This window comes from Paenibacillus sp. O199 (assembly GCF_001636635.1).
In the GTDB taxonomy this organism is placed as follows: Bacteria; Bacillota; Bacilli; order Paenibacillales; family Paenibacillaceae; genus Paenibacillus; species Paenibacillus marchantiae.
Genome location: NZ_LGRP01000004.1, coordinates 197195 through 254865, shown reverse-complemented (window position 1 = coordinate 254865; position 57671 = coordinate 197195). Strand labels below are relative to the sequence as shown.

Below are 57671 nucleotides of genomic sequence, written 5' to 3'. Positions count from 1 at the left end.
GTCCAGCAACAGCTGTGTCTCTGAACGCTGCTGATCCAGATCATCACTTGCCCTGAACCCGGCTGCCATCCATGCGGTCAGACTATCCACAATGACAATCCGCTGATCTGCCAGGAAGAGATTGGATTCTCGATTAATCTGGTGAAGCACCTCCGTCAGGTGCTGGCCGTTCCCAGCCTGGATGGCACGATAATGAGCGGATGGCAATTCGGGAATCACGGGATCATGATCACCAGTGGATAAATAGATGCCCTCCCGGCTAATCCGGGCTGCGAATCCAAGCGCAAATCGGGTTTTACCACTGCCTATGCCGCCTGTGACCGTAATTAACAATCCGCTCCCCTCCTTCAGTAGCCATACTAGATTGCATTTACTCTGTCAGCGCCTTCAGCACTTTCTTGGACTCTTCGACATTAGACGCCGACACCGGAATGGTAGCAAACAGATTTTGCGCAGCATAATCTACATCTTTGAACATTTGCATATCTTCCAGCGGAATGCCATAGAGATGTGATTCTGTCTTGATATCTGAACCGTCATCTCCTTCACCCTTTTCAACCAGGACCCCGCCTTCAAATACACCGCGCTTATACTTCTCCGCATCAAATGTATCATCCAGCGGAATATTGGAGCCGTTACTTCCGTACTGCTTCATATCAGCCTCAGGCAAAATGAAAATATCATGACCGCCAGCCGCATATTCTACCATAATTTTCTGAACATCATACATCGCACTGGTGATAACCTCCACCTTGGGCTCCTCGCCCAGCTTCTGCTGCAAATTAGCTTGCAACTGCTCCGAGATCACGGATGGATTTCCTTGGTTGTCAATGATAAAAATTGTAAAACCGTCCTTACCGCCACAGCCAGCAAGCAGAAAAATCATAGAAATGATTGCGGTAAGCCCCCAAAATCTCTTCATTCCAGTTCCCCCTTTAGTCTCCTATGTACAATATATCACAATTGTTCCACGCAAAAAAATAACCCTCCCTATCCAAAGCAATCTGTTCATAGATCAAAAAAAAAGACCCTTTCCGGGTCTTCTTCGAATCGAATATGCGTAACGTTTCGATACAACGATAAATTACTTTCCTTTAATCGGATTAGCCTTCATGTATTCATTAATCTTCAAATCTAGCAAACTGCTAATTTCAATTACAATATCGGATGTGAATGATTTCTCTTCAAGGAATATCTGTTCCATCTTGCGGCGTAGCATATGGATCTCATCTTCCAAGGAAACGTTATGCAAAGATGCGTGATCCGGTTTCACCGACCATCGGTCGCCATGATCGCCTTCTGCCAAATAATGCCCACGATTAGTCGGTAAATCATATTCAACACAAAACAAAGCCAACCCCTCCTTGGAAAAATTAGTTTCCAAATACAAGAAAAACTTATTTCAAATTGAAATTATATCACAATATTTTGTAAAAGAAAGTTATTTTTTTCTAGTTTGAAGAAAGTTTATGTCGATCAGAAGCTTCTAATCCCTATTAACCCTCTTTTTGCAGTTTGTAAACAAAGTTTCCGATTCGTTCCAAGGCTTCATTCAATTGGGTCACAGATGTTGCATAGGAACAACGAAGAAATCCTTCACCTTGTGGACCAAATACATTCCCCGGTACAGCCGCCACTTTATTTTCCGTTAGCAAACGCTCAGCAAAAAGATCCGAACTCAGCCCCGTCTTCTGGATACTAGGAAATGCATAAAATGCTCCCTGGGGTTCATGGCAGTCCAGTCCAATATCTCTAAAACCCTGCACGATAAGGCGTCTGCGCTGATTATAGGATTCAACCATTCTATCCTTCTCACCCAAACCGTTCGTCAATGCCTCAAGCGCGGCCACCTGTCCCATAGCAGGTGCACACATCACCGTGTACTGATGAATTTTGAGCATGGCTGCAATCAGTTCGGGATGTCCGCACATATACCCAATTCGCCAGCCGGTCATCGCAAAAGCCTTGGAAAACCCACTAACCAAAATGGTACGTTCCTTCATATCCGGAATCGTAGCGAAACTAACATGTTTTTGCGTATACGTCAGCTCAGCATAAATCTCATCCGCAATGACGATCAGATCATGCTTTTTGATCACTTCAGCAATAGGCAGCCATTCTTCATAGGTCATGATGGCACCTGTCGGATTGCTCGGATAACAGAGGATAAGAACCTTCGACTTCGGCGTAATTCCCGCTTCCAGCGCCTCGGCAGTCAGTTTAAACTGATCCTTCGCATACGTTTCTACACCAACCGGTATACCTCCACCAATCGAAGCGATTGGAGAATATGCCACATACGAAGGTTCTGGAATCAGAATTTCGTCTCCGGGTACAATCAATGCACGCAATGCCAGATCAATGGCTTCACTGCCACCAACGGTAACGATAATTTCGTCCTTTGGATCATACTTGGTATCAAATTGAGTATCCAGATACTCGCTGATGGCTTCCCTCAGTTTCGGCATACCCGCATTGGAAGTGTAACTGGTCATGCCTCTTTCGAGTGAATATACACAAGCTTCACGCATATGCCACGGTGTTACAAAGTCCGGTTCACCTACACCCAGTGTGATGATATCCTTGTTATCGCCAACCAGATCAAAAAATTTGCGTATGCCGGATGGCGGTATCTGTTGAACCAAAGGTGCCAAATACGAAGTCATTTTCTTGTTGTTTCCTGTTGTCTGTTCATTCACTATCATGACGCATCTTCCTTTACGGCGAGATCATGAGACGGTTGTCTTCCTGATGGTCTTCAAAAATAATCCCGTCCTGCTTATATTTTTTAAGAATAAAATTCGTTTTGGTTGAAAGTACAGAGTCAATCGGAGACAATTTCTCCGATACAAAATTAGCGACTTCACGCAGGTTACCACCTTCTACTTCTACGAGCAGATCATATGCACCTGACATGAGATATACCGATTTCACTTGCGGATACAGATAAATGCGTTCAGCGATCCCTTCGAAGCCACGACCACGCTCAGGCGTAATCTGTACTTCAATCAAGGCAGTTACTTTCTCATCATCAATCTTGCTCCAATTCACAACGGTTGCGTATTTCACAATCACGTGGTCCTGTTCAAGCTGGGCCACGGCGTTCTTGATCTTATCTTCCGACTCCCCCAGCAGCGTCGACAGCAGTGCGGGAGTCCTTCTCGCGTCTTCCTTCAACAAATCCAGAACTTTTAATTGCAGATCGTTCAGATCCTTCATGTCTTTCCCTCCAGCGTCATCCAGCTTCCTGAAAATGAATTAATACTTATATTACATGAATTCAACGATCATGCAAAGACAAAAACCGCCCGCCCTGAATTCGGGCAAGCGGTGGTATGGTCTGTAACAGTACCTGCTTCAAACCATAATTACAAAGGTTACATGTAATAAGGGTTACCGTAATTCGGTTGATGCTGGGGTACATTAGGCGCCTGGTTGTAAGCACTGGCCTGCGTATTCTTTTCCTGAATGAACTGCTGGCATTTCTGTTGGGTCTGGTGGGCCGATTGAATCTGCTTGTCCACATCCTGGCGCAATGCCTTCGAGCCTACCGAATACATGTTGTTCTGCTGCATCACATTAAACAGCTCACCTTGCAAACGGAGTGTATCATTGGTCAAATCTGTGAACATCCGACGTGTAATGGGACAGGAAGCTTCGGTTGTTGCTGTCGTATATTCGCGCGCGGTTCGTCTTAAATCCGCAAGAATCGACTTCAACAAATCCTGTTCCTGCATAAAAGATCCACTAGATGATAAAGATTGAGAATACACACGATTTCCTCCTATACGGTTAGATTCGGCTTCTATTACTGTGCTTGTGTTGGAGCAATAGATTGATGTTGTTGCAAAGCATTAACGAGTGTGTTCAGATGCTGTTCATGGGAACGAACATAGTGATTCAGTGCCTGCTGAATTTGCGGATTATGTGAGATAGAAGCTGTAGCCGCGCACTGCTTGATCAGCAGTTCTTCATTGGTTATTGAATCCGCAATATAATTCAATTCTTTCGGACTCAGCGCTTGCATGGATTGATTCTGCATGTTTCGTTGACCTCCTCGGCATAAAGTTTATGCGCAATTATTGTTAACCCGGTCACTCAAAAGTATACAAACGTAATCATGAAGGAGATGTTTCTAATGGATCTGGTCTATGGTACACCGTTCTGGCCTTCCACTTTCAACCCAAATTCTAACTATCCCTCGCTACAAACCGACATCTCCTGTGACTGCTTGATCATAGGTGGTGGTATGGGGGGGGCACTGACTTCCGAATTGCTTACGGAGCGTGGAGTTAATACGGTTGTTATTGATAAGAGAAAGATTGCGCATGGCAGTAGTTCAGCCAATACAGGACTTTTGCAGTACACAAACGACAAAACACTGACCTCCTGTATCAATACCTTTGGTGAAAAGACAGGCGTGCGCTTCTATGAACTATGTCGTGAAGCCATGCAGAAACTCACACAAATTGCGGACAGGCTGGATACCGATCCCTGGTTTATTCCACGGACCAGTCTCTGTTTTGCCAGCAGCATTGATGATGTAGCCATGCTGGAGGAAGAATATCAAACGTTGAAGCATTATGGCTTTGAAGCTGAACTGTGGAATTCCGACAAAATCAGCACCCATTTCCCCTTCAGCAAACCTGCCGCATTATATACGTTGGGGGATGCTGAAGTGAACCCGTATCGTTTTGTTCATGCCTTGTTTGAATCGGCAAGCAAACGAGGAGCACAAATCTATGGACAGACTGAGATGATTCATTGTGAATTCGATGATGATGGTGTGCTGTGTCATACTTCAGGTGGGAAAATCCGCGCCAGCAAGGTTATTTTTGCTGCCGGTTATGAGACGCAGGCCATCAAAAAGGATCAAGGAGCCTACCTACAAACCACCTATGCTATCGCTACTAAACCGTTGCCTGACCTTAAGGAATGGTATGAGCACAGTCTGATCTGGGAGACGGCACGCCCTTACCTGTATATGAGAACCACACCAGACGGACGGATCATTGCTGGCGGTCTGGATGAAGAGACACCGAGGGAAGATCAGCGTGAGATTCGGGCAAGACACCGGGGAGATACACTCCTGGAAGAAGTTCGCTCTTATTTCCCACTGGAGGGTCTTGAAGTTGATTATGCCTGGGGTGCCGTATTTGGCAATACGAATGACGGACTTCCGTTTATCGGCCCACATCCTGAATACCCGCATTCTTATTTTCTTGAGGGTTATGGCGGTAACGGTACAGTGTACAGCATGTTCGCTGCTTCTATTTTGGCCGATGCTGTTACAGGAGTTGAGAATGGCGATATGGAACTTTTCTCATTAACGAGAACGAGTAAACCTTCTCCTGTGTAAGCAACGCCTCAAATAAATAAGGGTACAGCTCAGGATTATTCCCTGGACTGTACCCTTTTCCCTATGCTGAGGGTTCTTGCTGATCCGGATGTACTAACAAGTTGCGCATGAATATCCAGCCAATAAGCGGGAAAGCCCCAAGCGCCACAATAAGCCAGGTTAATGTTTGTAAAGAAGGGCCATTCATGACCGTCAGAATAAATACAGCAAGGCCAAATAAACGACCGACCATCAAACAAAGCTCCCTTAATACGACAAGTTCAACCCTTTTCTCTACATTTTCGCCGCTCGCTCCCATCAGGTCGAATCCTGCCGAAATCATTGGCAAAATATACAACGGCATCGACAAGGCAGATCCAATTCCCATAATTAAAAGCGTACCATAGCTGACCTTCCATAATAGCGGAATTAACACGATGAATAACAATATCGCACCGGCTAACATCCCTCTGGACCTGTATTGCGGCTTAAACCATTTTCCTGCGGCCCAGTAACTCACCAGTGCTACGGCTGAAGTAATTAGCGAGAACTGCCCTAGTTTATATTCCTGCTTAGTTGCCACATAGACAAGCAATGCAATCAGAAAGGCAAATACGCCTTCCCGCACGCCTTGTGCAAACAGTCCCATGCCAAGCGGTCTCCATGCGCTATCTTTGACAGACAACTGTCGCCACGGTTCAGACCAGCGGTATGTGCCGCTGACCTCCCTTTTTTTCAGAAAAAAACTGAACACAACGGCAATCACATATATGACCAATGACACCGTAAAAATAAGGCGATAACCCGAATTATCAACCATTCGTGAAATAATAAGACCTGAGAACCACGGGCCGATGATGCCTGTCATGGAACCCAGCAGACCCACCCAGCCATTGAACAGGTCCCTATTCTCCCGGTCAGTCACCTCAAAATAAACCACATTGAACGCAATCCAGAACAATCCAAGTGCACATCCAAACAAAATCCCCAGAGGCCATATCCAGTCAACCGCTTTTGGTCCCGCCCATAACACAAGCATGTAAAAAATACCTGACAAGGCTGTTCCCAATCGTAACGCACTCATTTTGTTATGTTCCTTGACCCACTTTCCCGCAAGCCAAAACGTGAGTCCAAGTGCAATTTGCTGGCTGATCGTAAACCATCCCAGCATGGCGTAGTCGGGACGACTTTTCCACAGATACACATTCAGAAACGTTCCCGACAAAGCTCCGGCTAACACAAACAATCCATTCACGCCTAGTAGCAGAATGGATTGTCGGCCCAGAGAAATCTTCATCTACTCCCTCCTTATTCCACCTGAAGTCAGCACTTCACAGGCAAGGTCTAAGGGTTAACGTACCCCAAGCAGAAGGAAAACATGATGAACTTCTCCGATTATTATATTTTCAGAAACGTCTTACTCTCTTATTTCCGTGCACTCAAATTCTGGATCAGACGCAGACGGTCATCTTCGGACAGGTTATATTGAACCTGGAAGCAACCTGAGCATACATACATTTGTACAGAGAACGGCGCATCCAGCAACGAATCCGTACCAGAGACAGCATTGGCAACAGGATTGAACGTATCCTTGGTTGCCTTCTGTGTACCCGTGAGGATCATGAATTCACGGCAGTGTGGGCATTCCGGAACCTCTTCTTGCAAATCAAGCTGCTTCTCCACGCCTTCTTCGTATTGAATCAGATCATTGCCCTCATCCGCATATTTCGTCAATGTACGAAGCTCCGGCAATTTCAGCTCTACTTCATCTCCCCACAAATTGGCGAGATCCGTAGTTTGTTCATCGTCCTCAACATCATCCATATCATAGATGTCTTCCTCGGCTTCATTGTTCTCTTCATCACCGATATTGATGTTTAGAGTACGATATCCCTTTAATTCATTATGACAGTAAGGGCATTCTTCTTCTGGACCTAGCTCCTCATCCCATACAATTTCGGTGTGGCACCATGGACATACTGTTGGTTCCATATTAAATCAACCTTTCTCTTTCAGATAATCATGTGTTTAACACATATATGATGCCTATGGCAAAAAATACAATCGATGCAGCAAACAGAATCCGTATCAATATCTTCATGAACGGTCCCCCTACATGATGCTCGCGCCAATAACAAATGACAACGAGACGGAAATAATCATGGATATCAATCCAACGGCCCGGTTATCCGCTTCAATCTCCTTGTCAATGGAGAACACCGGTGTCAGAAACTCGAATAGAAAATAGGCAATGAGCAGAAGGACAAATCCTACAAATGACCACGTCATAGCTTCATACACCGATGATTTGGCCTGAATGCAGAAATGAAGCACGTTGCAGATTCCAAAGATCTTGCCTCCTGTAGCCATCGCAACCGCCACATTGCCCTTCTTGATTTCATGCCAGCATTTGTACTTGGTCACCAGTTCAAAGCAAGCAAGAAATACAAGCAGCTCCATAATCGCTACGGAGAAAAATCCGAGCACCATCCCCAAGGGATGAGACAGCAATTCGTCAATCGTCCCTTTCACTCATCGTTCCCCTTCCCCATTCTGCCGCCTGAACTCACTCAGGCGGCAGAACTTCTTTGATTCCTGGTCGGGCTATTCCAATTCTGCGACGGTCACACCGTTTCCGCCTTCTCCGTAATTGCCCAGCCGGTAACTTTTTATATGTCTATGCTTACGCAGGTAATCCTGAATACCGGAACGCAAAATTCCTGTTCCTTTACCGTGAATAATATACACCTGACCCAGATTAGCAAGGAAAGCTTCATCGATAAAACGATCTGTCTCCATCAAGGCTTCTTCCAGATTCGTCCCCCGCAAATCCAGTTCACTTTTCACATTGTCATCGCGAGTTCGTTTCACGCCGGTTACCGGTTTCTGCTTCGGTTTGGCTTCTGCTGGTGCAGACTGCTGTAATTCCAGGTCATTCAGGGATACTTTCATTTTCATGATCCCCAATTGAACCATGGCATCCTTGGTGCCTGACATCTCCACCACATGACCTTTTTGATTCAAACTGTAGACAAGAACTTCATCGCCCGGTCCGATGGCCCGAGACTTCGTTGCCGTTGAAGTGCGCTTAGCCGTCTTCTTGCGTTTCTCAGGTTCAGCTTCATCCAGTTGTTTGCGAGCAGCAATAAGTTTGTGCTCCTTCACGGATGCGCCTTCTTCCATAGCGAGCTGACGAAGATCAGTTATAATCTTCTCAGCTTCCGCTCTGGCCTTGTCCACAATGTTGCGGGCATCTTCTTCCGCTTTTTCAATGCGTCGGTCACGCTGCTGTTCCAGCTTCTCCAGTTCGGCTTGATGACGGCTGCGCAATTTCTCCATGTCCTGGCGCAGACGTTCCGCACTCTCACGTTCTTGCTCCGCAGTAAGCCGATTCTCTTCCAGGGAAGCGATCATATGCTCTACACGCTGGTCTTCTTCTTTCACTTCGCCACGCGCGTAATCCAGAATGTATCCTGGCAGACCTAGCCGCTCCGCAATTGCAAACGCGTTACTCCGTCCCGGCACACCGACGAGTAGTCGGTAGGTAGGGCTCAGTGTATTAACGTCGAATTCCATGCTGGCATTAATAACACCTTTTCGCTCATAAGCGTAAGCTTTCAGCTCACTGTAATGCGTTGTTGCTACCATGCGGCATCCGGTCTGATGCATATGCTCCAGAATGGAGATCGCCAGTGCAGAACCTTCTGCCGGGTCGGTACCTGCCCCAAGTTCGTCAAGCAACACCAGACTTTTGGTTGTCATGTTCTTCAGTATCCGAATGATGTTCGTCATATGACTGGAGAATGTACTCAGGTTCTGTTCAATGCTCTGTTCGTCACCAATGTCGGCGTAAATCGCATCAAAAACACATAACTGGCTGCCATCTTCCGCTGGAACGAACAAACCTGACATTGCCATGAGGCTCAGTAAACCAATCGTTTTGAGTGTTACTGTCTTACCACCCGTATTTGGACCCGTTACGATAATGGATGTATAATCGTTGCCGAGTTCAATGTCGGTTGGCACTACATTTTCAATCGAGATCAGCGGATGGCGTCCCTTTTTGAGCTTGATGAATCCGCGATCGTTCATGCGTGGCAATGTGGCTTTCAATTCTCGGGCAAGACGTGCTTTGGCAAATATGAAATCCAGCGATCCCAGCAGGTCAACATCAACCAATAACCACTCTGCCTGTTCACTGACAAGTGCCGTTAATTTCTGCAAAATCACTTCAATTTCGCGTTCTTCCCGGATTCGGGTCTCGCGCAATTTGTTATTCATCGCAACGATGGATTCTGGCTCAATAAACAGCGTTGCTCCTGAACCGGATTGATCATGGACAATCCCGCCAAAGTAAGAGCGATATTCCGATTTCACGGGAATCACGAAACGGTCTCCCCGAATGGTTATCAGCTGGTCCTGCAGCATTTTGGATACTGTAGAAGAACGGATCATCGAATCCAGTTTCTCACGGATGCGAGCTTCACCGCCGCGCAGCTCACGACGAATCTGCGCCAGTGTTACACTCGCGCTATCTGAGACTTCGGCATTGTCGTCAATACAGATACGAATTGCATCTTCAAGCGTTTTTTGCTCAGATAACTGATCACTGATGTAGAAGATCGATTCCACCTTTTCATCATCGTGGAGTGCAGCGATCTGACGTTTCAATCGACGTGCTGCAAAAGTGGTGTTGGAAATTCCCAGTAACTCATGCGGGTTCAACGTGCCCCCTATTTCGGCGCGTTTAATCGAAGCGGTAATATCCACAATTCCCCCAAAAGATGGAGAGCCTTTCAGACGATCAAACATAAAAGCTTCATCGGTTTGCTGGAGCAGTCTCTTCACTTCTTCCAGTTCACTGATCGGCTCCAATTGTTCCGCTTTCTTTTTTCCCATCGTAGTCTGGGCAAAGCTTTGCAATGTATTTAAAATTTTGCGATATTCCAATGTTTTTAAAATTTTCGTGTCCAAGTGTACAACTCCTTCCAAACTATAACTGTATTATAACGAAAGAAACTTTCTAGCGCTATTTAACGAATCCTTCCACACATAACTTACGACATAGCGCCGCAAACTACAGGTGTCAGGATTGTGCAACCTCACCAGTGAACAGGATGTACAATGCTCAATCCGATTTGAATAAAGGAGGTATAACACCATGAATTTTCTGGGACATGTCGTGCGATTTATCATCGCCGCAATTGTATTGATGGTCGTCAGCTGGATCGTACCCGGATTCGCCGTCGGTGGTTTCTGGAGCGCACTGATGCTTGCTCTGGTTATCGCTCTGCTTGGCTGGGTTGTTGAAGGCATCTTCGGGAAAAGGGTTAATCCTTTTGGCCGTGGTATTGTCGGATTCATCGTCAGCGCACTGGTGATCTGGATTGGTCAATATGTCGTAGATCATGTACATGTCAGTCTGCTTGGTGCCGTTCTGGCTGCATTGGTCATTGGGATCATTGATCTGTTCATCCCGGTTTCCACCCCTTTTGATGCCGGAAGAAGATCCAAAGATCACGCATAGGCTCCAACGGTACCCACTCCTCATAGACTGTTGCTCACTTCCTCTAAACCTCTGATGGCTTATATGCCTGATGAGGTTTATTTTTTTAGGTTGTGCGCATGCTGATGTTCAAAAAAACGACATAGGCAGCATGTACAGGCATCGTCAATTTGCGGTATGATGACTGGAGAAATCATTCAAATTTTATCCATATCACGCTTTTTGAGGAGGCATATGATGAAGAAAGGCATGGCATGGCTTGCGGCCTGTATGTTGATTCTGGTCCTTGCTGCATGTGGTGGAACTGGACAATCCGCAGAATCAAACGGCGAGTCCGACTCGGGTGCAACTGCAAGCGAAGAACTGGTAATCAAAGCAAGCAACTATGAATTTGACCAACCTGAATACCATTTAAAAAAAGGTGTCCCGGTTAAGATTGTTTATGAAAATACAAACGGAAACCATGGTGTTCTCGTGCCTGAGCTGAACCTTCGGCTGGATACCAGGAACAATTCCAAAGTGATTACTCCCGACAAAGCAGGGGAATTTGAAATGTCCTGTTCCGTCTATTGCGGAAGCGGTCACGGCAGTATGATCTCCAAAATTATTGTTGAAGAATAGTGTTCAAGACAAGGAGCCCCCGTAGCGACGGGAGCTCTTTCTTCATTATAACAAATTGTACAAGAGTGCGCTGTCCAGGATTCCAGTTATGACATAATCATCAGCTAGGTCTGATCCTGCTCAATCAATTCAATCCATTCGTTATATTCCGTCTGCAATTTCGTATATTCATCCCGCAATTGGCGGTAATCTGTATTCAGTTGCTCCGCCTTCTCCTGCTCCATCTCACGTTCAACCTGCAGCAAACGTAACTGATTGGCCGCAAGTTCATACCGCTCACCGATATCCAGCAGTTCATTTTCCATCGTCTGCTTTTCTTCGATTGCTTCCGCACGCTGCTGGGCAAGCTGCTGCCGCTCGTGTTCCAGCTCTTCTACCTTCTCCACACTGGCAGCACTTTCTTTCTGCCAGAGATTCAATTCATTCTCCAGTGTAGTCCATCGATCTTGCCAGGACTGTTCCTGAGCCGCCCATTCATCTGCACGACGTTGCCAAACCTGATCTTGTTGTTCCGCTTGTTGTTCTGCTTGTGCTACTCTTGAGCTTAGCTCAACTTCCCGATCAGTCAGCTCTTTCAGGCGAGAGGAGAGCTCTGCCTGTTTGGCAGACAATTCTTCATGCTTAATCTGCCACTCAAGTGCTTCTTCTTCTGTCTGAGTCAGTATGCTACCTTGTTCATCGATACGCCCAGATAGCTGATTAGCATTCTGTCTTGATTCTTCAAGCGCACGCACGATTTCTTTCTTTTCTTCGCTCATCTCATTCAGCTTGCGAGTATAGTCTTCTTCACGCTGCAGTGCATCACCATAATCCTTACGGATTTGTTTATAATTTTCCTGCAGCTTGTTCAGTTCTTCACGAGCTTCATTCAATTCACCATCAAGCTCTTTATGTTGTAGCTCCAGACGACCAGCTTGCGCAAGATAACGTTCTGCTTCTTCGCTGGCGTGACGAGCTTCTTCTTTAACAACGGATAATTCATCATGAAGGGACTGTACACCAGACTCTAACGTTTCATTCTGTTCTGCAGCTTCAAGTACCTGTGTCTCCAATTCGCCGATCTCGATCAGACGTTGTTCAGCCTGCTCTTTCCAAGACTGCTCGCTCTGCGTCAGTGCACCAAGTTCATGTTGCAATGTGCGTACTGCCGCATGGGCCTGCTCAAGCACTTTTTGCAGCCTGCGCTGCTCATCCTCGGACTTCACTTCGGCTTCACGGAGTTTTTTGATTTCCTGTTCAAGCTGACCGTGCTGATCCTGTACTTTTCGCAGTTGTGCTGTCAGAGAAGATTCACGTTCAACGGTCTCGTTATACTGCTGTTTCCATTGCTGTTCCGCTTCCCGGAAATGTTCGGCCTCAGCTTCTGTGTTGCGGAGTTGTTCAGTCAGCAGAGCACTATCCGCTTTTAGTTGTTCCAGCTGCTGCTCCAATTCCGTAATTCGACGAAGCTGAACATCTTGCTCCTGTTTGTATACGGCTTGTTCACTACGCAACATTTCAGTTTGATTACGCTCTTGTTGGAGCTGTTGCTCCTGATCCACAACAACCTCTTGAGCATTCTTGAGCTGCTTGCGTACCTCGGCTAATTGGCCTTCAACATCGATTAAGCGCGATTTGGCCTGTTTACGTTCTTCTTCCAACTGCTGCTTCAGCTTGCCTTGCTCTTCTTGCAGCAAAGCTTCAGCAGTTGCCGCAGCTTCGTTCGCCTGAGTCTGGGCTGCTTCATGGATTTGCTGAAGCTGTTCTTCATAAGCAGCTTCTTTTTCCATCCATTCCAATTCTGCCAGTTCGGATGACTCCTTGAACGTTGCATTCAGCTGTTCAATCTCAGCCAGTCGCTTCTGCTCTGCTTGTTGCTGCAGTGCGGTTTGTTCTTCTTTTGCCTTCTCAGTCAGTTCTCGGGCTTGATTGACGGCAGCTTGCTCTGCCTGCTGTATACGCCGCTCCATCTCGGACTGAAGTTCACGGTATTGGAGCTGGGCTTCTTCCTGAACCTTTTGCAATTGAGACTCGGCTTGTTCCAATTCAGACAAAATTGCCGCTTCTGCTTGCTCCTTCGCCGTTTGTACTTGCTGTGCAGCCTGCACCTCAATTTTTTGACGTTCTGCCACGGCCCGAGCTTCGGCTTCTTTCAGTTGAGCTGCCGTCTTATCCTGCAGCTCCTTGTATTGTGCAGCCGCTTTGGCTTGGGCTTGCTGCAACTCATTTACTGAACGTGTCTGTGCTTCTTTCAGCTGAGCTGCCGCCTGAGTCTGTGCATTCTTGAGTTGATTCGCTGCTTTTTCTTCTGCTTCTTTAAGACGCGCCTGTGCCTTCTCCTCAGCCGCTTTCAGTTGCGACGCCGTTTGAGCCTGAAGCTTTTGCTCGCGACCTGCTGCCTGAGCGCGTTCCTGCTCCAGTAATGTATTCAGCTTGGCTACTTCTGCCTGCTGATCCTTCTGGAGCTTGGAGATGGCCTGTTCCGCCTCAGATTTAAGCTTCATTGCTTCAGCGAGTTCTTGGTCCCTGCGTTCCAGTTCCTGCTGATGTTCATTTTGTATGGCATTCAGCCGATTGAGTTCATTTCTCATTTCAGTACGTTCACCGGTCAGCATTTTCAGCTCATTCCGAATTTCCTGAGTCTGAAGAGACTGCTCAGCCATATGTACAGCTGCCAGAACTGCAATACGCGGGGTATCCAGTCGGGAATTATGTTTGGAGATGGCGCTCATTCGCTCATCCACCAGGTTAGCTACTTGTTTCATATAGTCGGCACTGCTGCCAACCAGTTTATAGGAAGTCCCGTAGATCTCTACGGTGACGCGTGTACGATCAGGTATAGTCACAGTTGTGCCCTCCTTAAAGTCTGTATGTTGATTCTAAGCTGTAAAACAAAAAAAGTCACATCGATCCTCTAATGCTAAGGATTCGATGTGACTTCAAGCAATTCCTGCTAATCTTTGTTCAAAAAATTGACTTATGTTCTATTTACGCAATTCGGCTCCAAATTGCTCCTCCAGACGAGCAACAACACGAGCATGAACCTCGGTAATTTCCTCATCTGTCAATGTGCGTTCACGGTTGCGATAAACGAGAGCCATCGCTACGCTCTTCTTGTCTTCACCCAACTTGCTGCCTGTGAACACGTCGAATACCTGTACGGTTTGCAACAGTTCGCCAGCAGATTCACGAATTGAGCGCAGCATATCCCCAGCTTCGATATCTTTACTCACAACAACTGCGATATCCCGCTCAACTGCCGGGAATCGTGGAAGCTCACGATAACGGATATCCGCATCCGCTTCACTATAGATCGCTTCAAGCCCGATCTCTGCGAGATATACATCGTTCAAATCATATTGCTGTTGCAGTTCAGGATGCAATTGACCCATCGTACCAATCAGTTTGCCCTCTCCGCCATCTTTTGCTTCAAGGTATACCGATGCGGAACGACCAGGGTGGAAGCCTTCTGGACTGTTTGCTACCAGGCGAATGCGCTGCTCCAGGCCCACATAGGCGAACAGGTTCTCAAGTGCACCTTTCAGATCGAAGAAGTCCACTTTCTCTACTCCCACATTCCACTGCTGGGATGCACGATTTCCAGTGAGCAACAAGCTCAGGACCGGAATTTCATGCGGTTGCTTCGTCAGCTTTTCTTCTTCAGTGAAGAACACACTACCTACTTCGAATACAGCCAGTGAATCATGCTTGCGGTTCATGTTATACACCGTGGCATCCAGCATTTGCGGCAAGATGCTCTTACGAAGCACGCTGCGGTCCTCACTCATTGGCATAGCCAGCTTCACGGCTTTACTGCCTTCTGTTAGAGAAGGGAACAAGGATACTTTATCCGGGTGTACGAATGAATAGCTGATCATTTCCTGCCAGCCACTACCTGCAAACAAACCACGAATGGTACGGCGCATTGCTTGTGAACGCGTGTAAGCACCCGGTGTTGTTGGTCCTTCGATCAACGTGGTTGGAATATTGTCGTATCCGTACAGACGGGCAATCTCTTCAAACAGATCCACATCAAGTGTAATATCCCCTCTGCGGCTAGGCACTTCAATATCAAGCAGACCCTGCTGCGCATCACCACACGCAAAGTGTAAACGAGCGAAGATGGTTTTCACTTCAAGCAGGGACAACTCGGTTCCCAGATAGCGATTCAGTTTATCCAGCGACAGCTGCACAATATGTTTATCCGCTGCGGCTGTTCCAGCTTCCACGATCCCCTGATGAACTTCGCCTTCCGCATAACGCTGAATCAATTCAGCCGCACGGTTCAATGCCGTAATGACAGCAGCCGGATCGACTTCTTTCTCAAAACGCATGCTTGCTTCGGAACGCAGCCCCAGTTGGCGCGACGTTTTCCGAACGGTTCCGCCGTCGAACTTGGCGGATTCCAGCAACAGATTCACTGTGGTTTCCGTTACCTCGGAATTCTCGCCACCCATAACACCCGCGATGGCTACCGGTTTCACGCCATCGGTAATGAGCAGCATATGCGGCTCCAGCTTGCGCTCCTGGCTATCCAACGTCACGATCGTTTCGCCTTCTTTGGCCATCCGTACTTCAATATGGCCCTTCTCCAGCTTATCTGCATCAAAAGCATGCAGCGGCTGTCCGTATTCCAGCATGACATAGTTCGTGATGTCAACGATATTATTGATCGGACGGATGCCAGCGGCCATCAAACGGTTTTGCATCCACTGCGGGGAAGCTCCCAGCTTGATCCCAGTTACATAACGGGCTGCATAATGACTGCATTGTTCGCCAGCCGTAATCTCAACCGAGATATGATTCGCAGCCGCATCACCGATCTCCACCAACTTTTGAGTTGGATCAGGCAGTTTCACTTCACGACCGAGAATTGCACCTACTTCATAAGCTGCACCCAGCATGCTCAAACAGTCGGAGCGATTCGGTGTCAGGTCCAGTTCAAGAACATGATCGTCAAGACCAAGCACTTGGCTGATTGGTGTGCCAATTTCCGTTTGTGCCGGCAATACGAGAATGCCTTCTTGTTGGTCCTTCGGCAGCAACTTGTCGTTCATGCCCAGTTCTTTCGCAGAGCAGATCATGCCAAGGGAAACAACGCCGCGCAGCTTGGCTTTTTTGATATCGAGTCCACCAGGGAGCTTCGCTCCTACCAGGGCAACGACTACCTTTTGACCGGCATCCACATTTTTCGCACCACACACGATCTGCAGATCTTCTTCCTGTCCGGCATCAATCACACATACATTCAACTTATCAGCGTCAGGGTGTTTCTCCTTACTCTTCACGTAACCAACAACCACTTTGTTTACGCCCTGGTTCCGGTTCTCCACTACATCAATCTCAATCCCCGCACGGGTGAATTTCTCTGCCAACTCCTGCGGTTCCACGCCTTCCAGCGCGATATAATCAGACAGCCAATCTGTCGATACTCTCATGGACGTTCACTTCCTAATCTATGAATTGGTGTTGCAAATGAAGGGCGTTCGCCCTGTATGCTACTTCGGTAATTACAGTCGTCCGAATTGTTTCAGGAACGCCATATCACTGTTGTAGAAATGACGAATATCATCAATGCCATATTTCAGCATGGCGATACGCTCTACGCCCATTCCGAATGCAAACCCACTGTATTTCTCCGGATCATAACCGCCCATCTCGAGCACTTTCGGGTGAACCATACCGCCGCCCAAAATCTCAAGCCAACCGGTCTGTTTACATACCCTGCAGCCACTGCCACCACATTGCACACAAGTCACATCCACTTCAGCACTTGGCTCTGTGAACGGGAAGAAGCTTGGACGGAGACGAATTTCGGTATGTGAACCGAACATTTCGCGTACGAATTGCAGCAAGGTACCTTTCAGGTCACTCATGCGAATGTTCTCGCTAATAACCAAACCTTCAACCTGATTGAACTGGAACGAATGCGTCGCATCGTCATCGTCACGACGGTATACTTTACCCGGACAGATGACTTTAACAGGCACTTCACCTTTCATGCTTTGCATCGTGCGAACTTGAACCGGTGACGTATGCGTACGCATCAGCAGATCTTCTGTTACATAGAAAGAATCCTGCATATCACGCGCCGGGTGGTTCTTCGGCAGGTTCAGTGCTTCGAAGTTGTAATAATCCATTTCAACCTCAGGACCTTCCGCTACGCGGTATCCCATACCGATGAAAATATCTTCGATTTCCTGTACCACTTTGGTCAGTGGATGCAGTCCGCCTTGACGTCCGCGACGTCCTGGCAGGGTCACATCAATTTTTTCGGATTGCAGACGTTTCGCCGTCTCTTCCTTCTGGAACTGCTCCTGCTTGCTGTCAATGACTTCTTCAATCGCCCCGCGAACATCATTGGCAACCTGACCAATCACCGGACGTTCCTCTGCACTAAGCGCACCCATACCGCGCAAAATCTCGGTCAATGCACCCTTTTTCCCCAAATACTTTACACGCAGATCACTCAGCGTCTGTGGATCGTTCACGCTAGACAGTTGCTCCAACGCTTCGATCTTTAATGCCTCCAAACGTTCTTTCATGTGTAAATGCCCCCTTTATGTGGTTTAATGCAACAAAAAAAGGCCTTCTCTCCCCTGAAGGGACGAAAAGACCGTGGTACCACCCTTGTTAGACATTCATTGCTGCCCGGCCCTTCCGGCCTGCAACATGTTTGCCTCACTCTATACGGAATAACGACCGTTAACCGTTACCCCCTACTGACTCCTGCGATGAATCGCAAGATATGGTTCAGGGAACCGCTCCGGAGTGAATTTCAGCAGCCTTGTTCTACAGAAACGCTCTCAATCTACGGCGCTTCCTCCCTGTACAGAGGCACTGCTTACTTGTCTCCATCATCACGTTTGCATGTCAGATAAACCTTCAAATTTACTGATGATCGTCCATTATTATATGCAAAATCGCCCGAAATAGCAAGCTGTAAAGCCGCATGATCAAACGTTAAGCCAAAAAGTAAAACGGCATAAGCTTCGTCAATCGATTACTTCTGTTTTCGCAGCTCGTGCAACTGTTTCAAACGACGCTGAATTTCGCGAACCTCGGCAACTTCAGCCGCCCGTTCAATTACATCATCAGGCTTAGTCAACACATCATTGCCCCCACTGTTCATGGGAGATAACAATTCGGATAAACGCATTTCAAGCCGCAGCCGTTCATCATCTGACTCCCGAACCTCAAGGGCAGACTCTCGCAGATTGATGGATTGCTCCCAGTCCTCCACTCCGCCTTCATACAGTGTAGCCTTCCCACCGGGTTCTAAATCAAGCAAGCGGCTGGCGAGTACTTTGGTCAACATACGGTCATGGGATACGAGTACCAGTGCTCCGGATGCCTGCTTCAATATATTCTCCATCACTTCCTGTGTGTCAATATCCAGATAATTGGTCGGTTCATCTAACACCAGTACATTAGATCCCCCGAAGTACAACCGCAGGAATGCAACTCTGCACTTCTCTCCCATACTCAAATCCCCAATACGCTTGAACACATCATCTCTTGAGAATAAAAAGCATCCGAGAATGGTACGTGCAGCACTTTGTGTCATGGATGGAAGACTGAGCAAACTGTCCAGAAGTGTCTCTCTTTCCGGTAACCCCTCAAGCTCTTGCGAAAAATATCCGATCTTCAGTTGTGGATGACGTGTCACTTTGCCCTGGGATGGTTCCAGATCTCCAATCATCAGTTTGAGCAGTGTCGTCTTGCCTGTGCCATTCGGACCACGTACGGCAAGACGATCTCCACGTTCGACTGCAATCCGGATATGGTGAAGCAATGTCGGGCTCCCCGGATAAGCAAAGCTAACGTCTTCCAGTGCAAGGAGTTGGCGGGCAGCCAGCGTGTTCACCTGCAGCTCCATGTTCAATTTTGCAGCTTCGCGGGGTTTATCCACGCGTTCCTTCTCCAGGCGCTCCAGTTGCTTTTGCTTGGCATGGTAGCGGGAAATGTTCTTGTTGGCTTTCGCTTTGTAAAAGCTCTGAGTTATTTTCACTTCCACATCGCTTGCTGAATTATGAGCCTGATGAAACCACTGCTGATAATTGCGGATCGTCTCTTCTAGCGCTTTCCGTTCCAGCTCCTGCTTGCGATAGGTTGCTTCCTGCTCACGTAATTCGCGTTTCTTATGGCCTTTGTAATCAGTGTAACCACCTTTATATTTGGTCAGTGCATCCGGACTAAACTCAATGACACCCGTTGCGACCTGATCAATAAAGGTCCGGTCATGAGAAACAAACAACAATGTTCCAGCATAGGCCGAAAGCCATTCTTCAAGCCAGCGCATGCTCTCTTCATCCAGATGATTCGTCGGTTCATCCAAAATCAGAAATTTGGGTTTACTGACCAGCAATCCTGCGAGACGGGCCTTCGTTTTTTGCCCACCACTCAAAGAATGATACGGCCGATTCCAATGTTCCGACGATAACCCCAGACGAGTCAGTACCTTCTCTACCTCAGTCTCCCACATATACCCGTTCAATTGCTCATATTGCTCCATCGCTATCGTATAAGCTTCGAGCAGCCGCTGCTCATCTGCCGCTCCACTGTTGCTCATCCGTTGTTCCAGTAATTCCAGGTCCCGCTTTACTTCGTAAATCCGTCCACTTTCCTGCCGGACAGCATCAAGCACATTCATCTCAGGCTTGATCAATGAGCGCTGGCGCATGAAACCCCACTCCTGCTGCGGAATGTGACGTTCGATGCGTCCACCACCCTCTTCTTCTCCAAGTATGATGCTTAATAAGGTGGTCTTGCCACAGCCGTTGCGACCTAGAATGGCGAGCCGCTCACCTTCATTTATTTCGAGATTCAATCCTGCAAACAACTCATTCCCGTTCCACTCTTTCGATACTTCATGTAGGCGTACCAATGTCATCATGAGGCCTCATCCTTCCTGCAATTCAAAATAAAAAAACCGCTGGCATCAGCCGGCGGTAGGCAATTCAGGATTGGATAAAGCGTCAAAAAACAAGCATAAGATACTCCACGGTATGAACAAAGAACCCTTAAAAGGGTACACACAAGCAAAGCCAGAACAGCCTGCCTGTTTCCATACCTGATCCCATAGCTGAATTTGGACACACGAATCCCCTCATTGCTCAGCCGCTTTTTGGCTGACTGCGTCGTAAACTCTCTGCAGTTACTGGGGTTCAATTCATGTGTTTTACTTCATGGGACGTATGGTTACCTCTCATTCATGTGTAGTATCGATTTCTCCGTTATTGTACCAGATGATGGGGAAAAAGCAAAGGTTTTGAATTTGGAGTCAGTGATATTCTCCATTCAAACATGACTTAAAATACGCTAACTAACTTCTAGAAAAAGAAAAAACCCTTGTTTTCACAAGGATTTCAGGTGTTGCATTAGTTAAGCGGGTGATGGGAATCGAACCCACGCTATTAGCTTGGAAGGCTAAAGTTCTACCATTGAACTACACCCGCGCGAATGACGATCGGGACGACACGATTTGAACATGCGACCCCCTGGTCCCAAACCAGGTGCTCTACCAAGCTGAGCTACGTCCCGTCAAGTTCCGAGGAACATTAACATGAATTTTACAAAATTAATATACCATGATCATCCAATGCTTGCAACTTCTTTTTACCATTTTCCCTCTAACCTTTCGAAACAAAACAAGACAGAAGCGTGTCCACGCCCCTGTCTATCCTTACCCCGTGGGTTTATCCACATCTCTCAAAAACTTTTTTTCAAAATCGGCTGCCACAATGGGTTTGCTGAAAAAGTACCCTTGAGCCTCATGACAATGCTGATCACGAAGAAATGAAAGCTGGTCCTCATTTTCAACGCCCTCAGCCGTCACTTTCAACTGCAGGTGATGAGCCATCGACGTAATGGTCGACACAATTGCCGCGTTATTGCTGTCCTCCATCACTTCATTGACAAAGGAACGGTCAATCTTGAGGCGGTCAATCGGCAAATCTTTCAAATAGTGCAGTGAACTGTACCCTGTACCAAAATCATCAATACTGATGTGCACACCAATTTCCTTGATTTTGCGCAACTGCTCAAACGCACGATCCTTGTCAAACGTCATGCTCTCCGTAATCTCGAGCTCAAGCCACACAGGTTCCAAGCCTGTTTCCTTGAGAATGCCGCTGATGTTGTCCAGCAGATGGGAATGTCTGAATTGTCTCATGGACAGGTTAACCGATACACACAGCTTGCGGTAACCTGCTTCTTGCCAGCGCTTGTTCTGTGCACAGGCCTCACGCAATACCCATTCTCCAAGTGGCACGATCAGCCCACTCTCCTCCGCAAGAGGAATAAATTCCCCAGGGGATACTGACCCTCTCAGCGGATGCTGCCAACGTACCAAAGCCTCCATACCCACAATCAAACCACTAGCTAGATTAACCTGCGGCTGATACACAAGATAGAACTGCCCTCGATCCAACGCTTTGCGCAAATCATTCTCAAGCTGCAAACGTTCTTGGGCTTTCATCTGCATCGCATGAGCATATCGGTTTAGCTCTATTCCCTGCTCTTTGGCATTATGCAGCGCCGTATCCGCATTTTGGATGATCTCTTCCGGTGAGTCTCCGTCATGCGGAAATATCGCCATACCAATACCCAACGTGAGATGGTACTCGTTCCCATCCACCGTTACAGGTTTTTCGAACAGTTGCAAGATCGATCTTGTCCGTCGCAACGCCGTATCTGTTGTGCAGAAGTCTGTCATTGTCAGTACGAATTCATCTCTTCCCAGTCCGAACACTTCCTCTCCCGGGAGCGAAGAATGATTCAAACGCTGTCCAACCTGACGAAGTACACGGTTTGCCGCTTGTTGGCCCAACGAATCATTAATCGTTTTGAACCGATTAATATTCAATACCAAGACTCCAACAAGCTGCTCCTCTACCATAGCTGCATTCATCATCACTTTCAGTCGCTGAGAAAGACGACGGCGATTCGGCAGCCCTGTCACATCATCATGGTGAGCAATAAAGTTCATTTTAGCTTCAGCCACCTGTTGTTTGAGGAAAGGCGTATCCACCACAGACGAATACAGTCCCTTCTGGATGAAGAAATAACCCAAACAATCGCTTAACAGACCTAGCAACAGATTGAGATCATTAATCTTCGTAGCAGAGACAAAGTAACATTCTCCAAAGATGAAACAGAGAATTGCACAAAGGATGGTAGGCAGATCACCATCTTTGCCTTTTTTCCATTGAACGAATAACACAACAGCAGTCACGCCATACAGGATTCCGATCAGAAAATGAATTCGGGTAAACATGCCTCCAAGTACATTGCCCACCAGCAAGTTCGGCAGTACAGCCCATTCCTGAATAGCCACTGTATACAAAACAACAAAAATGCCGAGTGTTCCGCTGAAGAGTAAAAATTTGCGTGGTAACGCAATTTCCCTCTCGCTAACTGCATATATGAACAGCAAACCTGCCGCACAAACAAGAGATCCCAGCGACATCATCTTCAGCGAGAATTCTGATTCCACCATTGCGCCATTCGGCATTTCTTCGGCAAAAGAAACGATGTGAACCAGTTCAAATAAACCAATTAATAAAAACAGTGTAGTCATAAGGACCCTTCGGAGGGTCAGTCTTTGAGTCTGAAATAACCAGCTTTGATTATAAATGCCGATACAGGCCGCTGCTGCAGCGAAGCCACCCAAGAGTGTCAAAACCGGGTAACCCGATATGATCAGATCAGAGCTTGCAGAGGAACGAAACCATTGACTTGCGAGGAAACACAATAAGCCGCCTATCGCGACCCAACCTATTTTTCTCTGATCTTGCTGATTAGCCTTCATGCCGTGTTTTCCTTCCCGGGATCACCTATCCTGAAATAACTTTAACGATATAAATTTACATTGTTACAATATTCGACATTTTTACATCTACCAACGTTCAATTCACATGCGAATACATGCTATCTGGTACATAATAACATTTATTTCCGCAGACGTGAACAAAAAAATAAGCACTCCTAGGAATATTTATTCATAGATATGTAGAAAAACAAGGCAATAAGAACTAAAAAAACATGAACTCCTCATTGGAGTCCATGTTTTTTTGATTTGCAACTGTATTTTAGACTAATTTTCGCCACATGTGCATCATTCGACTTAAAACGCTAATGCGCTAAAGTTATAGTCGTATTAGATCCATCTCTTGTTGACTTGAAGTCAATCTCAAGAATTATGCAACAAGCTTATTTGTCAAAATTCACTTCTGGTGTTGTCAATTTATCATAGAAATCAACAACCTTGTCTTTGTCTTCCGACGAACGCAGTGCCATCGCCGAGCGAGGATGCTCGTCCAATGTACCTGTAATCATATAAGGCAAAATGTAACCCCACTCTTCTTTTTCACGGAGAGGGACCATCAATTGCTCCAATACACCCAGTACTGGACGCAGGTTGTATTTTGTGCCTTTCAAATGAGCAACGAGCAGTTCAGTAGGACAGTTTCCTGCAGCACGTCCCATACCGTATACGGAAGCATCCAGCAGTTCAACGCCAAGCTCAGCTGCTACCAACGAGTTTGAGAACGCCAGTTGCATGTTATTGTGTGTGTGAACGCCAAGACGTTTGTTCGGCAGATGAGTTTTGAACTTCTCCACCAGATATTTCACATCGTTATGATCCAGGCTTCCATAGGAGTCTACTATGTATACAACATCCACAGAACTTTCCTTGATCAGTTCAAAAGCTTCCAACAGTTCATTTTCCATAACATTAGACAATGCCATAATGTTCAGCGTTGTTTCATATCCACGATCGTGGAATGTTTGAACCAGAGCAAGTGCCTTGTCTACATCTTTGCTGTAACAAGCTACACGGATCAGATCCAGCATGCTTTCGCTGCGCGGCAGAATGTCATTCTCGTCCACACGTCCAACGTCAACGAGTGCAGACAGTTTGGTATTTCCTTTTTGCGGAATTACTTTGCGCAGGAAATCATCATTCAGAAAACGCCATGGACCTGCTTCTTCTGCACCTTTCAAGAGCTTAGGTGAGTTTTTGTATCCAATTTCCATATAATCAACGCCAGCTTCATTCAATCCAGCATAGAGCTGTTGAACAAAGTCCACGCTAAAGTCCCAGTTATTTACTAATCCACCATCACGGATTGTACAATCTACTATTTTGCAATGATTTGTCTTCATTAATGTCTGCTCCTTTTCTGACCAACTTGTGTATTCCTCTCATGATACTTGAACGTAACAAGAAAAGTAAAGGGATTCCCGACTTATTTACTTCGATAAGATTTCCATATCCGATCAATCTCACTCATCTCGGAATCATCTGGAGATTTCTTCCCATAGCGTACAGCGTTATAGGTATCTGGTAGCATTACAGAGAGCTTTTGATCATCTTCTCTGACCCCATGCTGAACAATCGTCTCCGCAGCCTCCAGTGGCGTATGTGCACCCTGTATATCCACGCCCCGGTGTGCAGCTCTGTCAATCCACTTTCGATAATAATATCGAACACGTTCAGCTTCCTGTGAGGGCAGCGACTCCTTCTTGCGGAACCAGGATTTTCGCGTTTTTGCAGGCGCCTCTAACGTTTCGCTAATGTCCACATACTCCGTCCGGGGTTCTACCTTCTTCTGACCGGGCTGCAGTAGCCCTTTGAAACGCTCCATAAGTTTGTTTATCGCCTTCTGACCCAAACGCAGGATAAGCCACAAGATCACAACTGCGACAGCCCCCATGACGACCCACCCCAGGATATCCCAGAAAATAGAGGGCTCCCCTGCCGGTTCCATTCCTTCAGGTATCATTGGCGGTTCATTTGGAGCTGTAGGCGTATTCGGCGGCTCCTGATTGGAACTCGAGCCTATTAAACCTCTGATCCAAGCAAGCAGACGGTCACGCAGTGGTCCTAGCCAAGCAACAAGACTGGGAAAAGCACCAATTCCTGCGATCACAATCAGCATCCATAACAGACGCTGATGATTCGCCCGGGCAAACTCACGTAACACGATCCTTTTTGAGCCATCATTTAATATCGCCCGATCCAGCTGCACACTGTATTGGCCTACCAACCAGCCAACAAAACTGATTACTCCCGCTGCATATATGGTTCCGGTGTAAGCCCGAAGAGGTTGCATGAATTCAATTCCATTGGCCGCCCCACTAAGCACAATTGCACTGACTACACCCCAAATCTGCAAGCGCCAAATCAAAATCGAACGGAAAACAGGTTGAAAATTCAACCCAATATAGGCTGAAATTACACCCCATATCACTGCAGTCAGCAAATCAGGTAAAGGAAACGCCCACACTAGTGCGATAACCAACGAGACCAACAGCCCCATAAGCAACGCTGCACCCCATCGAATAAACGTGTTTTTTTCACTGATGGTTGGTAACCTGTGTTGTACCCACTGACCTAACCAGCCAGCAATAACAAAGATAGCCATTAATGTGTATGGAAAATGTCCCGTTGCATAGAGAGAAGTAAGCGTTAATAGCGGATAGAAATATACCCCAATCAACAGAACGGCCGACAAGGATAAAAGTACTTTTTCCTTGGTATTGTTGCTGTTGGACTCATTCATGCACTCACCGCCTTGGAATCGCTTTTCCCGCCCTCTACGGGGAGTATGGTCACACGGTGGCCTTGCTCATGCAAACGCGCAATTTCATGTTCCATAGCTGGAGATACATAGGACGTAATTAAGAGATAACTGCGAACCTGCTGAGCCTCTTCATTCCGTTCGACCTCATCACTCAGGAACTGCTCCATGGGAACCATGCATTTCAGCTCCGTCTCTGCCATAGCTTCCAGTAACATTTCCAGATGAGGACTGCCGTAATCTGGCTCAATCCGTAATGGATTACGCCCTCCACTTACACGGTAGCCATTATGAGCAAATCCTGCGGGTAACCCTCTTCCAATTGCATCTACCGCGGCTGTTGCCGCATAACGGAGTGCCCGTTCGATCATCTCGGGGCGGGTAACGACACTCCACATGTCTGCTGACTCCTGAATGTTAACCACAATCCAGGATTGAGGGTCCGCAGTCCATCCCTGCTTATAAACCTGCAATTCTCCCGTGCGTGCACTTGCTTTCCAATGAATACGGTTCATCGGATCACCCGCACCATACGGTCGTACCCCGAGAATCAGAAAGGGATCTTCAACAATCCAACGGGATACCTCAACCTCACCTTGCCATACCTGATAGATCGCAGGCAGATCCTCCGCATGAACAAGTGAAGGATATACGACCATCGACAGATGCACGGGAATTGGCTTCGAGGTACGCCAAAGGCCGAACAAGTCCCCTCCGGTCATGGTTACGGTGTTTAACATGTATATCCCACGTCTACTGCATACAAAAGGATGCTTGCGCGTAATACGGGTAAACGGTTTCAAAGTAAAGATACTTTTATGATTCTGATAAATATCTCCCTGGCTGATATCCATGCCTGAGCCGGAACGGAATACAAATGAAACTGGCATCATAGCTTCAAGTCTGAGCCATGGAACCGATATTCGTTTTTCATTCGCAATCGTCTCAACCATCTCCAGCTCATCCCCGGCGTAACAACGCATTTTGCTGAACTGTCTGGTATACTTTAGCTTGCGTAAAGCCGGACGGCCGAACCATATGCCGTGTACTCCAATAACAATGCCTCCAACAACGACAAGCCATAGTAATGCCATATGTTATCGCCCGCTGCCTGTAGCAAGATTCTCCGTCGGCACTTCAATCTGGCTCAGAAGTTCCTGAATAATACGCTCCGCCAAGCCCTCTTGTTGTCTCACCCGGTTACGGAATACAAGCCGATGGGCTAACACGGGCTCCGCCAATAATTTAATATCATCAGGGAGAACGAAGTCTCTGCCATGTAAAGCAGCCCAGGCCTGACTTGCCTTGAGCAACGCCTGAGCTCCTCGTGGGCTTACGCCCAGTGAAAGCTCGGGATGCTGCCTAGTCGCTTCTGTCAGACGGATAATATATCGTAATAGATCTTCGTCGATTTGGACCGATGTATAAGTGCTCTGTGCCTCAAGCAGCTGCTCGCGACTAATGATAGCGGACAGATCGGCAACAGAAAGGCTCGCTACCGTACGTCTCAGAATTTCTACACTTTCTTCACTGCTTGGATAGCCCATTCGGATCTTCATCATGAAACGATCCATCTGTGCCTCGGGTAATGGAAAAGTTCCCTGGTTATCTACCGGGTTTTGTGTGGCAATGACGATAAATGGTCGTTCCAGCTGTCTGGTTGAACCATCAATACTGATCTGCCGTTCCTCCATACACTCCAGCAAACTGGATTGGGTACGCGGTGTAGCCCGGTTAATCTCATCTGCCAGCACCAAGTTGGCAAACAGGGGGCCAGGTCTGAATTCAAAGTCACCTTCTTTTTGGTTGAAAAAATGAATACCTGTCAAATCGGATGGCAACAGATCCGGTGTGAACTGAATACGCTGGAAGGTACAGTCCAGTGAAGAGGCTACTGATTTGGCCAACATGGTTTTTCCCGTACCGGGTACGTCCTCCAGCAGGACATGCCCTGAGGCAATGATTGCTGTCATCACAAGCTCAATCGTATGGTCTTTGCCCACAATGATCTTCCCTACATGGTCCATTAGCTGTTTGTTCATTTGTTCCATTCCCTGGATATTCATAATTGGTTCTTCCTCCCGTAAATTGAGCTATGTATTCGCATTCATTCTAACTATAACCCTAATCGCCCCAACAAAAAACAACAGGAATCGGCGGGTTAGCCAATTCCTGTTCGCATTACTCTTGTGTTTACACCAAGGGAAGCATAATGATGAACCGGGTGCCTTCCCCTTTTTTGCTATCCACAGAAATATTGCCTCCGTGATTTTTGATAATGCGGTAACTCACGGAAAGTCCCAGCCCTGTTCCGCTCTCCTTGGTGGTGAAAAACGGGTCAAACAGGCGCACAAGGGTGTTGTGGTCCATTCCCTGTCCATTATCAGCAATGGATATCTGCACATACTTGTTCTCGGTTCCCGTAGAGATCTGAATCAAGCCAGTATGCTCTTCGCCCACATCCTCGATGGCATCCATTGCGTTTTTAACCATATTCAAAATTACCTGCTTAATCTGTTTGACATCAATGGACACATTTAACGGGACTTCTGCTTCATCCAGGGTGATCTCGCACCCCTTCATCAATCCTTCGCTTTCTGTCAGCAAGACCACCTCTTTGAGCAAAGAGTTAACAGAAATAATGGTCTTCTGAGGAGCTGACGGTTTCGAGGAATTCAGAAATTCGTAGATAATGTCGTTCGCCCTGTCAATCTCCGTTAGAATGATTCGAGCGTACTCGTCTTTCCCCAATTGCAACAAATGAGGACGAAGCAACTGGATAAATCCGCGGATAGCCGTCAAAGGATTGCGAATCTCATGGGCAATCGATGCCGAAATCCGCCCCAACATTGCAAGTTTGTCATTCTGATAAGCGGTCTGCTCAATCTGTTTATAATCGGAAACATCCTTCACACTGAAGAGGAAGTCCCCATCCATCTGATCCCCGTACGTTACTGTAACCAGCCAATGCCTGCCATACTCGTCAATCAATTCATGATAGCGCTTACGATGAAAGATAGTTTCTCGATAGATGCGTAAAATTTTCTTTTTCTTGAATCGGCTCATCTGTGGATGATGCAGCATTTGCATCAGGGTGCAGCCGCTCAATAGACTCCTAGGAAGCTCCAACAATTTTGCCATTTGAACGTTAATAAACGTCAATACACCGTTACTGTCAAACAACATTATACCGCTATCCAGATGTTCCAGGACATTCTCATACTTGTTGTTATCCAGATGTACAGGCGGGAATCCATTCGTTGGTCGAGGCACTGTATCCTGAAATTCACTAATCATGTCAGGTTCCTCCTTTTCACGTAAATGATAAACTTGCCATTCGGACATCATATCATCACAGAAACAGGAAGGGCCGATTTTATTTTTCATTACCGGTGCCCTTTCATTAGGGGGCTGAGCCGAAAATATGGATGGCATGTCCGGAACCCAAGCTGGTCTATTCCGGGTAACCAAGAGTCGATCCGGAAAACATTATACGTCTGTTCCATTCTAACCTTCTCCTATTCCCAAACACGAACATTTTTTGCTCCGCCTCTTTTGCAAGTCTGTTTTTATCATAGACAAGTTTATAGAAGGGAGTCAATCGGAGAAAGTGTCGAATGGAAATTATTTTAAGAAAAACCGTGAATTAGTTTCTATATACAACAAAAACGAAGCTTATTCGCTCGATTAGCGAATAAGCTCCGTTTGTATAGTTTAAATTTTAAATAATTAAATTCAATCTATAGTCCACTCTTGTTATGCTGAATTTTGAGTCTGCGCTGACTCATGACGGCTAAGCGACGCTTAAGTTCACTTTCCCACTTCTCATCCTTCATTTCCTTGGCAAGACGAAGTAGATCCAGAGACATGTCGATCTGACGCTGCACAATGACCATAGCATCCTCGCTTTCACGATTCACGCAATTTTCAAAAATCGCATCTTCGTCTTCCGTCACGTAATCTTGAAAATCAATCTCCGACGCACCATCTCCATGCGCATATTCAGCCAAAATTTCATATTCATTTTCCACTTTATAATGCACTTCTACCCGGTGACACACCGGACAAAACAGCAGGGGAACATTATGAACCTGGGTGCGGTAATGCTTCAGCGTGCCCTTTGTTCCCACCATACTTGCCCCACAACAGTAACTCATTTTTGTTCACCCTCCTTATAACGTGCCGAGACTTTTTAATGGATAGCAGTCCCGTACACTTCAAGCACTTCCGAAAAAGGAATAGTTCCATCAGTGTATCACATTCATGTACAAATTATAAATGCAGAGCACCGGAATATTTACCGGGTTTCCATACCCTATTCGCCTTAAGGCCCTTCGATTCCTCTTTCCAGAGATAAAATGAAGGCTTTCTTCTATTACATCATTACCACGTTTACGTCCCTGTTTAAACACTTTTCTTCCTTTAGGCTTTATATTCTCGCAAAAGGGTGCAAAAAGCCCTCAATCCCATGAGGGATGAGGGCTTGAACAATAAACGTTCAAGTTCAATCAGGCTTACAGGTTGTTGTCGCCTGGTTTCCAGTTCATTGCACACAATCCACCGGATTGCAGAGCTTGCAGTACACGAAGTGTTTCTTCAACACTACGGCCTACATCATTGTGGTTAACGACTTGGTATTTCAATTCGCCTTCTGGATCGATGATGAACAAGCCGCGCAGTGCAACGCCTTCTTCTTCGATCAAAATGCCATAATCTTTAGCAACTTGTTTCGTGATGTCGGAAGCAAGTGGGAAGTTCAATTGACCAAGACCATTGCTGTCTTTAGGTGTATTGATCCAAGCTTTGTGGCTGTGTACGGAGTCAACGCTCACGCCAAGAACTTCAGTATCCAAAGCTTTGAATTGCTCAGCAGCATCACTCAAAGCTGTAATTTCAGTTGGGCACACAAAAGTGAAATCCAAAGGATAAAAGAAAAATACGAGCCATTTGCCACGATAATCGGACAGTTTTACGGAACCAAAGTCTTGTCCATCTCCCGATACTGTTTCCATTGCAAAATCCGGTGCGGGTCTACCAACCAAACGTTCTGCCATAACTAACAATTCCTCCTTTGGGATTATGTAAGCACTCACATTGAATGCTCATCATCAAGAAAAACGAGAACGCTTTTCCTGTAATTAAAATGGGTTTGTTACTTGATAACAAGTACAAGTAAAATGTTATCATCCGGACTTCTCAAAGTCAAGATTATAATCGTTGTTTTATTATAATAATTATAAATAAGGATTTTTCGTGGCAAAAATCATAAAGATACAGCCCTCTGCAATTCCGGATCGGAGCAAAGGGCTGTACTGTTCTTACTATTATTAAGCCTGTTTCTGAATTGCCGCGACAATCAGATCGCCCATTTCCGTCGTGCTGATCGCTTTGCTCTTGTCTACAGCGATATCGCTTGTACGATGTCCCGCATTTAGTACATCAGACACAGCTGCTTCAATTGCATCAGCACCTTCTGCATAACCAAAGGTTGTACGGAACATCAATGCCAGCGAAAGGATCGTTGCGATCGGGTTCGCCAGTCCTTGACCTGCGATATCTGGTGCTGAACCGTGTACTGGCTCATACAGACCAAAGCTGCCTTCACCCAGCGATGCAGATGCCAGCATGCCGATCGAACCTGTCAGCATCGCTGCTTCATCACTAAGGATATCTCCGAACATATTTTCAGTCACAATAACGTCAAAGCTGGATGGACGACGCAGCAACTGCATTGCACAGTTGTCTACAAGCACATGTTCCACTTCAACATCCGGATATTCCGGTGCTACACGGTTAACGACTTCTCTCCAAAGACGGGAAGTTTCCAGCACGTTAGCTTTATCTACCGAAGCCAATCTTTTGCTACGTCCTTGGGCAATTACAAAAGCCTGACGAACGATGCGCTCCACTTCAGTTACATTATATACGCATGTATCCACTGCTTCTTCGCCTTGTGCACCTTCACGTCTGAACTTTTCACCAAAGTAGATTCCCCCGGTCAACTCACGCACGACCATCAGATCCGTACCTTCCAGCACTTCCGGTTTCAAGGTGGAAGCATCCTTCAAGCAATCAAATACCACTGCCGGACGCAGATTTGAGAACAATCCGAGCGCTTTGCGAATGCCGAGCAAGCCTGTTTCCGGACGCAATTCCTTGCTGTTGTTGTCCCATTTTGGGCCACCAACGGCTCCGAGCAGCACAGCATCTGCACTCTTACATACTGTCAGTGTTTCTTCAGGAAGCGGCGTACCTTTCTCATCAATAGCGATTCCACCAAACAGCGCATGCTCTGTCTCAAAACGGTATCCGAACACTTCCTCCGTACGTTTGAGAACTTTCTCTGCCTCTGCTACAACTTCAGGACCAATTCCGTCACCTGCGATAACTGCAATTTTTTTCACGTCTGCCATGGGTTGTCCACTCCTTATATCCATTCATTCGGTTATTCACTTCAATAATTAACGTGTCATTTTTAACTCTCTCCTTTGTATCATATTCAGAGGTCATTTGACCAAGATATACAATCTATGACTTTAATAGTTTTTACCTATAAGTGGTTTAAGATTGGTTGTTCTGTACCTCTGACTGAGTTAAAATAAAGCCTGAAGACAAATTCAGGTAACTCAGGAGGGATTGCAATCATGCAATACACGTACTTGGGAAAATCAGGTCTTAAAGTCAGCCGGATCTGTCTCGGCACGATGAACTTTGGTCCTGCTACAGACGAAAAAGAGGCATTCCGTATCATGGATGCGGCACTCGATGCTGGTGTGAACTTTTTTGATACCGCTAACATTTACGGCTGGGGCGAAAATTCGGGTCTCACCGAAGAAATCATTGGGCGCTGGTTTAAACAGGGCGGCGGCAGACGTGAAAAAGTTGTTCTTGCGACCAAAGTCTATGGCTCTATGCACGACGATACAGACGGTCCAAACAATGATGCAGGTCTCTCCGCTTACAAAATCAGACGGCATCTGGAAGGTTCCCTCCGCCGCCTGCAAACCGATCATGTTGAATTGTACCAGATGCACCATGTTGATCCTGCCATCTCGTGGGACGAGCTTTGGGGCGCATTTGAGAACGCTGTTCATCAAGGCAAAATTGGTTATGTAGGTTCAAGTAACTTTGCTGGTTGGCAGATTGCCGTTGCCCAAAGCGAGGCCAAAAATCGCCATTTCCTCGGTCTTGTATCCGAGCAGCATAAATACAGTCTTAACTGCCGTTTGCCTGAGCTCGAAGTGCTGCCCGCAGCGAAAGAACTGGGCCTTGGCGTTATTCCATGGAGTCCGCTTGATGGTGGTTTACTTGGACGCAATGCCCTCCAGAAGCTGGAAGGTACACGCAGTGGAGGCATTGCTGAACGGATTGAATCCCATCAAACTCAGTTGGAACAATTCGCAGCACTTTGCCGCGAACTCGGCGAACCACAGGATACCATAGCTTTGGCTTGGGTTGCCGCCAATCCAGCAGTTACCGCACCCATTATTGGGCCTCGTACGCTGGAGCAGTTTGAAACTGCGCTTAAATGTTTGGATGTACCTTTGGAAGAAGCGGTCCTCAAACGTTTGGATGAAATCTTCCCAGGTCCGGGAGGACAAGCTCCAAACGCTTATGCTTGGTAAAAGCTTATCAGCTTAACTGAGTGCGTCTTTTCAATAAAAATGCTCTAAATAATAATGCAATTATCCTATACGTAACAACAAAAAAGTCTGACCTTCAAATGTTGAGGGTCAGACTTTTTATGTACCTCACTGAACTACAATACTTAGGGCTGGGGACTCCATCTCAGCTTCTCCAGCCAGACGAATTCCAGTCCAATGAAGAGCTTTGCTTGCTGCAAATGATGTGTTAAAGGTTCACATTAACGCGATTCGTGTAAGTCTTGCGTTTTTCGATCAACTTGTTCAATCCATCGACATAAGCACGTGCACTGGCACCCAGAATATCGGTGCTTACGCCACGTCCTTGTACAGATATTTGGTTTTGAGTAAGTACGACGTGTACCTCACCCAATGCGTCCTTACCATGTGTAACCGATTTTATCGAGTAGTCGGATAGCGTGACCTCTTCCCCGCTCACTTGGTCAATTGCATTATAGATGGCATCTACCGAACCATTTCCTTCTGCTTGTTGTTCCACCGTATCACCATCAAGTGTAGCAATACGAACTTTAGCCGTTGGAGTAGATTCATCACCATACGTCACAAAGATGGATTCCAGTTTAAACACCTCAGGTGCATCCTGCAATTTCTCTTCGATGACCGCCAGCAAATCCTCATCTGTCACTTCTTTTTTCTTATCAGCCAGATCTTTGAATTGGGCAAAAGCACGGTTCAATGCTTCATCTTCCAGTTCATAACCCAACTCAATCAAGCGCTCACGGAAGGCATGACGTCCCGAGTGTTTACCCAGTACGAGCTTACTTTCCTTCAGACCGATGGTCTCTGGCGTCATAATTTCGTATGTTGTTTTCTCTTTCAGCATGCCATCTTGGTGAATTCCGGATTCGTGTGCAAACGCATTCGCACCAACAATCGCTTTATTTCCAGGCACAACCATACCCGTCAAACGACTCACGAGGCGGCTGGTCCGAGCAATTTCAGAAAGTTGCAGCGAAGTTCTCGCCTGGAAAAATTCCTGACGTGTCTCCAGTGCCATGGCAATCTCTTCAATCGCGGTATTACCTGCACGTTCACCAATGCCGTTAATGGTGCCCTCAATTTGATCGGCTCCATTCAGGATGGCTGCAAGCGTGTTGGCAGTTGCCATCCCCAGATCATTATGACAGTGTGCACTCAGCTGCACTTTATCAATGTTGTGTACGTTTTCCTTAAGATGTTTGAAAATATTACCGTACTCATATGGGCTCAGATAGCCCACCGTATCCGGGATATTTACAACAGCTGCCCCTTCTTCCACTGCCATATTTACCATCTCAACGAGGAAATCATACTCGGTACGACCTGCGTCCTCCAACGAGAATTCAAGCTTCGAAAAAGTTTTCTTCGCATAACGAATTGCGGAACGAGCTGTATCGAGAACCTGAGCTCTGTCCATCCGCAATTTATGCTGACGGTGAATAGGTGAAGTTGCCAAAAAGATATGGATACACGGGTCTTGAGCGCCTTTCAATGCCTCTTTCACCGCATCGATATCCTGCTCTCTGGAGCGGGACAAGCCAATGACGGTAACGTTTTTGACCGCTTTGGCTACTGCATTAACTGCCGCCAAATCGCCTGGAGAGGCCGCGGGGAAACCGGCTTCCATCCGGTCAATACCAAGCCGCTCGAGCTGGTGCGCAATTTCCACCTTTTCACGAGTATTCAGATTGACCCCCGGGGATTGTTCTCCATCACGCAGCGTTGTGTCAAATACATAGATTTTACGCACGCCTCGCACCTCCTAGACTTGTATTTTATGTTCCTCTAAACCAGTAATAGCGGCACACGCATATGCACGGCCGCTATTCCCGGTTAAAGCTGTAAGTTTACTAGATTACCTTAAAACGAATGCTTACTTCTTGATCCAGTGCATCATCTCACGCAATTGTCCGCCAACCACTTCGATTGGGTGTTCAGCTTCATTGCGACGAGTTGCTGTCAGGAATGCACGACCGGATTGGTTTTCCAGGATGAAGTCACGTGCAAATTTACCTTGTTGGATATCTGTCAGAACTTCTTTCATTGCTTTCTTCGTATCTTCAGTTACTACGCGAGGTCCAGTTACATAGTCACCGTACTCAGCTGTGTTACTGATGGAATCACGCATGCTTGCAAGTCCACCTTCATACATCAGGTCAACGATCAATTTCAATTCGTGCAGACACTCGAAGTATGCCATTTCAGGAGCGTAACCCGCTTCTGTCAATGTTTCAAATCCAGCTTTTACCAGGGCGCTTACACCACCACACAGAACAGCTTGCTCACCGAACAGGTCTGTTTCTGTTTCTTCACGGAAGGAAGTTTCGATAACCCCTGCACGCGTGCAACCGATACCTTTAGCATAAGCCAAACCGATATCTTTTGCTTTACCTGTTGCATCTTGCTCAATTGCGATTAGGCCCGGTACACCGAATCCTTCCACGTAGGTACGACGTACCATGTGACCAGGGGACTTAGGAGCTACCAGCAATACATCGCTGTCTTTTGGAGCAACGATTTGACCGAAATGAACATTGAAACCGTGGGAGAAGAGCAATGCAGCGCCTTTTTTCAGGTTTGGTTCGATTTCGTTTTTGTATACAGAAGCTTGTGTTTCGTCAGGCAGCAAAATTTGAACTACGTCTGCACGGCTAGTAGCTTCAGCCGGGGACAGAACTTCAAATCCGTCATTTTTTGCAGTGTCAAAAGATTTACCTTCACGAAGTCCGATGACTACGTTCAATCCACTGTCACGCAGGTTTTGAGCTTGGGCATGGCCCTGGCTACCGTAACCGATGACCGCAATCGTTTTTCCTTTCAATACGCTAAGCTCTGCATCCTGTTCATAATAAGTAGTTACTGGCATGTTTATAAGTCCTCCTTTGTATTGTAAAGAACCCTTCATTAATGAGCGGGTGTCTCAAGGGACCGGCACGCTTTGTCTGCTTTAGCGTCTCTGGTCTGATCCGATCCGTTCAGACACCCGCCCATTAATGCGGGTGTGTGGCTATATAGTCAAGCGTTACATCACTAAAATGTTAAATTGCAACTTGTACGGGACTGGCACCTCATCTAAGATGAACGGTATTTCTCAGCTTAATGCTGCTAACACACTATTGTCGTTCCGTTGATAAGCATCAGACCATGCTTTTTTTCTCAATATAATTGCTTAAACGTTGCCTCGTACCAATGCAGTTATGCCTGTACGTGACAGTTCACGAATGCCGTATGGCTTAAGCAATTCAATCATCGCATCAATTTTATCTGTATCCCCGACCACCTGTACAATCAGGCTGCCTGGACCAACATCTACAACAGATGCACGGAATGTCTCCACCACACCCAGAATTTCTGGACGTTCAGATGGCTCTGCCTTTACCTTGATCAATGCAAGTTCACGGGCAACCATCGGTTTCAGACTGAAATCAACCACTTTGATGACATCGATGATTTTGTAGAGTTGCTTTTCAATCTGTTCCAACGTTTTGTCATCACCGATCGTCACAATGACCATCCGGGACAAACCCGGTTCCTCGGATTGACCTACTGTGATGCTCTCAATGTTGAATCCCCGTCGACCGAACAACCCTGATACCCGCTGCAGGACGCCAGGCTGATCGTTGACCAATATCGAAATCGTATGTCTTATCATTCCTCAGCATCCCCCATCAGCATTTGATCGATTGTCGCTCCTTGCGGAACCATTGGATATACGTTTTCTTCCTTGCGTACTACGAATTCAACAACGACCGGTCCTGGTGTATCCAGGGCTTCTTGCCAAGCACGCTCGGCTTCTTCCTTGTTGGTTGCACGCAATCCTTTTACGCCATAAGCTTCAGCAAGTTTTACAAAATCAGGGCTGCCTGCCAGATCGATATGACTGTAACGGTTCTCATAGATGATCTCTTGCCACTGACGTACCATTCCAAGGACCTGATTGTTGATAATAACAATTTTCACCGGGATGTTGTTAATGGCACAAATTGCGAGTTCTTGAGAACACATCTGCATGCCGCCGTCACCATTGATGGAAATCACGAGCCTGTCTGGATTGGCCATTTGAGCGCCAATTGCAGAAGGGAATCCAAAACCCATCGTTCCTAGTCCACCAGAGGTTACCCATGAACGCGGTTGGTTGAATTTGTAATATTGGGCTGCCCACATTTGATGCTGTCCAACGTCCGTAGTCACGATTGCTTCGCCTTTGGTTGTATCATTGAGCATTTCCACAACCCATTGCGGTTTTAATACTTCATCTGAATCTGTGTAGCTATAAGGTTTCTCTTGTTTCCATTGTTTGATCTGATCTCTCCAAGCATCCGCACGTTCAGCACGTTGAACCTCTTTGTTCGCTATTTCGAGAACCGTTTTCACATCACCAACGATTGGAATGTCGGTTGCGATGTTTTTGCCGATTTCAGCCGGATCAATATCAATGTGCACAATTTTGGCATGTGGAGCGAATCCATCCAGCTTGCCTGTTACCCTGTCATCGAAGCGTGCGCCGATGTTGATGAGCAAATCCGATTTTTGAATCGCCTGATTGGAAGTGTATGTTCCGTGCATACCCGGCATCCCGGTCCACAATTCGTGACCACTCGGGAATGCTCCAAGTCCGAGAAGTGTTGTCGTGATTGGAATGCCTGTCTTCTCCACAAATTCGAACAGTGCTTCGTGTCCACCGGAGTAAACTACACCGCCGCCTGCCAGAATCATCGGACGTTCCGCTTCCTGAATCGCCTGAGCCAGACGATCAACCTGAAGTTTGTTCGGTACTGTCCGTGGGTTGTACCCTCTCAATGTAACAGGTTCAGTCACCGGTTCAAACAACGTTTTGTTTGCCGATACATCCTTCGGAATGTCGATCAATACGGGACCTTTACGACCTGTATTCGCAATATGGAATGCCTCATGAATGACACGTGGCAGATCTTCTACGTCTTTTACCAGGTAACTGTGTTTGGTAATTGGCATTGTGATTCCGGTGATGTCCGCTTCCTGGAAAGCATCTGAGCCGATCAGGCTGGAAATTACATTTCCCGTAATGACTACGAGTGGTACGGAATCCATATACGCTGTTGCAATACCCGTAACTAGATTCGTTGCTCCAGGTCCGGAGGTAGCGATACAGACACCCACTTTTCCGCTCGCCCGTGCATATCCGTCAGCTGCATGAATGGCGCCTTGTTCGTGACGGGTTAACACGTGCTTGAAATCCTCGAAACCATACATCGCATCGTAAATGTACAACACTGCGCCGCCCGGGTAACCAAAAACACACTCTACACCTTCCAGCAACAAGCTTCTCAGCAGAATTTCGGAACCGCTAATGACCTCCGGCTTCATCCATTTTTCACGTAATTCATCTGTCGATCGTACTTCTGGAATTTGAGCTCCCATCAGTCATCCTCCTCTCAGAATTTACATCATTCTGACATTTAAAGTTACAAAAAAAACCTTCCATCCCTGCAAACAAGTTTATGCTTGCGAGGGACGAAAGGTTGTTGCTTCCGTGGTACCACCCAACTTTGTCCGAAATTTCGCAATAACGGACCTTACCAGGTACAAAAAACGATAGATCAAACGGATATACCCGTTCTCCATACCTGTTGTCTGTAACGCAGACATACGATTTTCCCTAATACCCAATGGAGTGACATCCAATGCTTTTCAGGAAAACAGCTCCGAGGTGAGCTCGTATATAAGGGGTAATGGTGGTGGTTTCAGCAATTCCAGCCACTCTCTGAGCAAAAGAGCCCTTAAAACTTCGTCCTCTTCATAGCCGATGAAATATTCTCGTTAAATGTTAGGAACATTATATGATTCCTCTAACCGATAAGTCAATACCCCTTTTGTATAAAAATTCAGAACGTCCCTAATCCTTCATTCTCCATCTTTAACGTTACCCCAATCCCAATGCTTCATTCAGTCACCTTTCAACTTGCCTCAGGCATAGGATATACGAGCAGCACGACTGGTCCTGAAAGGAGGCTTCCGATGGTGATTCGGCAACGTAAATCCAAGCTGGATGATGCCGCCATAATGAGGCTGATTGACTCTCAACTTGTTCCTCTATCTCATATGAGTGAAATTGAAATCAATAAAATACGCAAAGAAATACCCCTGCGAATGAACAGGGGCATGACCTTTGTTGTCTCATCGAATCCTGACAACGAAGCTGTCGCATTCATCCATTTTCTCATGCACGGCGAACTGCTGTATGTGGATATGATGGCTGTTGCTACAAAAGAACAGCGAAAGAAATACGGTCAGACCTTGCTGCTCAAAGCCGAGAATTTTGCAGCATCTCGTGGTTGCAAAAGATCCAAAGTGATGGTTGACGAAGGCAACACAAAAGGTCTTCGATTTTACCAGAAAAATGGATATATCACCATTCGATACATTATGTTAAGCCGCTGTTACGAGTTGGAAAAAACATTATAAATCGGTCTAGAAAAAGCCTGGTGGCCGTGGTCCATAGGGTCCATATCCCGGTCCTGGCCCTGGTCCATATCCACCACCAAAACCAGGTCCATACCCTGGGCCTGGTTTTGGCCCCGGGCCAAATCCTGGTCCACCACCTGGACCATAGCCGAATCCAGGGCCAGAGCCGTAAGCATAAGGCAGCGTTGCGACAGCGAGTAAATCAAATAATACCAATGGCAAAATAGCTTTGGTGTGTACTTTTTTGCCAACTGCACGTTTCAGCACTAATTTATTGCCCGATACTTTCAACAGTCTTCCGGTCACCCGAGTACCGTCTTTTTTGATCGCGACAATATTTTTGCCTATTAATTTCATCGCTTCATCACGCGTAACATGTTGTTTCATACTATCCCCTCCTCCTCGGATCGTTCAAAACAGTGTATTCGTCCAGGGCCGGCTTCGCCTGTTTCTTTGTCCCTAAATGAAAATATGGGTGTCTTTCTCTATAACAGTTAAGAAAGCTGATGACCTGTTATTTATCTTTGTGAAACAAAAAAAGGTTCGCACGAGGCGAACCTTTTCTAGTAAAGCATTATGTGGGAAACATAATTTCGGTTGTTACCTTTTCCCCGGATCATACGGTTCCCCGAGTGCAGACGGAGCAGAAGAGCGTCCAACAGCCGCAACGAGCACGATGATGGTGAGCAGGTAAGGAAGCATATAAATAATTTCCTGGGGAATACTTTGAGACCATTCGAACAACTGTACATAGTTCCGGATAGCTTGCGAGAAACCAAAGAACACAGCCGCCCCAAAGGCACCAATCGGATTCCACTTACCAAAGATCATCGCTGCAATCGCAATGTAACCTTGGCCGGAAACGGTATTATGAGAGAATGTACCTGTCGTAGTCAGCGTGATTGCAGCTCCACCAATAGCAGCCAGCGCACCACTGATCATCACGGCAACATAACGGTAACGACGCACTTTAACACCTACGGTATCCGCAGCACTTGGATGTTCACCAACCGAGCGAAGACGAAGACCGAATGGAGTTTTGTACATAATGTAATACGTCAGGAAGACGAACAGAATAGCCAGATATGTTGTCGGGTACACATTCTTGAAAAAAGCTTCCCCAAGCAAAGGAATATCCTTTAACAGTGGCACATCAAACTTGCTGAATCCTTGTACCAATGGTGAATCGCCTGATCCTTCAAACAGCAGCTTTACCAGATAAAGTGTGCTTCCTGCTGCCAGAAAGTTAATGACGATACCGCTGATAATTTGGTCAGCCTTAAACGTAATGGAGGCAACTGCGTGGATCAGTGAAACCACTACACCCAACACAACCGCGAACAAAATCCCCATCCAGGCAGACGTCGTTCCTCCCATGCCAGCTTCTTGTGCATAATGCGCAGCAATCCCTGCAGCAAACGCACCAAATACCATGAAACCTTCAAGTCCAAGGTTGGTCACACCGGATTTTTCCGAGAAAATCCCGCCCAGGGATGCAAAAATCAATGCCGTGGCAAAGACAAGCGTCGTATTGATAATTTGCCCAATTGTCAACAAGTCCATCTACAACACCTTCTCTTTCTTGCGCTTGGAATAGAACGGTTTAAGTACCCAGCGCACGATGCCTTGTGCCGCAATGAAGAAGATAATCGAACCGATAACAATCCGAATAATCTCGGGCGGTACATCCGCAGCAAAGCTCATTCCCGCAGATCCATAAGTGAGCGTACCGAATAACAAAGCACCCAGCAACACACCAAACGGATGATTCAAACCAATCAGTGCAACCGCGATTCCGTCAAAACCTGTACCTGGCGAGCCCGACATAACGGTTTGATATTGGAACACCCCGAGTACCTGGAATGCACCGCCAAGACCTGCAAGCATACCACTGATAAACATAGCTTTAACGATATTGCGATTGACATGCATACCCGCATACTCTGCCGCATTCGGGTTATATCCTACGGCACGAATCTCGTACCCTTGTTTGGTTTTCCACATGTAAATATAAAAGAGTACAGCCATGACAAGAGCAATCAATGTTCCCATGTGAACACGGGAGTTGCCCATCAGCTCAGAAAGCCATGTCAGACTAATCGATGCGCTATCACTGATATCCACCGAACGATTTTCACCTTTTAACAGCAGGAATTGGCGCACGATCAGGTTGGCCAGATACAGACCAATCCAGTTCAGCATGATACTACTGATAACTTCGTTAACCCCACGCGCTGCTTTCAGATAACCGGCAATAGCTGCCCACAGACCACCAAATACTGCACCAGCAATCAAAGCCAGTGGAGCATGAATGTAGATTGGCAGACCTGCAAACTTCACGCCTACAAAAGTCGCCGCAGTCATACCGACGAGAAATTGTCCTTCGCCCCCGATATTAAACAGTCCTGCACGTGCCGCAAATGCAAATGCAAGTCCTGTCATAATCAGTGGTGTCATTTCTCGGACTGCTTCACCAAAGTTGTACATGTCTCCGAAAACCTTCGTAAACAATGCACTGTACGCTTCAATCGGGTTGTATCCGCCGATCAGCATGACAATACCACCCAGGATCAGACCCATAATGATGGCTACAATAGGTAATATAAATGAATCACGGGTAAACCATTTTAATACGTTATTCATGCACAGTACCTCTCTTTTGGGTGCTGCCCGCCATCATCAAGCCGAGCTCCCTGTCATTGGTTTCTTCCGGCAGCACCTCGCCCACGATCTGTCCTTCATAGATGACAGCAATTCGGTCGGATACGTTGATAATTTCATCCAGCTCGAATGAGATCAGCAATACCGCTTTGCCCTGATCACGTTGTGCAATCAATTGTTTTTGAACAAACTCAATAGCACCTACGTCCAGACCACGAGTTGGCTGGGCAGCAATAAGCAGTTCAGGATTTTTATCAACCTCACGTGCGATAATGGCTTTCTGTTGGTTCCCTCCCGATAAGGAGCGGGCCTTTGTTTCAATGCTTGGTGTACGCACATCAAATGCCTCGACAAGACGCTTCGCTTGCTTCTTGATCGCATCGAAGTTAAGGAATCCTTTACGCGTATAAGGAGACTTATAATACGATTCCAGAACAATATTTTCACTCACAGAAAAATCAAGGACAAGTCCATGCTTGTGCCGGTCTTCCGGAATATGGGCTACACCCGACTCCGAAATATGGCGCGGAGAATGATTAGACAGTTCTTTACCCTCAAGGCGAATCGAACCGCTATCTACTTTACGCAGTCCGGTAAGAGCCTCAATCAGTTCGCTCTGTCCATTACCATCGACACCTGCGATTCCTACAATCTCTCCTGAACGTACATTCAGGTTGAGTTCGTTCAGAACCGAAATGCCTTCTTTGTTTTTGGCGGTCAATTTGCTAACTTCAAGCACATTGTTTCCTGGTGTAGCCGGCTTTTTGTCCACTTTAAATGTGACATTGCGACCAACCATTTTTTCTGCCAACTCATTTGGATTCGTTTCTGATGTTATAACTGAATCAATCACTTTACCACGGCGAATAATTGTCACCGTATCGGAGATTTCCATGATTTCTTTCAGTTTGTGTGTAATCAGAATAATGGACTTGCCTTCGGCCACTAATTTTTTCATGATTACCATCAGTTCTTTGATTTCCTGAGGTGTTAATACAGCAGTAGGCTCGTCAAAAATAAGAATGTCTGCACCACGATACAACGTTTTTACAATTTCAACACGTTGCTGCATTCCGACAGAAATATCATGAATTTTGGCATGCGGATTCACTTTGAGTCCATACTGTTCAGACAGACGCTGCACTTCAGCAGCAGCTTTTTTATAATTAATGTTGAGACCTTTCCTTGGTTCAGATCCCAAAATAATGTTCTCTGTTACCGTGAACGGCTGTACAAGCTTAAAGTGCTGATGCACCATGCCGATGCCAAGATCGATTGCTTTGTTAGGGCTATCGATGATGACAGGCTTGCCATTCACTTCAATGGAACCTTCATCCGGCTGATAGAGACCAAAGACAATATTCATCAACGTTGATTTACCAGCGCCGTTTTCGCCCAGTAGAGCATGGATCTCGCCTTTACGAAGCTGAAGGCTGATGGCGTCGTTGGCAACAATGCCTGGGAAACGCTTCGTGATTTGTTTCAACTCAACGACGGGGGTTGCTGCACCCATGTAATCACCCTTATACCTGATATAGTGTGGTTCCGCAAACGTAAGAAAAACGTCTAACGACGTTTATTCAAGGAAGATGACCGCATTTCAGCGGTACTTTTTCTTGGGATTATCGAATCCTTCAGTTTCAGCGAAACTTCTGCATTCCATAATCTTAAGAAAAGCTCCTACCGGAGCGTTGATACGAAGACTTCTTTCTTTTGCCGTGGCTAATGCCCAAGCACATACTACATAGCTTGTACAATTGTTATGATGACCTGAGCAAATTTTCCTACTCTGACAATCATAAGGCCGGTCAAGACCGGCCTCGATGATTATTCATTTTCACAGCAGAATCAGATTACTCTGTAGGAACTTTGATTTCGCCGTTGATGATTTTTTCTTTGTACTCGTCCACTTTTGCAAGTGTATCAGCAGAAACATTTTTCGTAGAAGTGTCAGCGATACCTACACCGTTTTCTTTCAAAGTCAGGTTCTCAGCTCCGCCTTTGAATGTTCCATCGATGATTTCTTGGTTTACGCGCTTAACAGCTTCGTCAACTTTTTTGATCATGGAAGTCAGTGTTACTTCATCACCAAACTCCAGGGATTGGTCTTTATCTACACCGATAACCCAAACGTCTTGACCTTGTTTCTTACGAGCGATTGCTTCGTTGAACACACCATTACCTGTAGCACCGGAAGCGTGGAAAATGATATCTACGCCTTTGTTGTAAAGTGTAGCTGCTGCTGCTTTACCAAGGTCAGGCTTATCAAATGCACCTGTGTAGTTGGAAATGAATTCAGCATTAGGATTAACCGCTTTAACGCCTTCTCTGAAACCTACTTCAAACTTTTTGATCAGTGGGCTTTCCATACCGCCAACAAAACCAATTTTGTTCGATTTAGTTGTCAGACCAGCTACAACACCTACCAAGTAAGAACCTTCTTCTTCAGCAAATGTTACTGATTTAACGTTAGGAGCATCAACAACACTGTCGATGATCGCGAGTTTGGAATCAGGATTTTGTTCAGCTACAGTCTTGATCGCATCAGCCAATTGGAAACCGATACCCCAAGTCAGATCATATCCACCTTTAACGAACTCGTTCAGGTTTGGAATGTACTCTTCATCGGATTTACTTTGCAGGTATTTAACAGCTACACCTGTTTCAGTTTCAGTTGCTTGCAGAGCTTCCCAAGCGGATTGGTTAAACGATTTGTCGTTAACTCCACCTACGTCAGTAACCATACCGATTTTCAAATCGGATTTAGCTTCAGTGTTTTCGCCACCTGTAGTTCCTCCGGCATTTGTTTCCTCTTTCGGTTTGCTACCGCAACCTGCGAGCATAACCGATACTGCCAGCAACATGACCAAAGACAAGCTGAGCATCTTTTTCATTTCTCTGTTCCCCCTTAATGATATATACCTAATTCCTGTCCAGGCCAAAATGGAACGGATCAACAGATCGATAATATGGCTTTTATGCAGAATGTATGGTTTCTTCGACATTAAAAGCGCATTCTTACCACTAAACAATTGTGTCACCTGTCGAAAAACCGAACATTATGACTTGAAGAGAAAATTTTAGGACTAGCCTACTAGAGGTGATTATACATTCAACCCGTGGTAAAATCCAGATGTTTCATCACCAAATCTCACTTATTTTTGCTCTTTTTTTATTGAAAGCGCTTAATAATTTAACGATTTAACACACTAACGTTACAACGATGTGATGTTATATAACAAAAACGTATCACACTCCCTAGAAGGATGTGGAAATCACCTGTTTTTGTTTGCATTATTTCACCGTTCGTATTTTATGTATTATCACAGCCTGTTATTCACCCGTTATATGCTTTCATTGTGCCCTTACAGATTGCAGCATATTCGTCGCGCATAACCAGACTCTTTGGAGTAGATCAATCTTTAAGCCGTAAAAAAAGCCGCCATAGGTACGGCGGCTTGCATAAACAATTTTAAGCGTTGATTTTGCCTTTAGCTACAGTAGCCAAAGAGTTGAACGCATTGATGTCGTTAACGGCCAGATCAGCCAACATTTTGCGGTTCATGTCTACACCAGCAAGTTTCAATCCATGGATCAGTTTGTTGTAAGACAAACCATTCATACGTGCTGCAGCATTGATACGAACGATCCACAGTCTGCGGAAGTTACGTTTTGTGTTGCGACGGTCACGGTATGCGTATACCAGGGATTTCATTACTTGCTCGTTAGCTGTTTTAAAAATACGGTGTTTGGAACCGAAATAACCTCTTGCCAGTTTCAAAACCTTTTTATGACGACGACGTACTACAAAACCGCCTTTTACTCTTGCCATATTAAAAGAACCTCCCAATAAATATTAAATGTATCCGTGGTATGTGTACGGCCTAAGCCGATCCCCCATACGGATTTACTATTTCAAGTTAGCCAGACCTTGTTTCAAACGTCTTACGTCCCCGGCAGCCATTACTGGGTTGCCGTTCAGAACGCGCTTAGCACGTTTTGATTTGTGGGAAAGCAAGTGGTTTTTGTGAGCTTTGTAACGCAGGACTTTACCGGAACCGGTAATTTTGAAGCGTCCTTTCAAACTGCTGTGTGTTTTCATTTTAGGCATTTTGTGTTTCCTCCTCCAATGTTATCAGGCTTTAGGAGCCAGAATCATGATCATACTGCGGCCTTCCAATTTTGGTTGACGTTCGATGGTGCAAAGTTCTGCAACCTCCACCTTAACGCGTTCCAAAATCCGTTGACCAATGGCGGCATGCGCAATTTCACGTCCGCGGTAACGAACGGAACATTTTACCTTGTCGCCTTCTTTCAAGAACTTAACTACATTACGAAGCTTCGTTTGATAATCATGCTCCTCAATATTGGAACGGAACCATACTTCTTTAATGTCAACAATTTTCTGGTTCTTACGGGCTTCTTTGTCTTTCTTTTGTTGCTCATAGCGGAATTTGCCATAGTCCATGATGCGGCATACCGGCGGTTTAGCCTGTGGTGCCACATTGACCAGGTCCAAGTTCAGGTCAATCGCCATTTGCAGTGCTTCCCGAATCGGCGTGATCCCAATTTGTTCTCCTTCAGCTCCGACAAGGCGTACTTCCTTCGCCCGAATCTCATCATTAATCATGTGATCTTTACTAATAACCGTCCACCTCCAGGTCATTTTGAATATCCTGTTACACAAAAATAAAAGGGATGCCGGTTAAGCTACCGACATCCCTGTAATCAACACAATTCTTCATGAGTAAACACTTCATAAATTATTGGGATCGTTGACCAGCCAACATGTTTGTTGATCAGGTGAGAAGTCGGACTTCTACTTGTGATTCCATAGCTATTCATTTAACGCACTTGAATACTATAACATCCTGCAAAACTATTGTCAACGTCTCTACAATATTTTTTTTACAGACATGCTTTCATCCAAGTCAATCATTCATTATCCCTGCTTACTCTGCACCTCATCCAAACGTACAACACGTGTATGTTGAGTATGGCTCCATTGTTTGTTGTTCTGCGTGAAGAACGCGTAGAACGTAATTGGATACCATGAAAGAAGGTAAATCGGGAACAAGATCAGGTACAGATACACTTTGGCAAAAGTAACCTTTTCCAGCGCCATGGACAACAAGAATGTCAGGACATTCAGACCAATCGCTACGAACCCTACCCAAAGCGGGAAGTATCCGTATATGTTTGCGATATGTGGACCACTGAATATCGCTGTATCCACCCACAGGACAGCAGTCATCAGGAACGTAAGTAAAACAACGTACACGTTTGCTCCATACACAGCAAGGTCAAACTTCACCAAGCTTCTTTCCTTGATACTCTGCCACAGCAGCGGGAAGAAATATCTACGCGCAACCGTAAAGTGACCTTGCATCCAGCGAAGACGTTGTCTTGCTGAAGCTTTAAAGGTTAACGGCTTCTCATCAAATACTTTGGCATCATAGTTAAAGACAGGATATACATTACGCTGAACACTGCGCATCGTAAACTCCAAATCCTCAACCAGACTTGTAGCGCCCCAGCCAATTTCCTTGAGCAGGTTGGTCTCGAAGCACATTCCAGTACCTCCGAGGAAATTCGCCATATTCAAATTATGACGGGACAACTGCCACAGACGGTTGATGTACCAGTAAGATACACCATATGCTGCAGTGATCCAGGAATCCTCCGGATTCTTGGTATCAATGTATCCTTGAATTACACGCGAACCATTGCACAAGTCGTCATTCATCTCAAGCAAGAAGTTACGGTCAACCAGGTTATCCGCGTCAAACATGACAACTGCGTCATACTGACGTGGCAATTTCCACAAGTATTTAAGCATCCATTCAATGGCATACCCTTTACCTCTGAGATCAGCATTCGTACGTACACAAGCATTTAATCCATGCTGTCTTACAATTTGAGCCGTTCCATCCGTACAGTTGTCACAAATGACAAACACATCGTACAGATCTTCCGGGTAATCCAGTTGTTTCAAGTTCTCCATCAAAGCACCAATAACTTGTTCCTCATTGTGTGCTGCGACGAGTACAGCGAATGATTTTGTCGCCGGATAATGTTTCTTTTTCTTTTTCTTAATCAGACCGAACAGCGAAAACGTGAATTGGTACACGGCTAGCAGTGCCAGAAGGACCTGCATCGTGACGAATATAGCGTCCAACATCGTTCTCTGTTACCCCCTTTTTTTCAAAACCAGATTACTTTAAATGTTTCTCTTCCTGGATTCTGCACTTTTATTTTTTTGTGATGCGCAGAATATGACCCTGTTCTTTTGTTTACTACGTAAATATTTCAGACAATGTTTCAAGCATGGTTGATGCCAGTTGGCTGCTTTATCGATTTTGTATTCTTTTCAGCCATTTGTCAAAACCGCAATTCCACTTCCTGAAGCAGAAATGTGAACTTTAAACGCTGAATAGGCACCTCGTGATACTCCAACCTCGCATTCATGCCTGTTATATCTTATTTTCAGCCGTTTACTTGATTTTTATTTCTAAAGTCCCTGCTTTTTTCATCAGGCTGATACATATCGACAGAGGCTCTATATCAAATAACGTAAACAGACCTCAAAAAGTTCAGTCTTAAACTTACATTTTTTTAACCGCATTTCAGCCATGTTGAATCATTGTATCTTTTTTAGATAGTCCGAGTCAAAAAGTTAAGTTGGGTGTATATCCACTCTTTAACATGAATTTTACCTTCTTCACATGTGTTCTTCTTGAAAAGGACAACATTTAAAAATATGATAAACATATACCTGAAATAACCTCAAGTTCACGAAAAAACGGTTATATACTATTCAGGACGAAACCGGACACAGCAATTTACCGGAAATACTGCCGCCAACATGGGGCCTGACTGGCAGGAGGCCAATATGAGCCGTTTATTCGTAAAGTTTCAAGAGTATGATCGAAATGTATTTATGTGGATTAATGGTCGACTTCATAATCGATTTATGAACTTTTGGCTGTATTATTTCACCCATCTGGGCGGAGCAACTTCTTCTATTGCAGTATCCTTACTAATCTGGCTGCTGGCTCCCGCTCCTTGGAGTACAACAGGACTTCAGGCATGCATCGCTCTAGCGGTTAGCCACATTCCCGTAGCAATCGCCAAAAAACTGTATCCGCGCATTCGGCCTTACCTGGCCCTACCGGATACGATTACGTTCCGCAATCCCCTGACGGACCATTCGTTCCCTTCAGGGCATACTACTGCCGTATTCTCGGTTACGGTCCCTTTTATGACGATGGAGCCGTTCCTGTTGCTGTTGCTACTCCCTGTTGCATTAATTGTCGGATTTTCACGAATTTACCTGGGATTACACTATCCCTCAGATGTTCTCGCAGGTGCTACGATCGGTACTTTAGTCGCACTTGCAACTGTTGCTTTATGGACATAATGTGAATATGTTAGACTAAGGAAAACCTAGCAGGAACAGGTGAAGCAAGCGTGGAGAAAAAAAGAGTATTACTATTATCTGAAGGCTTTGGCGCTGGTCATACTCAAGCCGCTTATGCGCTGTCCAGCAGTTTGCGAAAACTTTCGCCGAATGTGCAAACCAAAGTGCTTGAGTTGGGGAGTTTTCTGAACCCCAGAGTTGCGCCACTCATCATTACAGCGTACAAAAAAACGGTCATTAACCAGCCCAAGCTCATCGGGTATGTATACAGGCACCAATATAAAAAATCCTTGAACCGGCTGACTACACTCGCGTTGCATAAACTGTTTTATACCCATACACGCAGTATTGTCCGTCAGCTTCGTCCGAATGTTATTGTATGCACCCACCCTATTCCCAGTGCTGTCATATCCAGACTGAAACGTCTGGGTGTGCAGGTTCCACTTTGTACAGTCATTACCGATTATGACGCGCACGGGACGTGGATTAGCCCTGAAGTGGATCTGTATCTTGTTTCTACAGATGAGGTAAAGTCCAAATTAATGCTGCGGGGTGTATCTTTAGACAAAATTCGCGTTACCGGCATTCCGATCCACCCCAACTTCTGGGAACATCCCGGGCGGGACGAGATCCGAGGAAAATTCAATTTGAAGAACATGCCTACTGTGCTTGTGATGGGCGGTGGTTGGGGAATGCTTAGTGATGAAGTAGTTAACCAATTATTGACACGCTGGCATGAGGATGTTCAGATTATTTTCTGCCTTGGCCGCAATGACAAAAGCCGAATCAGCATGGAACAAAATCCGTTGTATAAAAAAGATAATATCCATATCATCGGGTACACCAATGAAGTGGACAAATTAATGGAAGTATCTGATCTCCTGATCACCAAGCCGGGTGGAATGACATGCAGTGAAGGGTTGGCAAAGGGAATCCCCATGCTGTTCCATAATCCCATACCGGGTCAGGAAGAAGAAAATGTTCAGTATTTCACCGCACGAGGTTTGGGGGAGCCCATTACTTCCCTTGATGTTGTTGTGAAATGGATGAATAAACTGCTTCATAACTACCCTGACATTGTTCGCAAACGCAAACGCCACATGGCACAGATTGCCAAGTATCACCCAATGCAAAGCGCACAAAGTATTATCGACCTTCTGGATCTGCGTCCCTACTCGGCAGACCAAGCCAGACTGTAACGGCTTCAAACAAGCCTGCATGTACACAGCAAAGGTGCCTTCGAATCGAAGGCACCTTTTTTTAATATGAAGAATAGTACAAACTATTGAATACCAGCCGACTTCAAGTAATCCTGCCACTGCTTGGTATACTCGGTCTGAATCTTCTCAAGGCCTGCCTGTTTGGCTTTTTCCATAAATGTATTCAGACCCGCTTCTACATCCTCCACCAATCCCACATTTAACGGATAGAGATACTGCTTCTCTACCTGCTCCAGTGCTGCTTTCTCAGCTTGGTATGGCGTCCAATCCTCAGCAAATCCAGTAAAGATATCCGGCTTTTTCATTTTGTCCAGCTCTTTGAAAATAGCCAGTACGTCATCAAAGCTCTTATCATAGAGCATGAATTCCGGATTACGCCAAGCCCAACCATTCATGCCTTCGCGCGGAAATCCATTGGTCTGGGCATCGCCCACCATTTTATAATAACCGTCTTGAACTTCAAAGTTCTTGCCTTCCACACCATATTCGGTAAGCCAGTTGTAACGTTTGTCGGTAACCAGTTTTTCATAGAATGCAAGTGCTTTCTCCGGGTTTTTGCTGCTGCGCGGAATTGCAAAACCATTGTGGATCGGGTGAACTGGTTGTGCAAACCCTTTGGCATTCGGGTAAGGGAAATAACCGAGCTTCCAATCCGGGTGAGTGGACTGGACCTTGATCACATCCGCATTAAATTTGTTCGGGTTCTCACCCGACAGTACAACAGCCGATTTGCCATTTTGCAGCAATGAGTTGGACGTATCCTTTACATTCAGCACGTTTTTCGGAAAAAAGCCTTTGTCCATCCAGCGTTTGTACGTTTTCAGGTCCTCCAGATGCTGTGCAGACCCCCAATAGGAAGTGATATTGGATGGTGTGTCATACATGATGTCCAGACCATAAGGGAGCTGACCTGCCGTATTCACCAGCTTGGATGTCAATTGTCGAATACCATGGGTATGGTTCGCATTGCTATCCGCGATTGGAATCATATTCGGTTCATTGGCTTTGATACCCTCCAGATAGGCTTCGAGTGTCTCCAGAGATTCCGGTTTGGGCAGATTGTACTTCTCACGCAAATCCTCACGGTACGCAATACCCTCAGTAACATATTCAGTCCATGTCGATGGTACAGTATAGATCTTGTCATTGACTTTTACCGCGTTCCACATGTCATCAGGTACATAAGCTTTGAGCGTTGGTGCTGCCTTAGGCAGTAATTCATCCAGAGGCAGGAACGCTCCTTTTTTCGCATAGGACTGATAGAACGTCCAATCCGCGGTAAAAATCAGATCAATCGGTTGACCGGAAGACAGCAGCAATTTGTATTTTTGGTCCCAGTCTGTCCAGGAGGTATAGTTAAATTTCACATTGACGTTCAGATCAGCCTCAGCCAGCTTGTTGATTTCCGACTCAATCACAGGCAGATCCTTGGGGGCATCACCAAGCATGTAGAATTGCAGTGTTACCTTCTCCCCTTTGTTCTCAGAAGAACCTCCCTGCTCACTTCCTTGCGCAGATCCCCCCGAACCGTTATTACATGCGGCAAGCACCCCGGCAAACAATATCAGGGCAAGTACCATAGACAGGTGCCGAATTGTTTTGTTACGCATACGCATCCTCCCTTTTTGTGGTCAACCTTATATGTTAGCGCAGACTCGCCATGATTCAGACGCAGACGGATAGACAGCTATCCCGCCATCTGCACCCACAGCGCGTGCACGTTCTAACCTTTCACCGCACCAATGGTAAGACCCTTGACAAAGTACCGCTGCACAAATGGATACAGGAACAAAATGGGTCCAGTAACCACAATAGCCATCGCCATTTTGGTCGATTCGGTAGGTACATCCTGGCTAAGAGTTATGCCGGTACCAATCGCCATCTGGTCAATGAAGGTAATCGTGTTCATGGTGTTATACAAATAGAATTGCAGCTGGTACATATCCGGGTTGTTAATGAACAAGGATGATGTGAACCAGTCATTCCAGTATCCCAGTGCCAGAAATAACCCTACAGTGGCAATGCCGGGCATCGCCAGTTTCAGTACTACGCTAAAGTAAATGCGGAAATCATTCGCACCATCGATTTTGGCTGACTCAATCAGCTCATCCGGAACGGCTGAACGAATGAAGTTTTTCATCAGGATAATGAGAAAAGGCGTCATCAATCCCGGAAAAATCAACACCGTATACGTGTCCGTAAGATTGAAATAATTTGCAAGCATGATGTACCAAGGAACCAATCCCCCACCAAAGAGGGTTGTAAAGTAGATGAAAAATGAGAAAGCGTTCCGGTACTTGAAATCTTTGCGTTGCAGTACAAATCCCGCCATCGTAATAAGAAATAGTCCAAGGGCCGTACCCACAACGGTTGTAAATACCGTCACGCCATAAGCTTTAAGCACCTGGGTCGGAAATTTGAACACCATCTTGTAACCTTCCAAGGAAAAATCGGTGGGAAAGAGGTGATACCCATCTCTTACAATCGATTCGTTGCTGCTGAATGAGCCGGATAAAATCAAAAGAAATGGAATGATACAGATTAAGGAAAGAATCAGAATCATGCTGTAAGCGATGATTTGAAACAACAAGGTGAATTCCGTATCTCGGGTACGCGTGTGCATAGTAGGTCTCCCTTCTGCCTATAGGCGTTTTAGAACAAGGCGTAGTCCTCATTCACTTTACGGATGATATAGTTGACAGTCATGATCAGGATAAAACCGAACAGCGATTGATACAGACCAGCCGCAGTAGCCATTCCGATATCAAACGTCACTTTCAGGGAACGATACACATACGTATCGATGATATCTGTAGCGTTATATAAGACACCGTTATTTCCAATGAGTTGGTAAAAGAGATCAAACTGTCCCTTCATAATGCTCCCGAGTGAGAATAACAACAGGATGACAAAGGTCGGTTTTAGCATCGGTACGGTGATGTACCAAATGCGCTGAAAGATATTGGCCCCGTCAATCCGGGCTGCCTCGTAATACTCATCGCTGATCCCTGTAATAGCTGCAAGGTAGATGACCATGCTGTACCCGAGATTTTTCCACAGATAAAAAATGATGATCAGAAACACCCAGATCCAGGGTGTGTTGTAAATATCAACAGGCCCCGCCTCAAAACGTTTGAGTACCGTGTTCACAAAACCGGATTCATAATTGAACATGTTGTAAGCGATTACACTTAATAGAACAAACGAGATGAAATACGGTAAAAACATGACCGACTGCGTAATTTTCTTAAACACTTTTCCCCGAATTTCACTGAGCAAAATCGCACAGAAGATCGCTAGCCCGTTTCCTAATATAATGAAGGCCAGATTGTACCCCACCGTGTTGGTTGTCAGCTTCAGCAGCATTCCGGATTGCCACAGAAACTTGAAGTTCTCCAGGCCCACAAATGGGCTGCCGAACAATCCACCTTCAAAATCATAGCGGGTAAACGCATAATAGATGCCGACCATCGGAAAATACGAGTTAATCAGAAAAAAGATCAGTGTAGGCAGCAGCATGAGAAACATGATTTTGTTTTTGTTCAATTCTTTGAGCATGGCTCGATCCCTCCCGAATTTCTTACGGCGCGGCGCGCAGTGGAGCTCTGTTTTTTATTGTAGTTGCCCTAAGTGCTACCGGATACTGAATCATTCGGCCGGATCATGAACGATTCTGCGAAACAGAATATGAACAATATGAACGAACACTGAAATGAATGCCTGAGCGTTCACAAAAGTTGATATCGTGCATAGGTTGAACCTAGTGAACAATAAAGCGAAAGTTGAACTTTAGCTACGGAAATCGGCCATAGCATGCTGTCCACCGTTGATGTAAACGCATACATAATATATAATTCGAAATACATCCGTGATTCACCACACCCATATTATGAATTCTCATCCTTCGCTATGAAGTCTAACTTTGTTCATCCAAAACAGGAGGTCCACGGGAGGAAAGGTCATGCGCAAACGTTCAGAGGACAGCCAGAAGGTGTTTGCACGGATTCTCATCGGCATTATTGTTAGCACCGTTGCCACCTTGCTTGTGGCTTCTACCATTTTGTACGTCAACTATAATCGTATTGCCCTTCGGCAGGTCTACCGAACCGATATGAACGGTCTTACCCAGACCAGTCGGGAAGTCTCCAAGATGACCGAGACCGCCAAATCACTGTCTTATCAGATTTATCAGGATTACACGATCTCTGCCCTGCTGCTCTATTCAAATCCGAGTATCTATGAAATTACGTCAGCGATGGAACAACTCGACAACTATCGCATGTCCCTCCCTTTTATCGAATCCATCTATGTATATAACTCCAAAAATGATGAGTTCTTTATCAGCTCCAATGAGGTTCGAAATGGACAACAATCCATCTCTGAAATAGACGATCAAGGGATTACAAGTATCCTCGACCGTTTCCATGATTACAAACCTTTTGTCCCCATTCCGCGTACTTACCAAGTTGGCTCCACCGAGGAAACCCAAGTCAGCAGTTATACGTACCTCTGTTACGACACGATCAATGACAATGCTACACTGAATTATGCTGTTGTCGTAAATATTAAGGACGACTGGCTCAGTCCCAATATGAACTCAGCTGATCAGCCAGGGAAAACGTTTATTATCAATGAACAGGGACAGTTATTGTCCGATTTCAGCAATCGTGCGTTAATGAAAGATTTGTCCAATGAAACGTTTATGCAGCCAATCCTAGAAAACACGGAGCAGTCCGCCTACTTTACGGCAGAGGTTGATGGAATAAAATCACTCATTACCTACACTGCTCCTGATAACCTCGGGTGGCGCTATGTAAGAATAACGCCTTATGACCTGATCACCTCAGATATTCGTAATATGCGGACACACACCGTTCTGTTTTGTATTGGGCTATTAATTGCGGGAGTGCTCTTATCCTACCTCGTGTCCCGGAAGCTATATCATCCCATTGATAAAGTGCTTGTCCGTATGCGTGTGATGGAAGCGGAGCGTCGTGGCAGTCTGCATCTATTACGACAGGATTTTCTGCGTGGGGCTTTGCAAGGACGTGAAACGGTAACGGGAGGCATGCTGGAGGACAGAATGAAATTCTACGGCTCTTCTGTTGATGTTCATCGTCTAACAAGACTGGTACTGCTTCGTATTGATCATTTTACCGATTTCAGCGATACCTACAGGGATGAAGTCCAACTTATAAAATACGCGATGATAAATATTTGCACGGAAACGGCTGACCTTTACTACCACACCGAAGCTGTGGATATGGGCAGCGATCTGATCACACTTATCTTTAATGATAAAGTTCAAGATGAAGCTGATGATGAGCATTGCCCCATTGAGGACCTGCTGCGCATGATGCAGGCTGCCGTGATGACACATCTAAGATGTTCCATTTCATTTACCATCGGGCCAGTGGAGGATTCACTGGAAAACAGTATTGCTTCTTATACTCGATCAGCAGAAGCTTCTCTTCATCGTTTGTTCATGGGTCCTGGATGCCTGATTTACACCTCGGACATCATGGCGTACCATGCCAAAGAATATGCTTTCCCTGTTGGAAAAGAGAGACAGTTGATTGATTACCTGATGACAGGCAAAACAGGCGAAGCGAAACAGGTCTATGCAGATATCGTGAGCGAAACGGCAACATATCCATTTACCGTATTTCAATTGGCTCTATCCCATCTGACCATGACTCTGAATCATGTGAGAAACACACTCAAAAAGAACAACCAGCTTACACTTGAATCCATCTCCGATCGTTCAATACTTCCGATTCATGATGCCGAGGATCTCAGTGAAGTTCACGCCCACTTCTATCGCATGTTTGACGAGCTTGGATCCAAAGTTGAGGAGAAAAGAACGCTTAAACATGAGGAACTCATTCGCAAAATTAACTGCATTATTGAACGAGATTACGCAGACACCAATCTTTGTCTGACCTCAATTGCAGATGAACTAGCCATGTCACCCATCTATGTCAGCAGACTCTATAAACAACTAACGTTAAAAGGTCTAACCGATGTTATTAACGAGACCCGCATAGCCAAAGCGCAATTCCTGCTCATTGAGACGGAAAACTCTGTAGCTGATATTGCTGAGCAAACCGGGTTCACCAACAGTTCTTATTTCTATCGGATATTTAAGAAATTCAACGGGGTTACTCCCAACGATTATCGACGTAAGGAGCTTCATTCGGAGCTTTAGCAGAAGTAAAACGAACTTCCACAAGTGACGTCATGAGATTTAG

The 57671-nt window shown here is 45.9% G+C and carries 48 protein-coding genes and 2 tRNA genes (1 of these 50 cut by a window edge); 8 read left to right on the top strand and 42 right to left on the bottom strand.

Going from position 1 to position 57671, the window contains the following annotated elements; genetic code table 11:
- From A6049_RS08485 to A6049_RS08455, 7 genes are all read right to left on the bottom strand, one after another.
- Positions 1–333 carry the 5' portion of a bifunctional adenosylcobinamide kinase/adenosylcobinamide-phosphate guanylyltransferase gene (locus A6049_RS08485; protein ID WP_063564219.1) on the bottom strand. It extends 204 nt beyond the left edge of the window, so the window shows 333 of its 537 coding nt (coding positions 1–333); the start codon lies at positions 331–333; its stop codon lies off the left edge, out of view.
- A gap of 37 nt (positions 334–370) precedes the next feature.
- Positions 371–922 (bottom strand): type 2 periplasmic-binding domain-containing protein, encoded by a 552-nt coding sequence (locus A6049_RS08480; RefSeq protein WP_063564218.1) that lies wholly within the window; start codon positions 920–922, stop codon positions 371–373.
- Between the two features lie 162 nt (positions 923–1084).
- Positions 1085–1306 carry an aspartyl-phosphate phosphatase Spo0E family protein gene (locus A6049_RS08475; protein ID WP_323374397.1) on the bottom strand — a complete coding sequence of 74 codons (222 nt, stop codon included), beginning with the start codon at positions 1304–1306 and terminating at the stop codon, positions 1085–1087.
- Between the two features lie 190 nt (positions 1307–1496).
- Positions 1497–2705, bottom strand: coding sequence for an aminotransferase class I/II-fold pyridoxal phosphate-dependent enzyme (locus A6049_RS08470; protein ID WP_063564217.1), 1209 nt, complete (start codon positions 2703–2705; stop codon positions 1497–1499).
- A gap of 13 nt (positions 2706–2718) precedes the next feature.
- Positions 2719–3219: an Lrp/AsnC family transcriptional regulator gene (locus A6049_RS08465; RefSeq protein WP_024628343.1), complete on the bottom strand. Its 501-nt coding sequence runs from the start codon at positions 3217–3219 to the stop codon at positions 2719–2721.
- Between the two features lie 158 nt (positions 3220–3377).
- Positions 3378–3773: a spore coat protein gene (locus tag A6049_RS08460; protein WP_063564216.1), complete on the bottom strand. Its 396-nt coding sequence runs from the start codon at positions 3771–3773 to the stop codon at positions 3378–3380.
- 35 nt (positions 3774–3808) lie between these two features.
- Complete coding sequence (locus A6049_RS08455) at positions 3809–4042, bottom strand: hypothetical protein (protein WP_063564215.1); 234 nt, start codon at positions 4040–4042, stop codon at positions 3809–3811.
- Between the two features lie 96 nt (positions 4043–4138).
- On the opposite strand from A6049_RS08455, the gene A6049_RS08450 reads away from it, so the two are divergent.
- A complete protein-coding gene (locus A6049_RS08450; RefSeq protein WP_063564214.1) occupies positions 4139–5359 on the top strand; it encodes an NAD(P)/FAD-dependent oxidoreductase in 1221 nt (406 codons plus the stop codon).
- A 61-nt stretch (positions 5360–5420) separates the two neighbouring features.
- Here A6049_RS08450 and A6049_RS08445 read toward each other — a convergent pair whose 3' ends face one another.
- The 4 genes from A6049_RS08445 to A6049_RS08430 form a co-directional block, all read right to left on the bottom strand.
- Complete coding sequence (locus A6049_RS08445) at positions 5421–6635, bottom strand: MFS transporter (protein ID WP_063564213.1); 1215 nt, start codon at positions 6633–6635, stop codon at positions 5421–5423.
- A 128-nt stretch (positions 6636–6763) separates the two neighbouring features.
- The gene (locus tag A6049_RS08440) at positions 6764–7330 is read right to left on the bottom strand and encodes a hypothetical protein (RefSeq protein WP_063564212.1); all 567 of its coding nucleotides are present in this window, start codon (positions 7328–7330) and stop codon (positions 6764–6766) included.
- A gap of 120 nt (positions 7331–7450) precedes the next feature.
- Positions 7451–7870: a DUF350 domain-containing protein gene (locus A6049_RS08435; protein ID WP_162842430.1), complete on the bottom strand. Its 420-nt coding sequence runs from the start codon at positions 7868–7870 to the stop codon at positions 7451–7453.
- A gap of 72 nt (positions 7871–7942) precedes the next feature.
- Positions 7943–10312 (bottom strand): endonuclease MutS2, encoded by a 2370-nt coding sequence (locus tag A6049_RS08430; RefSeq protein ID WP_063564211.1) that lies wholly within the window; start codon positions 10310–10312, stop codon positions 7943–7945.
- Positions 10313–10499: 187 nt separating this feature from the next.
- On the opposite strand from A6049_RS08430, the gene A6049_RS08425 reads away from it, so the two are divergent.
- Positions 10500–10865, top strand: coding sequence for a phage holin family protein (locus A6049_RS08425; protein ID WP_053780442.1), 366 nt, complete (start codon positions 10500–10502; stop codon positions 10863–10865).
- A gap of 213 nt (positions 10866–11078) precedes the next feature.
- Positions 11079–11465, top strand: coding sequence for a cupredoxin domain-containing protein (locus A6049_RS08420; protein WP_481852442.1), 387 nt, complete (start codon positions 11079–11081; stop codon positions 11463–11465).
- Between the two features lie 104 nt (positions 11466–11569).
- On the opposite strand, the gene zapA is transcribed toward A6049_RS08420, so the two are convergent.
- The 15 genes from zapA to leuB all read right to left on the bottom strand — a co-directional run bounded on the left by zapA (position 11570) and on the right by leuB (position 32445).
- On the bottom strand, positions 11570–14290 hold the full coding sequence (zapA, locus tag A6049_RS08415) for a cell division protein ZapA (RefSeq protein ID WP_063564209.1): 2721 nt from the start codon (positions 14288–14290) through the stop codon (positions 11570–11572).
- Positions 14291–14428: 138 nt separating this feature from the next.
- Positions 14429–16882 (bottom strand): phenylalanine--tRNA ligase subunit beta, encoded by a 2454-nt coding sequence (pheT, locus tag A6049_RS08410; protein ID WP_063564208.1) that lies wholly within the window; start codon positions 16880–16882, stop codon positions 14429–14431.
- Positions 16883–16954: 72 nt separating this feature from the next.
- On the bottom strand, positions 16955–17989 hold the full coding sequence (gene pheS, locus A6049_RS08405; protein ID WP_063564207.1) for a phenylalanine--tRNA ligase subunit alpha: 1035 nt from the start codon (positions 17987–17989) through the stop codon (positions 16955–16957).
- A gap of 458 nt (positions 17990–18447) precedes the next feature.
- Positions 18448–20340, bottom strand: a complete 1893-nt coding sequence (gene abc-f, locus A6049_RS08400) for a ribosomal protection-like ABC-F family protein (RefSeq protein ID WP_063564206.1) — start codon at positions 20338–20340, stop codon at positions 18448–18450.
- A gap of 491 nt (positions 20341–20831) precedes the next feature.
- A tRNA-Gly gene (locus A6049_RS08395) sits at positions 20832–20902 on the bottom strand.
- Positions 20903–20913: 11 nt separating this feature from the next.
- Positions 20914–20987, bottom strand: a tRNA-Pro gene (locus A6049_RS08390).
- A gap of 142 nt (positions 20988–21129) precedes the next feature.
- Positions 21130–23256 carry a bifunctional diguanylate cyclase/phosphodiesterase gene (locus A6049_RS08385; protein WP_063564205.1) on the bottom strand — a complete coding sequence of 709 codons (2127 nt, stop codon included), beginning with the start codon at positions 23254–23256 and terminating at the stop codon, positions 21130–21132.
- A gap of 401 nt (positions 23257–23657) precedes the next feature.
- The gene (locus A6049_RS08380; RefSeq protein WP_063564204.1) at positions 23658–24614 is read right to left on the bottom strand and encodes an aldolase catalytic domain-containing protein; all 957 of its coding nucleotides are present in this window, start codon (positions 24612–24614) and stop codon (positions 23658–23660) included.
- An 83-nt stretch (positions 24615–24697) separates the two neighbouring features.
- The gene (locus tag A6049_RS08375) at positions 24698–26014 is read right to left on the bottom strand and encodes a hypothetical protein (RefSeq protein ID WP_063564203.1); all 1317 of its coding nucleotides are present in this window, start codon (positions 26012–26014) and stop codon (positions 24698–24700) included.
- Positions 26011–27126 carry a DUF58 domain-containing protein gene (locus A6049_RS08370; RefSeq protein ID WP_063564202.1) on the bottom strand — a complete coding sequence of 372 codons (1116 nt, stop codon included), beginning with the start codon at positions 27124–27126 and terminating at the stop codon, positions 26011–26013. The genes A6049_RS08375 and A6049_RS08370 overlap by 4 nt, the downstream gene beginning before the upstream one ends.
- Before the next feature lie 3 nt (positions 27127–27129).
- A complete protein-coding gene (locus A6049_RS08365) occupies positions 27130–28098 on the bottom strand; it encodes an AAA family ATPase (protein WP_063564201.1) in 969 nt (322 codons plus the stop codon).
- A gap of 127 nt (positions 28099–28225) precedes the next feature.
- Complete coding sequence (locus tag A6049_RS08360; RefSeq protein WP_063564200.1) at positions 28226–29329, bottom strand: ATP-binding protein; 1104 nt, start codon at positions 29327–29329, stop codon at positions 28226–28228.
- Between the two features lie 443 nt (positions 29330–29772).
- On the bottom strand, positions 29773–30189 hold the full coding sequence (locus tag A6049_RS08355) for a hypothetical protein (RefSeq protein ID WP_024628323.1): 417 nt from the start codon (positions 30187–30189) through the stop codon (positions 29773–29775).
- A gap of 357 nt (positions 30190–30546) precedes the next feature.
- Entirely contained in the window at positions 30547–31086 is a 540-nt protein-coding gene (locus tag A6049_RS08350; RefSeq protein WP_024628322.1) for a peroxiredoxin, read from the bottom strand.
- A 273-nt stretch (positions 31087–31359) separates the two neighbouring features.
- Positions 31360–32445: a 3-isopropylmalate dehydrogenase gene (gene leuB, locus A6049_RS08345; protein ID WP_024628321.1), complete on the bottom strand. Its 1086-nt coding sequence runs from the start codon at positions 32443–32445 to the stop codon at positions 31360–31362.
- Between the two features lie 231 nt (positions 32446–32676).
- On the opposite strand from leuB, the gene A6049_RS08340 reads away from it, so the two are divergent.
- Positions 32677–33657 carry an aldo/keto reductase gene (locus A6049_RS08340; RefSeq protein ID WP_063564199.1) on the top strand — a complete coding sequence of 327 codons (981 nt, stop codon included), beginning with the start codon at positions 32677–32679 and terminating at the stop codon, positions 33655–33657.
- Positions 33658–33883: 226 nt separating this feature from the next.
- On the opposite strand, the gene A6049_RS08335 is transcribed toward A6049_RS08340, so the two are convergent.
- The 4 genes from A6049_RS08335 to ilvB form a co-directional block, all read right to left on the bottom strand.
- Positions 33884–35425 carry a 2-isopropylmalate synthase gene (locus A6049_RS08335; RefSeq protein WP_063564198.1) on the bottom strand — a complete coding sequence of 514 codons (1542 nt, stop codon included), beginning with the start codon at positions 35423–35425 and terminating at the stop codon, positions 33884–33886.
- Between the two features lie 123 nt (positions 35426–35548).
- Positions 35549–36541 (bottom strand): ketol-acid reductoisomerase, encoded by a 993-nt coding sequence (gene ilvC / locus A6049_RS08330; protein ID WP_024628318.1) that lies wholly within the window; start codon positions 36539–36541, stop codon positions 35549–35551.
- A 303-nt stretch (positions 36542–36844) separates the two neighbouring features.
- Positions 36845–37327: an acetolactate synthase small subunit gene (gene ilvN / locus A6049_RS08325; RefSeq protein ID WP_024628317.1), complete on the bottom strand. Its 483-nt coding sequence runs from the start codon at positions 37325–37327 to the stop codon at positions 36845–36847.
- Complete coding sequence (gene ilvB, locus A6049_RS08320) at positions 37324–39075, bottom strand: biosynthetic-type acetolactate synthase large subunit (RefSeq protein WP_063564197.1); 1752 nt, start codon at positions 39073–39075, stop codon at positions 37324–37326. Before ilvB ends, ilvN begins: the two co-directional genes overlap by 4 nt.
- 600 nt (positions 39076–39675) lie before the next feature.
- Here ilvB and A6049_RS08315 point away from each other — a divergent pair.
- A complete protein-coding gene (locus tag A6049_RS08315) occupies positions 39676–40119 on the top strand; it encodes a GNAT family N-acetyltransferase (protein ID WP_063564332.1) in 444 nt (147 codons plus the stop codon).
- Positions 40120–40125: 6 nt separating this feature from the next.
- Here A6049_RS08315 and A6049_RS08310 read toward each other — a convergent pair whose 3' ends face one another.
- The 9 genes from A6049_RS08310 to A6049_RS08270 form a co-directional block, all read right to left on the bottom strand.
- Positions 40126–40506 carry a hypothetical protein gene (locus A6049_RS08310; protein WP_063564196.1) on the bottom strand — a complete coding sequence of 127 codons (381 nt, stop codon included), beginning with the start codon at positions 40504–40506 and terminating at the stop codon, positions 40126–40128.
- Between the two features lie 213 nt (positions 40507–40719).
- Positions 40720–41682 (bottom strand): ABC transporter permease, encoded by a 963-nt coding sequence (locus A6049_RS08305; protein ID WP_063564195.1) that lies wholly within the window; start codon positions 41680–41682, stop codon positions 40720–40722.
- Entirely contained in the window at positions 41683–42762 is a 1080-nt protein-coding gene (locus tag A6049_RS08300; protein ID WP_063564194.1) for an ABC transporter permease, read from the bottom strand.
- Positions 42755–44293: an ABC transporter ATP-binding protein gene (locus A6049_RS08295; RefSeq protein WP_063564193.1), complete on the bottom strand. Its 1539-nt coding sequence runs from the start codon at positions 44291–44293 to the stop codon at positions 42755–42757. The genes A6049_RS08300 and A6049_RS08295 overlap by 8 nt, the downstream gene beginning before the upstream one ends.
- A gap of 340 nt (positions 44294–44633) precedes the next feature.
- On the bottom strand, positions 44634–45674 hold the full coding sequence (locus tag A6049_RS08290) for a BMP family lipoprotein (protein ID WP_063564192.1): 1041 nt from the start codon (positions 45672–45674) through the stop codon (positions 44634–44636).
- A 578-nt stretch (positions 45675–46252) separates the two neighbouring features.
- A complete protein-coding gene (gene rplT / locus A6049_RS08285; RefSeq protein ID WP_017689664.1) occupies positions 46253–46612 on the bottom strand; it encodes a 50S ribosomal protein L20 in 360 nt (119 codons plus the stop codon).
- Between the two features lie 78 nt (positions 46613–46690).
- Entirely contained in the window at positions 46691–46891 is a 201-nt protein-coding gene (rpmI, locus tag A6049_RS08280; RefSeq protein WP_062320217.1) for a 50S ribosomal protein L35, read from the bottom strand.
- 24 nt (positions 46892–46915) lie between these two features.
- On the bottom strand, positions 46916–47410 hold the full coding sequence (gene infC, locus A6049_RS08275) for a translation initiation factor IF-3 (protein ID WP_024628309.1): 495 nt from the start codon (positions 47408–47410) through the stop codon (positions 46916–46918).
- A gap of 312 nt (positions 47411–47722) precedes the next feature.
- Positions 47723–48961 carry a glycosyltransferase family 2 protein gene (locus tag A6049_RS08270; protein WP_063564191.1) on the bottom strand — a complete coding sequence of 413 codons (1239 nt, stop codon included), beginning with the start codon at positions 48959–48961 and terminating at the stop codon, positions 47723–47725.
- A 711-nt stretch (positions 48962–49672) separates the two neighbouring features.
- Between A6049_RS08270 and A6049_RS08265 the strand changes: the two genes are divergently transcribed.
- Both A6049_RS08265 and A6049_RS08260 read left to right on the top strand, forming a co-directional pair.
- Complete coding sequence (locus tag A6049_RS08265) at positions 49673–50200, top strand: phosphatase PAP2 family protein (protein ID WP_063564190.1); 528 nt, start codon at positions 49673–49675, stop codon at positions 50198–50200.
- Between the two features lie 50 nt (positions 50201–50250).
- Positions 50251–51399 (top strand): MGDG synthase family glycosyltransferase, encoded by a 1149-nt coding sequence (locus tag A6049_RS08260; protein WP_063564189.1) that lies wholly within the window; start codon positions 50251–50253, stop codon positions 51397–51399.
- Between the two features lie 83 nt (positions 51400–51482).
- On the opposite strand, the gene A6049_RS08255 is transcribed toward A6049_RS08260, so the two are convergent.
- The 3 genes from A6049_RS08255 to A6049_RS08245 all read right to left on the bottom strand — a co-directional run bounded on the left by A6049_RS08255 (position 51483) and on the right by A6049_RS08245 (position 54978).
- Positions 51483–53036: an extracellular solute-binding protein gene (locus tag A6049_RS08255; RefSeq protein ID WP_063564188.1), complete on the bottom strand. Its 1554-nt coding sequence runs from the start codon at positions 53034–53036 to the stop codon at positions 51483–51485.
- A gap of 107 nt (positions 53037–53143) precedes the next feature.
- A complete protein-coding gene (locus A6049_RS08250) occupies positions 53144–53983 on the bottom strand; it encodes a carbohydrate ABC transporter permease (RefSeq protein WP_371121667.1) in 840 nt (279 codons plus the stop codon).
- Between the two features lie 89 nt (positions 53984–54072).
- Positions 54073–54978, bottom strand: coding sequence for an ABC transporter permease (locus A6049_RS08245; RefSeq protein WP_063564186.1), 906 nt, complete (start codon positions 54976–54978; stop codon positions 54073–54075).
- A 403-nt stretch (positions 54979–55381) separates the two neighbouring features.
- Here A6049_RS08245 and A6049_RS08240 point away from each other — a divergent pair, with 403 nt between their 5' ends.
- Entirely contained in the window at positions 55382–57628 is a 2247-nt protein-coding gene (locus A6049_RS08240; RefSeq protein ID WP_063564185.1) for an AraC family transcriptional regulator, read from the top strand.
- Positions 57629–57671 lie beyond the last annotated feature (43 nt).

Coding starts and splice junctions, on each gene's coding strand:
- A6049_RS08470 (WP_063564217.1), bottom strand. CDS start 2,705: ATGATAGTGAATGAACAGACAACAGGAAACAACAAGAAAATGACTTCG.
- A6049_RS08425 (WP_053780442.1), top strand. CDS start 10,500: ATGAATTTTCTGGGACATGTCGTGCGATTTATCATCGCCGCAATTGTA.
- A6049_RS08310 (WP_063564196.1), bottom strand. CDS start 40,506: ATGAAACAACATGTTACGCGTGATGAAGCGATGAAATTAATAGGCAAA.
- A6049_RS08340 (WP_063564199.1), top strand. CDS start 32,677: ATGCAATACACGTACTTGGGAAAATCAGGTCTTAAAGTCAGCCGGATC.
- A6049_RS08420 (WP_481852442.1), top strand. CDS start 11,079: ATGATGAAGAAAGGCATGGCATGGCTTGCGGCCTGTATGTTGATTCTG.
- A6049_RS08350 (WP_024628322.1), bottom strand. CDS start 31,086: ATGGCAGAACGTTTGGTTGGTAGACCCGCACCGGATTTTGCAATGGAA.
- A6049_RS08455 (WP_063564215.1), bottom strand. CDS start 4,042: ATGCAGAATCAATCCATGCAAGCGCTGAGTCCGAAAGAATTGAATTAT.
- A6049_RS08375 (WP_063564203.1), bottom strand. CDS start 26,014: ATGAATGAGTCCAACAGCAACAATACCAAGGAAAAAGTACTTTTATCC.
- A6049_RS08295 (WP_063564193.1), bottom strand. CDS start 44,293: ATGGGTGCAGCAACCCCCGTCGTTGAGTTGAAACAAATCACGAAGCGT.
- rpmI (WP_062320217.1), bottom strand. CDS start 46,891: ATGCCTAAAATGAAAACACACAGCAGTTTGAAAGGACGCTTCAAAATT.
- pheS (WP_063564207.1), bottom strand. CDS start 17,989: ATGAAAGAACGTTTGGAGGCATTAAAGATCGAAGCGTTGGAGCAACTG.
- A6049_RS08300 (WP_063564194.1), bottom strand. CDS start 42,762: ATGAATAACGTATTAAAATGGTTTACCCGTGATTCATTTATATTACCT.
- A6049_RS08370 (WP_063564202.1), bottom strand. CDS start 27,126: ATGGCATTACTATGGCTTGTCGTTGTTGGAGGCATTGTTATTGGAGTA.
- pheT (WP_063564208.1), bottom strand. CDS start 16,882: ATGAGAGTATCGACAGATTGGCTGTCTGATTATATCGCGCTGGAAGGC.
- A6049_RS08255 (WP_063564188.1), bottom strand. CDS start 53,036: ATGCGTATGCGTAACAAAACAATTCGGCACCTGTCTATGGTACTTGCC.
- infC (WP_024628309.1), bottom strand. CDS start 47,410: ATGATTAATGATGAGATTCGGGCGAAGGAAGTACGCCTTGTCGGAGCT.
- A6049_RS08360 (WP_063564200.1), bottom strand. CDS start 29,329: ATGATTAGTGAATTTCAGGATACAGTGCCTCGACCAACGAATGGATTC.
- ilvN (WP_024628317.1), bottom strand. CDS start 37,327: ATGATAAGACATACGATTTCGATATTGGTCAACGATCAGCCTGGCGTC.
- A6049_RS08290 (WP_063564192.1), bottom strand. CDS start 45,674: ATGAAAAAGATGCTCAGCTTGTCTTTGGTCATGTTGCTGGCAGTATCG.
- A6049_RS08265 (WP_063564190.1), top strand. CDS start 49,673: ATGAGCCGTTTATTCGTAAAGTTTCAAGAGTATGATCGAAATGTATTT.
- A6049_RS08305 (WP_063564195.1), bottom strand. CDS start 41,682: ATGGACTTGTTGACAATTGGGCAAATTATCAATACGACGCTTGTCTTT.
- A6049_RS08380 (WP_063564204.1), bottom strand. CDS start 24,614: ATGAAGACAAATCATTGCAAAATAGTAGATTGTACAATCCGTGATGGT.
- A6049_RS08465 (WP_024628343.1), bottom strand. CDS start 3,219: ATGAAGGATCTGAACGATCTGCAATTAAAAGTTCTGGATTTGTTGAAG.
- A6049_RS08440 (WP_063564212.1), bottom strand. CDS start 7,330: ATGGAACCAACAGTATGTCCATGGTGCCACACCGAAATTGTATGGGAT.
- A6049_RS08385 (WP_063564205.1), bottom strand. CDS start 23,256: ATGAAGGCTAATCAGCAAGATCAGAGAAAAATAGGTTGGGTCGCGATA.
- A6049_RS08245 (WP_063564186.1), bottom strand. CDS start 54,978: ATGCTCAAAGAATTGAACAAAAACAAAATCATGTTTCTCATGCTGCTG.
- A6049_RS08450 (WP_063564214.1), top strand. CDS start 4,139: ATGGATCTGGTCTATGGTACACCGTTCTGGCCTTCCACTTTCAACCCA.
- A6049_RS08240 (WP_063564185.1), top strand. CDS start 55,382: ATGCGCAAACGTTCAGAGGACAGCCAGAAGGTGTTTGCACGGATTCTC.
- A6049_RS08270 (WP_063564191.1), bottom strand. CDS start 48,961: ATGTTGGACGCTATATTCGTCACGATGCAGGTCCTTCTGGCACTGCTA.
- rplT (WP_017689664.1), bottom strand. CDS start 46,612: ATGGCAAGAGTAAAAGGCGGTTTTGTAGTACGTCGTCGTCATAAAAAG.
- abc-f (WP_063564206.1), bottom strand. CDS start 20,340: ATGATGACATTGGTACGCCTACATGAAGTATCGAAAGAGTGGAACGGG.
- A6049_RS08445 (WP_063564213.1), bottom strand. CDS start 6,635: ATGAAGATTTCTCTGGGCCGACAATCCATTCTGCTACTAGGCGTGAAT.
- A6049_RS08250 (WP_371121667.1), bottom strand. CDS start 53,983: ATGATTCTGATTCTTTCCTTAATCTGTATCATTCCATTTCTTTTGATT.
- A6049_RS08365 (WP_063564201.1), bottom strand. CDS start 28,098: ATGAATATCCAGGGAATGGAACAAATGAACAAACAGCTAATGGACCAT.
- A6049_RS08480 (WP_063564218.1), bottom strand. CDS start 922: ATGAAGAGATTTTGGGGGCTTACCGCAATCATTTCTATGATTTTTCTG.
- A6049_RS08355 (WP_024628323.1), bottom strand. CDS start 30,189: ATGAGTTACTGTTGTGGGGCAAGTATGGTGGGAACAAAGGGCACGCTG.
- ilvC (WP_024628318.1), bottom strand. CDS start 36,541: ATGCCAGTAACTACTTATTATGAACAGGATGCAGAGCTTAGCGTATTG.
- leuB (WP_024628321.1), bottom strand. CDS start 32,445: ATGGCAGACGTGAAAAAAATTGCAGTTATCGCAGGTGACGGAATTGGT.
- ilvB (WP_063564197.1), bottom strand. CDS start 39,075: ATGGGAGCTCAAATTCCAGAAGTACGATCGACAGATGAATTACGTGAA.